Source organism: Telmatospirillum siberiense, assembly GCF_002845745.1.
In the GTDB taxonomy this organism is placed as follows: domain Bacteria; phylum Pseudomonadota; class Alphaproteobacteria; order Rhodospirillales; family Magnetospirillaceae; genus Telmatospirillum; species Telmatospirillum siberiense.
The window spans coordinates 56116-113786 of record NZ_PIUM01000015.1 but is presented as its reverse complement, the minus strand read 5'-3'; the positions used below and the strand labels follow the sequence as shown (position 1 = coordinate 113786).

The 57671-nt window shown below is 63.6% G+C and carries 48 protein-coding genes and 1 tRNA gene (1 of these 49 running past the window's edge); 22 read left to right on the top strand and 27 right to left on the bottom strand.

The window, feature by feature from the left end; genetic code table 11:
* The 3 genes from CWS72_RS14115 to CWS72_RS14105 all read left to right on the top strand — a co-directional run.
* A protein-coding gene (locus CWS72_RS14115) for a sigma-54-dependent transcriptional regulator (protein WP_101251253.1) crosses the window boundary here: on the top strand, nucleotides 1-10 show its final stretch. 1322 nt of this gene lie to the left of the window's left edge; 10 of the gene's 1332 nt are visible here — the last part of the coding sequence; its start codon lies off the left edge, out of view; it ends in the stop codon at nucleotides 8-10.
* Between the two features lie 198 nt (nucleotides 11-208).
* On the top strand, nucleotides 209-3634 hold the full coding sequence (locus tag CWS72_RS14110; RefSeq protein ID WP_101251252.1) for a PAS domain S-box protein: 3426 nt from the start codon (nucleotides 209-211) through the stop codon (nucleotides 3632-3634).
* A gap of 101 nt (nucleotides 3635-3735) precedes the next feature.
* A complete protein-coding gene (locus CWS72_RS14105; protein ID WP_101251251.1) occupies nucleotides 3736-4695 on the top strand; it encodes a response regulator in 960 nt (319 codons plus the stop codon).
* 74 nt (nucleotides 4696-4769) lie between these two features.
* On the opposite strand, the gene CWS72_RS14100 is transcribed toward CWS72_RS14105, so the two are convergent.
* A tRNA-Gln gene (locus tag CWS72_RS14100) sits at nucleotides 4770-4843 on the bottom strand.
* A 191-nt stretch (nucleotides 4844-5034) separates the two neighbouring features.
* Here CWS72_RS14100 and CWS72_RS14095 point away from each other — a divergent pair.
* Complete coding sequence (locus tag CWS72_RS14095) at nucleotides 5035-6225, top strand: Ppx/GppA phosphatase family protein (RefSeq protein ID WP_241911727.1); 1191 nt, start codon at nucleotides 5035-5037, stop codon at nucleotides 6223-6225.
* The gene (locus CWS72_RS14090; protein WP_101251250.1) at nucleotides 6222-6932 is read left to right on the top strand and encodes an RlmE family RNA methyltransferase; all 711 of its coding nucleotides are present in this window, start codon (nucleotides 6222-6224) and stop codon (nucleotides 6930-6932) included. The genes CWS72_RS14095 and CWS72_RS14090 overlap by 4 nt, the downstream gene beginning before the upstream one ends.
* Before the next feature lie 265 nt (nucleotides 6933-7197).
* On the opposite strand, the gene CWS72_RS14085 is transcribed toward CWS72_RS14090, so the two are convergent.
* The 3 genes from CWS72_RS14085 to CWS72_RS14075 form a co-directional block, all read right to left on the bottom strand.
* On the bottom strand, nucleotides 7198-8469 hold the full coding sequence (locus CWS72_RS14085) for a M16 family metallopeptidase (protein ID WP_101251249.1): 1272 nt from the start codon (nucleotides 8467-8469) through the stop codon (nucleotides 7198-7200).
* Nucleotides 8466-9866 carry a threonine synthase gene (thrC, locus tag CWS72_RS14080; protein ID WP_101251248.1) on the bottom strand — a complete coding sequence of 467 codons (1401 nt, stop codon included), beginning with the start codon at nucleotides 9864-9866 and terminating at the stop codon, nucleotides 8466-8468. The genes CWS72_RS14085 and thrC overlap by 4 nt, the downstream gene beginning before the upstream one ends.
* Before the next feature lie 244 nt (nucleotides 9867-10110).
* On the bottom strand, nucleotides 10111-11604 hold the full coding sequence (locus tag CWS72_RS14075) for a carboxypeptidase M32 (RefSeq protein ID WP_101251247.1): 1494 nt from the start codon (nucleotides 11602-11604) through the stop codon (nucleotides 10111-10113).
* A 191-nt stretch (nucleotides 11605-11795) separates the two neighbouring features.
* Between CWS72_RS14075 and elbB the strand changes: the two genes are divergently transcribed.
* Nucleotides 11796-12473 carry an isoprenoid biosynthesis glyoxalase ElbB gene (gene elbB / locus CWS72_RS14070; RefSeq protein ID WP_101251246.1) on the top strand — a complete coding sequence of 226 codons (678 nt, stop codon included), beginning with the start codon at nucleotides 11796-11798 and terminating at the stop codon, nucleotides 12471-12473.
* Between the two features lie 232 nt (nucleotides 12474-12705).
* Here elbB and CWS72_RS14065 read toward each other — a convergent pair whose 3' ends face one another.
* From CWS72_RS14065 to CWS72_RS14035, 7 genes are all read right to left on the bottom strand, one after another.
* Nucleotides 12706-14019 (bottom strand): class I SAM-dependent RNA methyltransferase, encoded by a 1314-nt coding sequence (locus tag CWS72_RS14065; RefSeq protein ID WP_101251245.1) that lies wholly within the window; start codon nucleotides 14017-14019, stop codon nucleotides 12706-12708.
* Nucleotides 14016-14615, bottom strand: coding sequence for an ABC-type transport auxiliary lipoprotein family protein (locus CWS72_RS14060; RefSeq protein WP_101251244.1), 600 nt, complete (start codon nucleotides 14613-14615; stop codon nucleotides 14016-14018). The genes CWS72_RS14065 and CWS72_RS14060 overlap by 4 nt, the downstream gene beginning before the upstream one ends.
* Nucleotides 14612-15586: an MlaD family protein gene (locus tag CWS72_RS14055; RefSeq protein ID WP_101251243.1), complete on the bottom strand. Its 975-nt coding sequence runs from the start codon at nucleotides 15584-15586 to the stop codon at nucleotides 14612-14614. The genes CWS72_RS14060 and CWS72_RS14055 overlap by 4 nt, the downstream gene beginning before the upstream one ends.
* 70 nt (nucleotides 15587-15656) lie before the next feature.
* Nucleotides 15657-16454, bottom strand: a complete 798-nt coding sequence (locus CWS72_RS14050) for an ABC transporter ATP-binding protein (protein ID WP_101251242.1) — start codon at nucleotides 16452-16454, stop codon at nucleotides 15657-15659.
* The gene (locus CWS72_RS14045) at nucleotides 16451-17251 is read right to left on the bottom strand and encodes an MlaE family ABC transporter permease (RefSeq protein WP_241911726.1); all 801 of its coding nucleotides are present in this window, start codon (nucleotides 17249-17251) and stop codon (nucleotides 16451-16453) included. Before CWS72_RS14045 ends, CWS72_RS14050 begins: the two co-directional genes overlap by 4 nt.
* Before the next feature lie 5 nt (nucleotides 17252-17256).
* Entirely contained in the window at nucleotides 17257-17592 is a 336-nt protein-coding gene (locus CWS72_RS14040) for an STAS domain-containing protein (RefSeq protein WP_101251241.1), read from the bottom strand.
* Complete coding sequence (locus CWS72_RS14035) at nucleotides 17589-19259, bottom strand: ATP-binding SpoIIE family protein phosphatase (protein ID WP_101251240.1); 1671 nt, start codon at nucleotides 19257-19259, stop codon at nucleotides 17589-17591. Before CWS72_RS14035 ends, CWS72_RS14040 begins: the two co-directional genes overlap by 4 nt.
* A 132-nt stretch (nucleotides 19260-19391) precedes the next feature.
* Between CWS72_RS14035 and CWS72_RS14030 the strand changes: the two genes are divergently transcribed.
* Nucleotides 19392-19643 (top strand): hypothetical protein, encoded by a 252-nt coding sequence (locus CWS72_RS14030; protein WP_101251239.1) that lies wholly within the window; start codon nucleotides 19392-19394, stop codon nucleotides 19641-19643.
* A gap of 245 nt (nucleotides 19644-19888) precedes the next feature.
* Here CWS72_RS14030 and CWS72_RS14025 read toward each other — a convergent pair whose 3' ends face one another.
* Both CWS72_RS14025 and aspS read right to left on the bottom strand, forming a co-directional pair.
* Nucleotides 19889-21418 (bottom strand): tetratricopeptide repeat protein, encoded by a 1530-nt coding sequence (locus tag CWS72_RS14025; RefSeq protein WP_146002750.1) that lies wholly within the window; start codon nucleotides 21416-21418, stop codon nucleotides 19889-19891.
* A gap of 84 nt (nucleotides 21419-21502) precedes the next feature.
* A complete protein-coding gene (gene aspS / locus CWS72_RS14020) occupies nucleotides 21503-23314 on the bottom strand; it encodes an aspartate--tRNA ligase (RefSeq protein ID WP_101251237.1) in 1812 nt (603 codons plus the stop codon).
* A gap of 127 nt (nucleotides 23315-23441) precedes the next feature.
* Between aspS and rnd the strand changes: the two genes are divergently transcribed.
* The 8 genes from rnd to hpsH all read left to right on the top strand — a co-directional run bounded on the left by rnd (nucleotide 23442) and on the right by hpsH (nucleotide 33957).
* Nucleotides 23442-24599, top strand: a complete 1158-nt coding sequence (rnd, locus tag CWS72_RS14015) for a ribonuclease D (RefSeq protein WP_101251236.1) — start codon at nucleotides 23442-23444, stop codon at nucleotides 24597-24599.
* Nucleotides 24600-24892: 293 nt separating this feature from the next.
* A complete protein-coding gene (locus CWS72_RS14010; protein ID WP_199175687.1) occupies nucleotides 24893-25867 on the top strand; it encodes an aliphatic sulfonate ABC transporter substrate-binding protein in 975 nt (324 codons plus the stop codon).
* Complete coding sequence (gene ssuC / locus CWS72_RS14005; protein WP_199175686.1) at nucleotides 25864-26736, top strand: aliphatic sulfonate ABC transporter permease SsuC; 873 nt, start codon at nucleotides 25864-25866, stop codon at nucleotides 26734-26736. Before CWS72_RS14010 ends, ssuC begins: the two co-directional genes overlap by 4 nt.
* Before the next feature lies 1 nt (nucleotide 26737).
* Nucleotides 26738-27526: an ATP-binding cassette domain-containing protein gene (locus CWS72_RS14000; RefSeq protein ID WP_101251235.1), complete on the top strand. Its 789-nt coding sequence runs from the start codon at nucleotides 26738-26740 to the stop codon at nucleotides 27524-27526.
* Nucleotides 27523-28932: an acylating sulfoacetaldehyde dehydrogenase gene (gene sauS, locus CWS72_RS13995; protein WP_101251234.1), complete on the top strand. Its 1410-nt coding sequence runs from the start codon at nucleotides 27523-27525 to the stop codon at nucleotides 28930-28932. The genes CWS72_RS14000 and sauS overlap by 4 nt, the downstream gene beginning before the upstream one ends.
* Entirely contained in the window at nucleotides 28922-30517 is a 1596-nt protein-coding gene (locus tag CWS72_RS13990; RefSeq protein WP_101251233.1) for an AMP-binding protein, read from the top strand. Before sauS ends, CWS72_RS13990 begins: the two co-directional genes overlap by 11 nt.
* A gap of 14 nt (nucleotides 30518-30531) precedes the next feature.
* Nucleotides 30532-33024: a (2S)-3-sulfopropanediol dehydratase gene (gene hpsG / locus CWS72_RS13985; protein WP_199175685.1), complete on the top strand. Its 2493-nt coding sequence runs from the start codon at nucleotides 30532-30534 to the stop codon at nucleotides 33022-33024.
* Nucleotides 33025-33033: 9 nt separating this feature from the next.
* The gene (hpsH, locus tag CWS72_RS13980) at nucleotides 33034-33957 is read left to right on the top strand and encodes a (2S)-3-sulfopropanediol dehydratase activating enzyme (protein WP_101251273.1); all 924 of its coding nucleotides are present in this window, start codon (nucleotides 33034-33036) and stop codon (nucleotides 33955-33957) included.
* A gap of 114 nt (nucleotides 33958-34071) precedes the next feature.
* On the opposite strand, the gene CWS72_RS13975 is transcribed toward hpsH, so the two are convergent.
* From CWS72_RS13975 to CWS72_RS13955, 5 genes are all read right to left on the bottom strand, one after another.
* Nucleotides 34072-34821, bottom strand: coding sequence for an ABC transporter ATP-binding protein (locus CWS72_RS13975; protein ID WP_101251232.1), 750 nt, complete (start codon nucleotides 34819-34821; stop codon nucleotides 34072-34074).
* 2 nt (nucleotides 34822-34823) lie between these two features.
* Nucleotides 34824-35657, bottom strand: a complete 834-nt coding sequence (locus tag CWS72_RS13970) for an ABC transporter permease (protein ID WP_146002749.1) — start codon at nucleotides 35655-35657, stop codon at nucleotides 34824-34826.
* Complete coding sequence (locus CWS72_RS13965) at nucleotides 35654-36931, bottom strand: ABC transporter substrate-binding protein (RefSeq protein ID WP_101251230.1); 1278 nt, start codon at nucleotides 36929-36931, stop codon at nucleotides 35654-35656. Before CWS72_RS13965 ends, CWS72_RS13970 begins: the two co-directional genes overlap by 4 nt.
* 231 nt (nucleotides 36932-37162) lie before the next feature.
* Nucleotides 37163-38668, bottom strand: coding sequence for a Ppx/GppA family phosphatase (locus CWS72_RS13960; protein WP_101251229.1), 1506 nt, complete (start codon nucleotides 38666-38668; stop codon nucleotides 37163-37165).
* Between the two features lie 3 nt (nucleotides 38669-38671).
* Complete coding sequence (locus CWS72_RS13955) at nucleotides 38672-40786, bottom strand: RNA degradosome polyphosphate kinase (RefSeq protein WP_101251272.1); 2115 nt, start codon at nucleotides 40784-40786, stop codon at nucleotides 38672-38674.
* Nucleotides 40787-40981: 195 nt separating this feature from the next.
* Here CWS72_RS13955 and CWS72_RS13950 point away from each other — a divergent pair, with 195 nt between their 5' ends.
* Complete coding sequence (locus tag CWS72_RS13950; protein ID WP_158240651.1) at nucleotides 40982-41506, top strand: SixA phosphatase family protein; 525 nt, start codon at nucleotides 40982-40984, stop codon at nucleotides 41504-41506.
* Between the two features lie 7 nt (nucleotides 41507-41513).
* Here CWS72_RS13950 and CWS72_RS13945 read toward each other — a convergent pair whose 3' ends face one another.
* Genes CWS72_RS13945 through CWS72_RS13925 form a run of 5 tightly spaced genes read right to left on the bottom strand, consistent with a single transcriptional unit; the run spans nucleotide 41514 to nucleotide 46339 of the window.
* Nucleotides 41514-42893: a cation diffusion facilitator family transporter gene (locus tag CWS72_RS13945; protein WP_101251227.1), complete on the bottom strand. Its 1380-nt coding sequence runs from the start codon at nucleotides 42891-42893 to the stop codon at nucleotides 41514-41516.
* A complete protein-coding gene (locus CWS72_RS13940) occupies nucleotides 42890-43579 on the bottom strand; it encodes a P-loop NTPase family protein (RefSeq protein ID WP_101251226.1) in 690 nt (229 codons plus the stop codon). Before CWS72_RS13940 ends, CWS72_RS13945 begins: the two co-directional genes overlap by 4 nt.
* Nucleotides 43576-44658, bottom strand: coding sequence for an AI-2E family transporter (locus CWS72_RS13935; RefSeq protein ID WP_338056190.1), 1083 nt, complete (start codon nucleotides 44656-44658; stop codon nucleotides 43576-43578). The genes CWS72_RS13940 and CWS72_RS13935 overlap by 4 nt, the downstream gene beginning before the upstream one ends.
* Nucleotides 44659-44663: 5 nt before the next feature.
* Nucleotides 44664-45215: a CDP-alcohol phosphatidyltransferase family protein gene (locus CWS72_RS13930; protein WP_158240650.1), complete on the bottom strand. Its 552-nt coding sequence runs from the start codon at nucleotides 45213-45215 to the stop codon at nucleotides 44664-44666.
* Nucleotides 45212-46339, bottom strand: a complete 1128-nt coding sequence (locus tag CWS72_RS13925) for a DUF2066 domain-containing protein (protein WP_158240649.1) — start codon at nucleotides 46337-46339, stop codon at nucleotides 45212-45214. Before CWS72_RS13925 ends, CWS72_RS13930 begins: the two co-directional genes overlap by 4 nt.
* 266 nt (nucleotides 46340-46605) lie before the next feature.
* On the opposite strand from CWS72_RS13925, the gene purM reads away from it, so the two are divergent.
* Nucleotides 46606-47661, top strand: coding sequence for a phosphoribosylformylglycinamidine cyclo-ligase (gene purM, locus CWS72_RS13920; RefSeq protein ID WP_420824066.1), 1056 nt, complete (start codon nucleotides 46606-46608; stop codon nucleotides 47659-47661).
* Complete coding sequence (gene purN, locus CWS72_RS13915) at nucleotides 47649-48314, top strand: phosphoribosylglycinamide formyltransferase (RefSeq protein WP_101251223.1); 666 nt, start codon at nucleotides 47649-47651, stop codon at nucleotides 48312-48314. The genes purM and purN overlap by 13 nt, the downstream gene beginning before the upstream one ends.
* Nucleotides 48315-48431: 117 nt before the next feature.
* On the opposite strand, the gene CWS72_RS13910 is transcribed toward purN, so the two are convergent.
* Nucleotides 48432-48941, bottom strand: a complete 510-nt coding sequence (locus CWS72_RS13910; RefSeq protein ID WP_101251222.1) for an Lrp/AsnC family transcriptional regulator — start codon at nucleotides 48939-48941, stop codon at nucleotides 48432-48434.
* Between the two features lie 270 nt (nucleotides 48942-49211).
* Here CWS72_RS13910 and CWS72_RS13905 point away from each other — a divergent pair, with 270 nt between their 5' ends.
* The 3 genes from CWS72_RS13905 to CWS72_RS13895 all read left to right on the top strand — a co-directional run bounded on the left by CWS72_RS13905 (nucleotide 49212) and on the right by CWS72_RS13895 (nucleotide 51959).
* On the top strand, nucleotides 49212-49841 hold the full coding sequence (locus tag CWS72_RS13905; protein WP_101251221.1) for a peroxiredoxin: 630 nt from the start codon (nucleotides 49212-49214) through the stop codon (nucleotides 49839-49841).
* A gap of 184 nt (nucleotides 49842-50025) precedes the next feature.
* The gene (trxB, locus tag CWS72_RS13900; RefSeq protein WP_101251220.1) at nucleotides 50026-50991 is read left to right on the top strand and encodes a thioredoxin-disulfide reductase; all 966 of its coding nucleotides are present in this window, start codon (nucleotides 50026-50028) and stop codon (nucleotides 50989-50991) included.
* Nucleotides 50992-51062: 71 nt separating this feature from the next.
* A complete protein-coding gene (locus CWS72_RS13895; protein WP_101251219.1) occupies nucleotides 51063-51959 on the top strand; it encodes a LysR family transcriptional regulator in 897 nt (298 codons plus the stop codon).
* A gap of 96 nt (nucleotides 51960-52055) precedes the next feature.
* Here CWS72_RS13895 and CWS72_RS13890 read toward each other — a convergent pair whose 3' ends face one another.
* Together CWS72_RS13890 and uvrB are read right to left on the bottom strand one after the other, a co-directional pair.
* Nucleotides 52056-53009 carry a UDP-glucuronic acid decarboxylase family protein gene (locus CWS72_RS13890; protein ID WP_101251218.1) on the bottom strand — a complete coding sequence of 318 codons (954 nt, stop codon included), beginning with the start codon at nucleotides 53007-53009 and terminating at the stop codon, nucleotides 52056-52058.
* Between the two features lie 57 nt (nucleotides 53010-53066).
* Nucleotides 53067-55202, bottom strand: a complete 2136-nt coding sequence (gene uvrB, locus CWS72_RS13885) for an excinuclease ABC subunit UvrB (RefSeq protein ID WP_101251217.1) — start codon at nucleotides 55200-55202, stop codon at nucleotides 53067-53069.
* Nucleotides 55203-55361: 159 nt separating this feature from the next.
* Here uvrB and CWS72_RS13880 point away from each other — a divergent pair, with 159 nt between their 5' ends.
* Nucleotides 55362-57167, top strand: coding sequence for a DUF6600 domain-containing protein (locus tag CWS72_RS13880; protein WP_101251216.1), 1806 nt, complete (start codon nucleotides 55362-55364; stop codon nucleotides 57165-57167).
* Between the two features lie 11 nt (nucleotides 57168-57178).
* Here CWS72_RS13880 and CWS72_RS13875 read toward each other — a convergent pair whose 3' ends face one another.
* Nucleotides 57179-57601, bottom strand: a complete 423-nt coding sequence (locus CWS72_RS13875; protein ID WP_101251215.1) for a thioesterase family protein — start codon at nucleotides 57599-57601, stop codon at nucleotides 57179-57181.
* Between the last annotated feature and the right edge of the window lie 70 nt (nucleotides 57602-57671).

The window sequence follows — 57671 nt, the reverse complement described above, 5'->3', positions numbered from 1 at the left end:
GGAGAGATAGGGGGCCTTCGCCTGCGGCCTCACCGGAACACTGGTTCTAAGGTCTTCGGCGAAAGCGGACCGCGCCCGCGCGTTTCGCCCGAGGACATAACCAATAGGTTAACTGTCCCTCACCCCATTGACTATTGCGCGCGATCGGCATCATCTCGATAACAACACAACCGGGAACAACGCCCATCCGATCTGCCGGAGCTCGGCGATGAAGAAAAATGGCGGACGACACTCTGTCTTTCTGACTCTGTTTCTGCCTTTGGCGGGTTTGGTGGTTGCGGTTGCCGCGGTTGGGGGCTACCAGCGCATTCAAACCGAACTGGACCGCATGGTGGCGGCGGAGGTCAGCCGGGTCGAACTGGGGGCATCCGAGTTGATCGCCGAGATGCGGGTGCCGTCGCGCCACCTGATGTCTCTGCGACGGGAGGCGCCCATTCGCGAAGGCATCGACAATCCGACGCCCACAGCCCTGAGAGGCATGGGGGACGCCTTTGTTTCCCTGCTTCAGCGCAATTCCGGCTATGACCAGGTGTGTTGGGTCGACGAAATGGGCCGGGAACGGGTCAGGGTCGACAGGACGGCGGATGACGCCGCCCCCCTGATCGTCGACGATAAAATGCTCCAGGACAAATCCGGCATGCCCTATTTCACGGAGGCCATCCGCGAAGAACCCGGAAAGATCACCGTCTCGGCATTCGATCTCAATGTTGAAAACGACAAGATCGAAACCCCTTTCAAGCCGACATTGCGCCTGTCCACGCCGGTCGCCGACTCCTCCGGCAGACACCGGGGCATCCTGGTCGTCAACGTCCTGGGCAGAACGATCATCGAGCACTTGATACAAGTCGACCGTGGACGCCGCGACATCATGCTGCTCAACCGGACGGGGTACTGGCTCCTCAGCCCGAATGCGGACGATCAATGGGGCTTCATGTTCGGACGCGATAACGGCTTGGGAAAACGCGATCCGGAGGCATGGGCGAAAATCAGCCACGCCGATTCAGGCCATTTTTTCAATCGGGACGGATTATGGGTATGGAAGGCGGTGACCCCGCAGAGCGTTTTCCCCACTCCGGAACCGCGCGAAGAACCATATTGGCTGGTTCTCTCCCACCTGCCGGAAAACAGCGTTCAAAACGTATATGGCGCGGTGTGGAAGCCGACGGTCGCGCTCGGCGCGCTCGCCATCCTGATCATCGCGGGGCTGAGTTGGCAAATCGCGATCCGGTCGAGAGCGCGAAGCGAGGCGCTTCTGGCCAGCGCCAAGGCGGAGGCGGCGAGTGCCGAAAAGCAGCGGCGGATCGCCGAACTGGAAGCGGCAAACGAGACGCGCGCCATATTGACCGCGATCGTCGAGGGATCGCGCGACGCCATCATCAGCAAGACCCTCGACGGGATCATCAGCAGTTGGAATCCGGGGGCGGAGGCATTGTTCGGCTATCGCGCCGAGGAAGCGATAGGCCAGCCGGTGACGATGCTGTTTCCGCCCGGCCGGGAGCAGGACGAGAATCTGCTTCTCGAAAGACTTCGTCAGGGCAAGGGCATTGCCCCTTTCGACACCCTGCGGCGCCGGAAGGACGGCACGCTCGTCGATGTCTCCGTCTCCATCTCGCCAATCCGGGACAGCACCGGGCGCGTGTCCGGCGCCTCGAAAATCGCCAGGGACATCACCAGGCGCAAACGCTCGGCGATCGAACTCGAACGATACCGCAATCACTTGGAGGAACTCGTCGAGGAACGAACCCGCCAGATCGAGGAGGCAAACGAACGGCTCCGGGAACGGGACAAATTCATCACGACGGTGACCGACAACCTGCCCGGCATCGTCGGCTATTGGGATCGTGATCTGCGTTGTCGCTTCGCCAACCGGGGCTATCTCGAATGGTTTGGCCTCGATAACGAGAAAATGATCGGCATCACGCTGGAAAGCGCGCTCGGCGACGAATTCACCCGGAGCAATCGTCCGATCATCGACGCGGCATTGAGCGGACAGCCGCAACAATTTGAAAGAACGATTCGGAAGCCTTCCGGGGAACTCGGCCATGTGCTGGCCCATTACATCCCGGACTTCGATTCCCAGCGCGTGATCGGCTTTTTTGCGGTGGTGAGCGACGTGACCCCGATCAAAGTCGCGGAAATCCAGTTGCGCGAGATGAACGAAAAACTCGAAGAGGCATTGGCCGAAGCCAAGATGGGCAGTCTGGTGAAAAGTCAGTTCCTGGCCAATATGAGCCATGAAATCCGAACGCCGATGAACGCGGTTCTCGGGTTTCTCGGCTTGGCGCTGGGGCACGAACTTCCCGCCACGGTCCATCGGCAACTGGTGATCGCGCACAACGCCGCCAAGTCGTTGCTGGTTCTGATCAACGACATTCTCGATCTCTCCAGGATGCAAAGCGGCAATCTGGGAATCGAAGAAATTCTGTTCGATTTTCCGGCGCTTCTGCGTGATGCGCTGGCAATGTTCCAAATCAAGGCGCGCGACGCCAATCTTGGCCTGCGGCTTCATTACTCCGCCGATTTGCCGCGCTCTTTCGTCGGCGATCCGATGCGTATTCGTCAAATCATAACCAACCTTGTCGGTAACGCCGTCAAATTTACCCAGGTGGGAACGGTCACCGTTTCGGTTGCCGACGCGGGCGAGCCCGGCCTGATCGAATTGTCGGTGACCGATACCGGCATCGGCATGACCGCCGAACAACTCGACCGCATCTTCAAACCCTTCGTTCAAGCCGATAGTTCGACAACCCGCCGGTTCGGCGGAACCGGTCTTGGCGTTTCCATCTGCAAGGAACTCGCGGAACTCATGGGGGGACGCATCGGAGTGGAAAGCCAGCCGGGAAAGGGGAGCACCTTCCATGTCGTCTTGCGCCTCTTGCCGGCCTCGCTCATCGGTCCCGCCGACGATGATGCCGGCCGTGGCGACGGCGACGGAGACGCCGCCGACAATCCGTTCCAACCGAAACGCCGCTTTCGCGTCCTTCTGGCCGAGGACATCGGAGCGAATGCGACCCTGGCGGAAATCCTCCTGGCGAAACAGGGCCATGACGTGGTCACCGTCCGGAACGGCCGGGAAGCCGTGGACCGGATGGGCGAAGAAAACTTCGATGTGATTCTCATGGACGTCCAAATGCCGGTGATGGATGGCCTGGAGGCGAGCCGCGAAATCCGCCGCATGAAAGATGCCGAAAAACGTTCGGTGCCGATCATCGCCCTGACCGCCAGCGTGCTGGCCGAGCAAAAAAATCAATGCTTCGAAGCCGGAATGACGGCCTTCGTCGCCAAACCGATGGATTTCGAAGAGTTGTTCCGGACCATGGAAAAAGTCGTTCCGGCAAATCGGGGAGCAGCCGTCCGGGATTGGGAACAGCCGGGCCGGGAAACCCGGCCCTCGACCGACGCCAGGGAGATCAATATCGAGGCATCGACCGCCCTGGCGGAACTCTTGACCGCGTTGGAAGCCGACGACCCGATGGTCGTCACGCCGCTTCTGAAGCGGTTCGCACAGGAGCTGCCCCCGGGCACCGCCGGGCAGTTGCACGATCTGGTCAATGAGTTCGAATTCGAGCAGGCAAGGGCGTTGGTCGCCACGATCGCGGCGTCGACGTCACCGCCCCACGAGGGTATGTCCTAGTGCTGAAAATCTGACGGATGGTGCCCCCGCCATCCGTCAGATTTTCAGCACAATTCAATTAGTTGGTGGGCCAACTTATCCAGACCACTAGAGGAGAACGCATGAACAAGCTCTGGAAAGTGCTGGTGGTCGACGACCAGACCCATAATCTTTGGCTGTTGCGCGATATTCTTGACGACACCTACACGCTCTCTTTCAGCAAAAACGGACGCGAGGCGTTGGAGGCCGCGCGCCGCCATCGCCCCGATCTGATCCTGCTCGACGTCATGATGCCGGATATGGACGGCTACGAAGTTTGCCGGCGCCTGAAAGACGACGACGATTTACGCCGCATCCCGGTAATCTTCGTCACCGCCATGGGGGAGGTCGAGGACGAGGCCGCGGGCTTCGCCGTCGGCGGCGCCGACTATATCACCAAGCCGGTTTCGGCCCCCATCGTGCGGGCGCGGGTCCGCACCCACATCGCGCAGGTGGATCAGGGCGTGGTGCTCGACCGTCTGGGGATCGCGGGCGAGTTCAAGGACAATGAAACCGGTGCCCATGTGCGCAGGATGGGACGCTACGCCGAAATCCTGGCCCGGCGCCTGGGGTGGAACGACGCCGCCTGTCAGGCGATCGCCAGGACCGCGCCGATGCACGATATCGGCAAGATCGCCATTCCCGACAACATCCTGTTGAAACCGGGAAAGTTTGATGCCGCGGAATGGACGGTCATGCGGAGCCACGCCGAGCGAGGCGCTGCCATCATCGGCGCCAATGGTTCGTCGCTGATGCGGATGGCCGCCCAAATCGCGCTCAGTCATCACGAGAAGTGGGACGGCGGCGGCTATCCCGAGGGGATCCCCGGCGAGGAAATCCCCGTCGTCGGCCGCATCGTCGCCATTGCCGACGTCTATGATGCGCTGATGTCACGGCGCCCCTACAAGGAGCCATGGCCCCTCGATCGGGTCGTCGGGCATTTGCGAGAACAATCGGGAAAACATTTCGACCCGGAACTGGTCGACCTGTTCCTGGCAAACGTCGATGCGTTCGAGGCCATTCGCGCCGGGTTGCCGGATTAACCCAAGAGGCCGATCGGAGGGCGATCTCCAAGGATGGAAAAACCCGGCTCCAAAAAATTTGGAACCGGGTTTTTTGGCTGGGGGACGTGGATTCGAACCACGGTAAGCAGAGTCAGAGTCTGCTGTCCTACCGCTAGACGATCCCCCATCAGCGGGCGTTGGCGTGTCTAATCTGTTTGTATCAGACTGTCAACCTTGCTCATCGGTATCGGGCCTTATCCGGTGCCGACGAGAGGCGGGTCTTCTAACACGCGGCCATGGCGATTTCCAGTCCCCGTTTCGCCCGCCCGGTATAAAAGCGCCCCTGCCGGTGATCCGCCGAGAAATAAAGATGTGCGAATGCCGTTGCCCACAGGGGAAGAGCGCGAAAAATGCTATGGTGAGAACCACTGGCGGCGCCACGAGACCCTTCCGCAGGCATTGCGTCTCCGCTACGATCGGCTGAAGAATCATGTCCGTCCATTTCGGACGACGAGGGAGTTGGAATCATTGGAACAGGCCGGCGCCGGCGAACGAACGCGCTGCCAAATGTCAGGTCGCCGGGACGAGTCCTCGCATCAGCCTCTTTACGGCGCCCTCGATCTTGGCACCAACAATTGCCGGCTGTTGCTGGCCACCCCGAACGAAGACGGTTTCCGCGTCGTCGAAGCCTTTTCCCGCGTCACCCGTCTAGGCGAGGGATTGGCCAACAGCGGACTTCTCTCGGAAGCGGCCATCGAACGGACCCTGTGCGCCCTGCGCCAATGCGCGCAGCGTGTCGAACGCCGCGAGGTGCGCCGCCTGCGCTCGGTGGCCACGGAAGCCTGCCGCCGCGCCTCCAACGGTGTCGATTTCCTGCGCCGGGTCTTCGAAAACACCGGCCTGGTTCTGGAGACCATCTCGGCGGAGGACGAGGCGAAACTGGCCCTGGCGGGCTGCGCCCCCCTGCTCGACCGCAGCCACCCCTTCGCCCTGGTCTTCGATATCGGCGGCGGCAGCACCGAATTGATCAAGGTGAGGTTGGGAGAGACCCCCGCCGAGGATGGCGTGGAAACCGTGGTCTCCCTGCCGCTCGGCGTGGTCACCCTGGCCGAAGAGGCGGGGGAACGGCTTCACGAGGCCCTCGGATATGCGAGCGTGGTGGATTTACTGGTCGAGCGGCTCCGTCCGTTTGACCAGCGAAGCGGGTTCGGACCGCTGGTCGCGCGGGGTTTGGTGCAGATGCTGGGAACCTCGGGCACGGTAACCACGCTGGCCGGCGTCCATCTCGACCTACCCCGTTATGACCGGGCCCTGGTCGACGGCCTGGTCATGGAGTATTCAGAGGTGGCGGCGATCAGCCGGCGCCTGGTCACGGCCGACGCGCGGGAACGCGCCCAGCATCCGTGCATCGGCGAGGTCCGCGCCGACCTTGTGGTGGCCGGCTGCGCTATTCTGGAAGCTATTTGCCGCCTATGGCCGGCCGACCGACTGACGGTCGCCGATCGCGGCGTAAGGGAGGGCGTATTGTTGTCGATGATGCAAGCCGACCGTTTGGCGGCGAGATCATGAGCCAAGGGAAAAAACCGACCGGAGGCCCGCGCAAGACCGGCAGCCACATGCTCAACGAACGGGTGCTCACGGCGCGCAAACGGACGGTTTCCTCCACCCGCTGGCTGCAGCGGCAACTGAACGATCCTTTCGTCATCGAGGCCAAGCGGCAAGGCTATCGGTCCCGCGCCGCCTTCAAGCTGATACAGCTCGACGATCGCTTCCATTTCCTGAGGCCGGGCAAGCGCGTCGTTGACCTCGGCGCCGCCCCCGGCGGCTGGACCCAAGTGGCGGTACAAAGGGTCAAGGCGCTTGACGCCAAGGGCGGCAAGGTGGTCGGCATCGACATTCTGGAGTGGGCCCCGGTGGCCGGGGCGATCGTGCTCACCCACGATTTCCTCGACGACGCGGCGCCGGGCATCCTGAAGGACGCGCTGGGCGGTCCGGCCGATATCGTCTTGTCCGACATGGCGGCGCCGACCACCGGCCATCCGCCCACGGATCATGCCCGCATCGTCCATATGTGCGAGGTGGCGCTCGATTTCGCCATGGAGGTGCTAGCCCCCGGCGGCACCTTCGTCGCCAAGGTCTTCAAGGGCGGCACCGAACGCACCCTGCTCGACCTGTTGAAGAAAAGCTTCGAACAGGTCCGCCACGCCAAACCGCCGGCCAGCCGCGCCGAATCTGCGGAAACCTATGTCGTCGCCATGGGGTTCCGGCCGAAGTGAGACCGGCGTTCGGGTAAGCCCTCTCCCGCAAAGCGGGCGAGGGCCACCGGATTCACACATCGTAAATTTTGTAGTTTTATCAGCGCATTGTCCGCTTTTGATAAAACAGTGGCACCGGCCTCCGTGCCGGTGATCCGCCGACAGGCGGACCCTTTCCGGCTCCCGCCGGAACACCGGCAGGGACGCCGGTGCCACTCTTAGGATTGCTTCGTTTTTGGCTCGCGAACGACAGATTTTTCTTATCCGAGCGCCTGTGGCCAGGGGCTTATAAAACAAGCCGGCGCTTCACCGAGTCGAAACCCTCGACCTTGTCGAGCGGTCCGATGGCGGCGAAGGTCGGGGTACCGACGAACAGGCGGCGGGCCGCCGCGATCACCGCCTCGGCGTCGATCGCCTCGACCTTGGCGACCATTTCCTCGACCGGCACCAAACGGCCATGGGCCTGGATCTGGCGGGCCAACTGCTCGCAGCGGGCACTGGTGCTTTCCATGGCCATCAGGATCGAGGCCTTCAACTGGGCGCGGGCCCGCTGCACCTCGTCGGCGCCGATGGACTGGGTGACCTTCATCACCTCGTCGCAGACCACGGGGATCACCTCGGCCGCCTCTTCCTCCCCGGTTCCGGCATAGATGGCGAACAGGCCGCCATCGGTATAGGACGAGGTGAAGGAATAGATCGAATAGACCAAGCCCCGCTTCTCGCGAACCTCCTGGAACAGCCGGGACGACATGCCGCCGCCCAGCAGGGTCGACAGAACCGATGCCGCGTAATAGTCGGGATCGTCATAGCAGACGCCGTCGAAACCCAGAACCAGATGCACCTGTTCGAGGTCACGGGATTCGCGGTATTCCCCCCCCACATAACGGGCCACGTCCTCGACCGCCGCGCTGGTTTTCGGCAGGGCGTTGAAATGGCTTTCCGCCATGGCGACCACGTCGTCGTGATGGAGATTTCCAGCCGCCGCCAGGATCATCCGCTCGGCGCCGTAGTTATTGCGCATATAGCCGGACAAGGTGTTGCGCGACATGCCGCGCACCAGATCGGCCGTCCCCAGGACGGGCCGCCCGACGGCCTGGTCAGGATAGGCGGTGGCCTGGAAATGATCGAAGATGATGTCGTCGGGAGTATCGATGGACTGGCTGATCTCCTGAACAACCACCGCCTGCTCGCGGGCCAGTTCCTCGGCATCGATGGTCGAGTGCTGCAGGATGTCGGCGATGATATCCAGGGCCAGTCCGACGTCCTCTTTCAGGATCTTGGCGTAATAGGCCGTATGCTCGCGCGAGGTATAGGCGTTCAGATGACCGCCGACCGCCTCGATCTCCTCGGCGATGGCCCGTGCCGAACGCCGCTCGGTGCCCTTGAACGCCATATGCTCGAGCAAATGCGACACGCCGTTGATCTCGGGCGTCTCATGGCGGGTCCCGGCGTTGACCCAGACGCCCAGCGACGCCGTCTCCACCGTTTCCATGCGATCGGTCAACACGGTCAGGCCGTTGGCCAGACGGGTCTGGCGGATGCTGTCGAGACTGCTCATGCGTTCACCCGTGCGACTTGCCGGACATAGTCCTTCACCGTTTCCAGATCGTTGGGCAGAACGTCGTAGCGCTCCGGCCGTTCGAAAAGATCGCCCAGGCGGGACGGCAGAGCCGGCCTTATGCCCGTCGCCGCCTCGACGGCGTCGGGGAACTTCGCGGCATGGGCGGTGGCCAGGGCCACCATGGGCGTCGAGGCGTCCCGCCGGCGGGCGCGGCCCGCCGCCACGCCGATGGCCGTATGCGGATCGAGCAGCTCTCCGGTTTCCTCGTAAAGCTTACGGATGACCCCGCTGGTCGCCTCGTCGTCCAGGCGGTAGCCCTGGAACAGGCTGTTGATGTTGGCGAGCATGGTCTCGCCCACTTCGAACCGGCCGTCGCGGCGGAACCGTTCCATGAAATCGACGACACGCGCCGCGTCCTCGCCGAACAAATCGAACAGATAGCGTTCGAAATTGCTGGAAACCTGGATGTCCATACTGGGGCTCAACGTCGGCACCACCTTGTTTTTGCTCATCACCCCGCTTTCGAAGAAACGGGTCAGGATGTCGTTGGAATTGGAACCGACCACCAGTTGCCGGATCGGCAACCCCATGCGCCGGGCGGCGAAGGCGGCGTAGACATTGCCGAAATTGCCTGTCGGAACGGCGAAGGAGATGGGACGGTGCGGCGCGCCCAATGCCGTTCCCGCGGCAAAATAGTAGACGATCTGGGCCATGATGCGGGCCCAGTTGATCGAATTCACCGCCGACAGATTGAGCTGGTCACGGAACGGCTGGTCGTTGAACATGGCCTTCACCATGTCCTGGCAATCGTCGAAAGTGCCTTCGATGGCGATATTGCGCACATTGGCCGAGGTCACCGTGGTCATCTGGCGGCGCTGCACCTCGGAGGTCCGCCCCTTGGGATGCAGAATCACGATATCGACCGCGGCGCGATCGCGGCAGGCCTCGATGGCCGCCGAGCCGGTATCGCCCGACGTCGCCCCGACGATGGTCACCCGCCGTCCCTTCTTGGTCAGCACATGGTCGAACAGGCGCCCCAGCAATTGCAGGGCATAGTCCTTGAAGGCCAGCGTCGGACCGTGGAACAGTTCGAGCAGCCAGTCGTTGCGCCCGAGTTGCGTCAAGGGCGCGACGGCGGCGTGGTCGAATCCGGCATAGGTCTCGGCGACCAGGGCGGCGAAATCGTCCTCGGCGATGCTGCCGTCGAGGAAGGGCTGCATCACCCGCACCGCGACCTGTTGATAGGACAGCCCGGCAAGACCCGCGAGATCCGCCTCGGAGAAACGCGGCCAGGCCTCGGGCAGATAAAGACCCCCGTCCCGGGCGAGGCCCGCCAGAAGAACGTCATCGAAAGCGAGAGCGGGCGCTTGCCCCCGTGTGCTGTGATAGCTCATTGCGCGACCAGAACCTGACAAAATGAAGGGCACACATTAACCACCGGGGTCAGGCGGAACAAGCATTACGCCGTCTTTAGCGTGATGCAGATTTAAGGCATCACGCTCCGGTTTGTTTTTAGCCCTCTCCGGGCGCACGCATCCGCGTGCTTGGCCGCGGCCTCAATGGCCACTTCTAGAGTATCCGAGCGTCAGATTTGACGCTCGGATACTCTAATATCCCGCCCCGGTCGACGGACGACCTTCATCCGTCCAGATACCGTCGGCGAAGGTGCGTCTTGAACACCGAAGGGTCGAGCGGCCGGCCGGTGGCCCGGGTCAGCAGCTCGTCGGTCCCGTACCGCGAGGCCTGCCCATGCACCGCCTCGCGCAGCCAGCCGAGCAACGGGCGGAAATCGCCCCGGCCGATCGACGCCGGCAAATCGGGCAGCGCCCTGCCCGCCGCCTCGAACAGTTGGGCGGCGATCATCGCTCCCAGAGTATAGGTCGGGAAATAGCCGAAGGCTCCATCGTACCAGTGAATATCCTGCAGACAGCCTTGCGCGTCGTCCGGCGGCCGGACGCCGAGCAGGGCGTCCATCCCGTCGTTCCAGGCCGCCGGGATGTCGGCGACATCGATCTCGCCGGCGATCAGGGCCTTCTCCAGGCGGTAGCGCAGGATCACATGGGCGGGATAGGTCACCTCGTCGGCGTCGACGCGGATGAAGGCCGGCGCCACCCGGACATTGAGCGCGAACAAGGTGCCGGCGTCCCAACCGGACTGCCCCACGGCACCGAAGGCCTCGGCCATCACCGGGGCTGCGAAGCTCAGAAATTCCCGCGACCGACATGCCTGCATCTCCATCAGAAGACTTTGGCTTTCGTGCAGGCTCATGCCACGGGCCCGTCCCACCGGCTGGGTCCGCCAGGCGGCGGGAAGGCCGCGCTCGTAAAGGGCATGTCCAGTTTCGTGGATCACCCCCATCATGCTTTTGATGAAGGCGTTCTCGTCATAGCGGGTGGTGATTCGCACATCGTCGGGAGTACCGCCGCAGAAAGGGTGCTGGCTGACATCGAGGCGACCATGCTCGAAATCGAACCCCAGAACCTCCATCATGCGCAAGCCCAGCGCCTTTTGCCGCTCGACCGGGAAAGGCCCGCGCGGCCCCTGCGGCGGGGGCGCCTGCCTCGACAGGACCTGTTGCAAAAAGCCGGGCAGAAAGGCCGCCAGATCGTCGAAGACGACATCGATGACCGCCGACCGCCCGCCGGGCTCGTACTGGTCGAGCAACGCGTCATAGCGCGAAACGCCAAGGGCCTGACTTTTGATTTCCGCCATCTCGCGGGTCAGCCGCAGCACCTCGGCGAGAGAAGGGGCCACCCGGGAAAAATCGGCGGCGGCGCGGGCCTTGCGCCAGACCGTCTCGCATGCCGACCCGGCGCGGGACAAATCCTCGACAAGACGGGAGGGCACGGCGGCGGCATGCACCCAATCGCGGCGCATTTCGGAAAGATTGGCCCGCTGCCAATCGTCCAGATCCTCCTCCACCGCCGCATCGAGCAGCGGCTTGACCTCGGCGGCCGTCAGAAGTTCATGGGACAGCGCCTTCAGCGTCGCCAGTTGTTCTCCACGGCTTTCCGCTCCGCCGGGCGGCATCATCGCCGCCATGTCCCAATGCAAAAGTCCCTGCGCCTGCTCAAGCAGCGTCAGCCGATGGAAAATCCGCTCCAGACGGGCGTAGGCCGGACAAAGGGCCATTTCACCTCCAAATTCGGGGAAAAAGTCTTCGATTGAAATCGTTTCTCCTATCATAGTGGCGATGCCGGCCGCCCAGCACAATGCCCTAAGACCTGTTGCCCGGACACCGGAGGAAAACTACGCTGGTTCCAGCAGAAGCACCCTTCGCCCACGCCATCCGGGCGGCGCGAAGGGGACAGAGGAAGAAAATCATGAACACGAAAAAGAGGATCGCCGTCGTTCTGTCGGGATGTGGTGTGAAGGACGGCTCGGAAATCCACGAAGCCGTGCTGACCTTGCTGGCCATCGACCGCCATGGCGCCGCCGCCCACTGTTTCGCCCCCAGCATCCTGCAGCGGGACGTCGTCGACCACGCCGCCGGTAAGGCGACCGGGGAGACGCGCAACGTTCTGGTCGAATCGGCCCGGATCGCGCGGGGCCATATCCGCGACCTGGCCACCTTCGAGGCCGGTAATTTTGACGCCCTGGTCTTTCCGGGCGGCTTCGGGGCCGCGAAAAACCTGTGCAGCTTCGCCGTCGACGGGCCGGACTGCAATGTCGAGCCCTCGGTGGTCGCGGCGATCAAGACCATGCATCAGGCCGGCAAGCCCATCGGCGCCCTATGCATCGCGCCGGTCATCCTGGCCAAGGTCCTGGGCAAGATCGAGGTCACCATCGGCAACGATCCCGGCACCGCCGCCGCCATCGAAAGCATGGGGGCCAGGCATCAGCAAAAAGGGCATGGCGAAGTGGCGATCGACCGCGTCAACAAGGTGGTCACCACCCCTTGCTACATGCTGGACGCCTCCATCAGTCAAATCGCCGAAGGGGCGGACAATCTGGTCGCGGCCCTGCTCGAACTGGCGAAGGTCCCCGCGACGGCCGGCTGATGGGGCCTGTCAGCAGTATCGTGCTGAAGTGGCCCCCAAAACCGTCGTGGCCGTGCTCGACACACGGCTGTCCGGCAATGACGGTTTTGGGCTGTGCTCACCACTCAAATAGAGGCGAGGCACAAACTGTGCCGGACAGCCATGGCTCAAGGCCGGGCATGACGTCTTTTGATTGAATCGCGAAACCAAAATACCGGAAGAGCGGTAACTGACGGCAGGACGCCGAACGGTCCTACCGCTCGAACACGGCAACCGCCTCCAGATGGGCCGACCAGGGGAATTGGTCGACCGGCGTCGCCCGGATCAGGCGATAGCCGCCCTTGACCAGGGTCTTGGCGTCGCGGGCCAGGGTCGCCGGATTGCAGGACACGGCCACCACCAGCGGCGGGCCGGCCGCGGCCAGTTGTTCGGCCTGGGCGGCGGCGCCGACCCGGGGGGGATCGAAAACCACGGCATGGAAGCGTTTCAGCTCATCGGACAACAGCGGCCGGTGAGCCAGGTCCCGGCATTCGACGCTGACGCGCGCGCCTATGCGTTCGGCCGCCGATTTCAACGCCTGCGCGGCGGCGGCCTCGCCCTCGACGGCATGGACGAAGGACTTCGCCGCCAAGGGAAAGGTAAAGCTGCCGCAACCTGAAAACAGATCGGCAACGGGCGTCGCGGCGCCGACGGCCTCGATGACCAGGGCGCTCAGCGCACGCTCGCCCTCGATACTGGGCTGCAGGAAAGAGCCCGGCGGCAGATCGACGGCGATGTCGCCGAAACGGACCTGGGCGGCCCGCCGATGGGATAGCGGTTCGACCATGCCGACACCCGGCCGCCGCCAGGACAGGCGTGCCAGATCGATTTCTTCGGCGAAGGCCGCCAGACGTTCACGATCGAAAAGATCGAGCCGCGCATCGGCGTCAATCAGCAGATCGATGCCGGTCTCGGTAAGGGTGGCGACGACATCGCCCTCCCGTCCGTCCTCGACGACGTCGCGCAACAGGGCGCGAAGCGGCGCCAGCAGATCGAGCAAGGGCGAAACCAGCAACGGACAGCCCGCGATATCGACGACCTGATGACTGGCCCGCGCATGAAACCCCAGCGTCACCTCGCCGCGCCGCCGCTGAAAAGCGAAGGTGGCGCGGCGGCGCGATCCCGGCGCGACGGCGATCATCGGCGCCACCCGGTCCTCATCGAAGCCCGCCCGACGCAGGGCGATGACCAGCAGGCCCCGCTTCCAGGCGCGGTAGCGCTCCTCCTCGAAATGCTGAAGCGAACAGCCGCCGCACTCGCCGAAATGGCGGCAGACCGGCGTGACCCGCCCCGGGCCGGGCGACAACAGCTCTAGACAGCTTGCCGCCAGCCCATCGCTTTTCCGGCCGTCGACACGGGCGAGGACCCGATCGCCCGGAACCGTGCAGGGAACGAAGACGGATTGACCGTCGTGACGGCCGATGCCGTCGCCGCGACCGCCCAACTCGTCGATATCGATCTCCAGGGTGCGCGGCAAGGCGGAGGCCGGCTTGCCGCGCGGCCGGACGAAACGGGGTTTTCGGCTCATCGAATTTCTGTCTTTTCCGCCAGATCGGCCAGGAAATGGCCGAAGACTTCGCCAACCGCGCCCTGGAAGGCGACGACGGCATCGGCCGGCTGATCGCCGACCATCGGTTTTTCCACCCGGTAGTTACGCAACAGCAAAAGCCCGCCGCCACGCACCCGGATCACGCCCAGATCCATTTCCACCACCACCGAGGGCGCCGCGCCGACCAGCTGTTCGAAACGGCGCAGGCGACCCTCGATCAGGATATCGGGGGGCACCCGCAAATCGGCGGTAACCACGGTCGAGGCCGCGCGGGTCTCGCGCAGCAGCCGCACCAGCTGGTTCTGCAGCAGCACGGGCGGCGCCTCGACCCACAGGTGATAGCCATAGCGCGCCACCTGATCCGGCTTGTCCCGGTAGCTGTAGAGAAGCGCCCGCTCGCCGGTCAGCCCCTCGGCGGCGAAACGCCCCACCTCGACGACGCCGGGCAGGATGGGCGACGGCGAAACGACCGGCGCCGGAACGGCCAGCCGATAGAACTGATCGGATGGCGCGCCGCCGCCGAAACAGCCGCCAAGCGGCAGAAGCAGGGCCAGGGCGAGGATGACGCGCGTCATTTCGGCCCCTCGTCGCGCGGGCGACCGCCGCCCAGCAGCAGGCCGGGATCCTGGCGGATCTCACGGCTGAATTCGTTCATGTTGCGGGCCGTCCCTTCAAGATTGTAGGTCACCGAATCGATATTGCGGGCCACCGCCTGCAAACTGTAGCGCAGATCCTTGAGTCCCTGCCCGACGGTTTCGCTGTTGTCGGCGGCCGCCTTGTCCAGCGTGGCCAGCAGGCTGTCGACCTTGGCCTTGCTGGAATGCAGCGCGCCGGTCAATTCGGCGAGATTGGCCGCGGTACGGTCGACGTTGCCGATGGTGTCTTCCATCTTGCGGGTGTTGTCGGGACTGAACAGCTTGTTCATGCCCGACGTCATCTGCTCGACGTTGGAGGAAATCTTCGGGGTCTTGGCGGCCAGATCGGCGGACAGCGACACCAGATTGTCGAAAAGCTGGGGCGCCCGCTGTTCGAGGATGGGTCCGAAGGCGCCGACCGTCCGGTTGAGCGCCTCGATCAGGGGGCGCAAGCCGGTCTGGCTGAGATTGGTCACCTCCGAGGCGATATCGGCCATGGCGGTGAACAGATTGCCGCCCGACTGGCTTCTGATCTGCTCGCCCGGTTGCAGCAGGGTGGCGCTGGATCCCCCCTTGATGTCAATGGCCACCGCCGCCAGAAGACCGGATGCCGCGATGCGGGCGACGCTGTCCTCGGGAACCTGCCAGCCGTCGGTCACCCCCAGCCGCAATTTGAATTTTACCTTGCCGCCGTCCCGCTGCGGCGTGATGTCTTCGACCTGACCGATGGTAAAGCCCTCGAACAGAACCTTGGTGCCGTATTTCACCCCGCCCACGTTGTCATAGACGACGTAATAGGCCTGGGTCCGTCCGGTGCGTCCGGACAGCAGGGCGATCGACACCACCAAGGCCACCAGCATGGCCAGGACAAAGCTGCCCACCAGGACGTAATTGATCCGACTGTCTCGCATTTCCCCAATCTAACCATTCGTGGAAAAGGCGCCCCCAAGGGAACGAACGACCTTTTTCACAGGCGATAACTCAACTTTCACCGAGCAGCCGGCGCAGATAGGCGTCGGTGTCGAGTGTAACCTCCTCGCTGCGGCGGTTCAGCAGATTTTGCACCCTTTCGTTGGAACTGGCGCGGATCTCGTCCTTGCTGCCGAGCGCGATGATTTCACCATCGTCGAGCACGCAGATGCGATCGGCAATCTTGAAGGCGCTGTCGAGATCGTGGGTGACCACCACGGTGGTCATGCCCATGGCGTCGCGCAAGCGCAGGATCAGCTCGTCGATCGACGACGACACGACGGGATCGAGGCCGGCCGAAGGCTCGTCGCAGAACAGCAGCTTGGGATCCATGACGATGGCCCGCGCCAGGGCGGCCCGCTTGATCATGCCGCCCGACAATTCCGCCGGCATCAGGTCGCCGAAGCCGGCCAAGCTCACCACTTCGAGCTTCAGCCGGGCGATGATCTCCATGGTTTTCCGATCGAGATCGGAGTGTTCCCGCAGCGGCAGCATGATGTTCTCGGCCACCGAGAGCGAACTGAACAGCGCCCCGCTCTGGAAGGCGACCCCGATATGGCGGCGCAGATCCAGCATTTCCATCGGCGTCAGGCGCGCCAGGTCGCGACCCAGCAGGCGGACCGAGCCCTCGGCCGGCGACAGGAGCCCCAGAAGATGATTGAGCAGCGTGCTCTTGCCCGAGCCCGAGCCCCCCATGATCACCATGATCTCGCCGTCCAGCACGCTAAGATCGATGCCCTTCAGCACCTTGCGCGTGCCGTAATAGGAAACGAGCCCCCGCACCTCGATGCTGACCTCAGCCCCGTTCACCGGGTCACCATGAAGGCGAAGATCATGTCGGTGACGACGATGGCCGAAATCGCCTGCACCACCGAACGGGTGGTCATCCGGCCGACGCCCTCGGCGCCGCCGGTGACGGCAGCGCCGTTAACCACGCCGACCAGGGTAATCAATACGGCGAAGATGGCGCTCTTCGAAAGCCCGTGCGCCAGATCGGCCAGCCGCAAGGCATCGAGCACCTGCTGGGCGAAGGCGCCCATGCTGATATCGAGTTGGGCCGAGACGTAAAGGCCGGCGCCGAACAGCGAAACGAGGTGCGACCACAGGGTCAAAGCCGGAACCATCACCAGCATGGCCAGCAGCGGCGGCACCACCAGGAAGCGGACCGGATCGATTCCCATCACCGTCAGGGCGTCGATCTCCTGATTGATGGTCATTGTGCCGAGACGCGCCGCCAACGCCGACCCCGACCGGCCGGCGACCAGAATGCCGGTGATCAGGGAGGAGAACTCGCGGACCAGGGAAAGGGAAATGCCGGTGGTGACTCGCGATTCGGCGCCGAAGGTCTTCAGCATATAGATCCCCTGAATGGCCAGCATGACGCCGATGGTGAAGGTCAATACCGTCAGGATCGGGATGGCCAGCACCCCGATTTCGAAGGCCTGGGCGACCACGCTGTCGAGCCGCACGGGCTGGCGGCGACGCCGGCCGAGGACCAGCCAATAAAGGCTTTTGCCGAGAAGATGGGCGGCGAAGCCCATCTCGTCGAGGCCGCTGACCGTCGCCCGCCCCAGACGCTCCGCCAGATGGAGATATCCGCTTCGCAAAGGGGTCAGTCTCCCTTCAGGGCCTGCTCGACGGTCTCGCGGATGACGAAGACCTCATCGAGACGGGCAAGCTTCAGAACCCGCAACGCCGCAGGGCTGACCGCGGCCAGACGAAACCTGCCTCCCTGATGACGGGCCGTCTGATAGGCCTCGACCAGACTGGCGATGCCCGAACTGTCGATATAGGCGACTCCCTGGAGATCGACCACGACGTCCCGGCGCTCGGCCAGCCACGACAACAATTCCTTGCGGAGCTCGGGACTGTTCTGCAGATCGATTTCCCCTTGCAGGGCGACCACCACGCCCCCCTTGACATGCCGGGTGGAGAAATTTGCGCTCATCGGATCGCCTTGGTCATTTTCAAGAAATTCCCGGCCCCCACCGGCGGCGGCAGAAAGGCCACGTTGTCCATCACCGCCCGGATGAAATGGGTCCCCAGACCACCGGGCCGGATATCATCAAGACAGCGGGATTTTATTTTAGCCAGATCGACGGCGGGCGCGAAGTCGATCAATTGCACCTCCAGCACGCCGGCCGCGTTTTTGCGGATTTCCAGCACCACCTCGCCCTTGCCGCCATATCCGTGACGGATGATGTTCTGACAGGCCTCGTCGACCGCCAGGACGATGTCGGCGGCGGCCTCGGGACCGCAACCGGCACTCCGGACGGCGGCGGCGACCCGGTGGCGCAAATCGCAAAGACACTCCGGCGTCGCCTCGAAACGCACGGCCAGGCACGGCCGTTCCCGGCGGTCCTCGACCATCAGAAGGGTCAGGTCGTCGCGGGGCGAGCTGCCGGGCGGGGCAAGACGATCGACCACCGCCGCCAGCCGCTCCCGGGGCGGCAATCCGGCGGCTTCGCTCAGCAACCGGCGCACGCCTTCGGCACCCAGCAGCGCATCCTGGCAGCGCGCTTCCGTCAGACCGTCGGTGAATAGATAAAGGCAGCCGCCGGCCAGGCCGATCCAGGTTTCCGTCATGTCGGGGGGCACCATGTCGACAGCGATGCCGAGCGGCGGGACCGCGGCGGCAAAGGATGTGAAGATCCCATCTTGCAGGAGAAGCGGCGGCTCGTGCCCGGCATTGGCCAGCAATACCGAACCACTGACGGGATCGAAGACCCCAGCCGCCATGGTGACGAACATGCCGCCGGCGGAGGCCGTTTCGCACAATTCGGCATTGATCACGGACAGCAGCCGGCCGGGCCTTCGTTCGCTCTTGGCCAGGCAACGGAACAGGCTGCAGGTCTTGGTCATCAGCAGCGAGGCGTTGAATCCCTTGCCTGAAACATCCCCGATGGCGAAGGCGATGCGTCCGTCGGCGAGTTTCAGAACATCGAAGAAATCGCCGGAAACCTCGTGGGCCGGATGGTTGATGCCATGGATGGGAAAATCATCGGGCATCTCGGGCGGCAGCATGGCCCGCTGTATGCCGGCGGCCAGTTCCAGTTCCCGGGCCATCCGTTCCTGATCGACCATCGCCTTGTTGAGGCGCGCATTGACCACCGCCAGGGCGGCGGAGGCGCCCAGGGCGCGCAGAAGCTGACGATCGCCCGGATGGAACAGGCCGCCATCCGTTTTATTGATCAGTTCGATGGCGCCCAGCCGCTGTCCGCGCACCGAAAGCGGCGCGCACAGGATCGAACGGGTGACGAAGCCGGTCTTGGCGTCGACCAGGGCGCCGAAATGCGGATCGGCGCGGGCATCCTTGACGATGGTCGCCACATTCTGCTCGACCACCCGGCCCACCACCCCCTGCCCCGGCGCCAGACGCAATCCGATGATGTCGACCGGCCCGACGCACGCCTGGCAAACCAGTTCCCCGGAAGAATCGTCGACCAGGAACAGACTGGCCGCCTCGGCCTCGATGAAATCGGCGACACGCTTCAGGCCACGCTGAAACGTGCCGTGCAGATCGCGCGTCGTGGCGAACTCGTGGCTCATCTCGGCGATAAGGTCGAGCTGGCGATGATAGGAATCGGACCGGCGGCGCGGCGCGGAGTCGGACATGGCCCTTACTATGCTCCTGCCCGCCGGGGAGGTAAATGGCAGGCCGGATGGATAGGCTCCGGACACCACTTATGGCCGTCACGACAATCGTCCCGGCGGGCGATATAATTTCGGGGTGGGAGGAAGAAAGAAATGGACGGATCCAATTGGCGATGGGGTCCCGACGACGCTCCCGAGGGCGAACCCGTCCAACCGCCGCCACCCGCCGCGGGTGAGGGGCCGTCCGGTTTCGTCATCCTGCTGGTCGTGGCCTTTCTGCTCGGCGCAAGCTGTTTCCTCGCCCATCGGCTGGGCGACATGATCTGGATCCAGAATTGCGCGATCCAGGGCCGGACCAATTGCGTGCTGATCAATCCACCCGCCGAGGACCGGCTGTCCAAATAGAACACTCCGGCGGTACCGATAAACCCTCGCCCCTTGCAGGCTCCCGGATTCACACATCGCTGATTTTGTCGTCTTATCAGGGCATTGCCCGCCATCGATAGAACAGTGGCACCGGCCTCCGTGCCGGTGATCCGCCGAAGGCGGACCCTTTCCGGCTCCCGCCGGAACACCGGCAGGGACGCCGGTGCCACTCGTCGGATTGCTTCGTCTTTGGCTCGCCGACGTTTCCTCCACCGAAAAATAGACTATGGATTTGGCGGCACGGCTCCTGCCGGCGCCGTCTTGCGCAACACCACGACCAAACCCGGCACCGGTTGCCCCCGGTCATGACGCGCCCAGGCGCTTTCCATCGACAGCAAGGTGAAACCGGCCACGGCCGCCTCTTCGCGCAAATAGGACTCGGCATGGGCGAAACGCCGCGATTCCTGGACGATATATCCCTTGCCCGCATGGGTCTCCACCGTGAAGGCGAAGGCTCCATCGGGACGCAACGCCGTCCGGACGGCCGCGAAAACGGGCTGGAGATCCCCCACATAGATCAGGACGTCGGCCGCGCTTACCAGATCGTAGGCCCCCGGCCGGGCAAGCAGCGACTGAACCAGCCCGCCCGCCTGAAGATCGTCGTAGATCCCCCGCGCACGGGCTTTTTCGACCATCCGGGGGCTCAGGTCGACGCCGTCGAGACGACTGGCCGCCGATCGCAGGGCCAATCCCATCAGGCCCGTCCCGCACCCCGCGTCGCATACCGCGAACGGGCCTGAGCCTAAGGCGCGGAAAATGGCGTCGGACAGGATCGCCGGCCCCCGGTAATGCAAACCGTCAACCAGATCACGGTCGAAACCGTCGGCATATTGATCGAACAGGGTTTGGACGAAGGCGGCGGGGGCTTCGCTCGGCAAAGGATCGGCCCCCAGACGGGAAAGCGCCAGGCGGGCCCCGAAACGATCGGCGGGGTCCAGCGCCAGGACACGACGATAGGCCGCCCGGGCGTCCCCGGCCCGGCCCTCCGCCGCCAGGCATTCGCCTTCCAGCCAGGCCGCCTCGGCATTGTCCGGATCCAGACGCGACGCCTCGGCGACGGCGCCGATGGCGGCTCCCAGGTCGTCGGCGTCACGCTCCGCCTGAGCGAGCTCCAGCCAATGGCCGGCGGCGGCGGGTTCCAGCGACACGGCCCGTCGCGCCAAGGCGACGCTTTCCGCCGGGCGTTTCAGACGGCGCAGCACGCCGGCCAGATTGGCGAGAGCCTGGGCGGATGCCTCATCGAGATCGACCGCCCTGGCAAAGGACAGCGCCGCCCCATCCCATTTTCCCAGCGACCGCTGGGTTACCCCCAAATGAGTCCAGGCCCAACTCCAGTCGGGCCGCAAGGCGACGGCGCGGGCGAAAAGCGCCGAGGCCGCCGCCGTCTTTTCCGACGCGGCCAGCAAAACGCCCCATTCCCCATAGGCCTCGGCCATGGCGGGAGACAAGGCGAGCAGTCTCCGGTAGACGGCTTCGGCGGCCACCGTCCGGCCCTGCGCGGCCTGGGCGCGCGCCAAGGCCAGCAGGGCCGGCGGCGCATCGGGCGTCTGCGCCAGGGCCTTGAGAAGATGCTGCGTGGCCTTCCGCCCGTCCCCCCCGGCCAGGGCCAGAAGCCCTTGCAGATAGCGAAGGCCGGGCGCCGCCGGCCGGGCGCGTTCGATGTCCCGCGCCAGCCGTCCGGCATCGGCGGTCCGGCCGGCGTCGAGATGACCGAACGCTTCGGTCAAAGCCTGTGCCAGATCGAGCTTGCGCATGGGATCGCCTTCATTCGAACGGGGCGGCCGCACCCATGCGACCGCCCCGCCTCCTCAAACGTCAGCCGTTGCCGCCCCAGGACGTCAGCCCTGGGCGCCGCCCTCGGCCACCGGCTTCTTCGGCTTGGGCAGATCAAGCTTGATATGCAGCTCGCGAAGCCGCTCCGGCGTGATGTCGGCGGGCGCCTGCATCAGCAGATCCTGCGCCTGCTGGTTCATCGGGAAGAGGATCACCTCGCGGATGTTGGGCTCGTCGGCCAACAGCATGACGATACGATCGATGCCCGGCGCCGACCCGCCATGCGGCGGCGCGCCGTAACGGAAGGCGTTCAGCATGCCGCCGAAGCGGCGTTCGACCTCCTCGTTGGGATAGCCGGCGATCTCGAAGGCCTTCAGCATGATGTCGGGGCGATGGTTGCGGATGGCTCCCGAGGACAGTTCGACGCCGTTGCAGACGATGTCGTACTGGTAGGCCTTGATCTCCAGCGGATCCTTCTCCAGCAGCGCCTCCATGCCGCCCTGGGGCATGGAGAAGGGGTTGTGCGAGAAGATGATCTGGCCGGTTTCCTCGTCGCGCTCGTACATCGGGAAGTCGATGGTCCAGCAGAACTTGAAGATGTCCTGTTCCAGAAGCTCAAGTTCGTTGCAGATGCGCGTGCGGACGGCGCCGGCGAACTTTTCGGCGACGCCCTTCTTGTCGCAACAGAAGAACACCGCGTCGCCGTCCTTGGCCCCGGTGGCCTCGCGGATCCGGGCGATCCGGGCCTCGTCGAGATTCTTGGCGATCGGCCCCTTCGGCCCTTCGGCGGCGAAGATGATATAGCCCAATCCGCCAGCCCCCTGCTCGCGGGCCCATTCATTCAGCTTGTCGAAGAAGCTGCGGGGCTTGGCCGCCGCCCCCGGCGCCGGAATGGCGCGGACGACGGCCTTGTTGATCTCGATGCCCTTGGCGAAAATGCCGAAGCTGGATCCCCGGAAGGCTTCCGTCACGTCGGAAATCAGCAGGGGATTGCGCAAATCCGGCTTGTCGGAGCCGTATTTCAGCATGGCGTCGTCGTAGGTGATGCGCGGGAACGGCGCCGGGGTCACCTTGCGTCCGCCGCCGAATTCCTCGAACACGCCTTGCAGAACCGGCTCGATGGCGGCGAAGACGTCCTCTTGCGTCACGAAGCTCATCTCGAAATCGAGCTGGTAGAACTCGCCCGGCGACCGGTCGGCCCGGCCGTCCTCGTCGCGGAAACAGGGCGCCACCTGGAAATATTTGTCGAAGCCGGCGACCATCAGAAGCTGCTTGAACTGCTGCGGCGCCTGCGGCAGGGCGTAGAACTTGCCGGGGTGGATACGGCTCGGCACCAGATAGTCGCGGGCGCCTTCCGGACTGGAGGCGGTGAGGATCGGCGTCTGATATTCGACGAAATCCTGCTCGATCATCCGCCGGCGCAGCGAGGCGATCACCTTGCTGCGCAACAGCATATTGGCATGCACCTTTTCGCGGCGCAGATCGAGATAGCGATAACGCAGGCGCATGTCCTCGGGGAATTCCTGCTCGCCGGCCACCTGCATCGGCAACACGTCGGCGGTCGACTGCTGCACGGCTTCGGCCACCTGCACTTCGATTTCGCCGGTGGGCAGCTTGAGATTGATCGTATCGGCGCTGCGGTTCACCACCTTGCCGGTCAGCGTCACCACGCTTTCCGGCCGGGCCGCTTCGAGCACCTTGAAGACCGGGCTGGAGACGTCGACGACGCATTGCGTGATGCCGTAATGGTCGCGCAGATCGACGAACAGCAGATTGCCGTGATCGCGTTTGCGATGGACCCACCCGGAAAGCCTGGCCGCAGATCCGGCGTCCTGGCTGCGAAGTTGGCCGCAATTGTGCGTTCTATAGCAATGCATATGCGTCGTCCTGAGATTCTGGGCCGCGAAAAGGCTGGATGGAAAGCCGAAAAAGGGCCACGCGAGGGGGGCTTTGTCAAGGGTGGGCTATTTAAAATACAAAAAGAAGCGTGTATAGCAGGGCGTCATGAGTCTCATCGCCGATACGGCATCCCTCGCCGCCTTATGCCAGCGCCTGCAAAGCGCTCCCTTCATCACCGTCGACACCGAGTTCGTGCGGGAAAAAACCTATTGGCCGGTGTTGTGCCTGGTGCAGGTCGCCGGTCCCGACGAGGCCTGGGCGATCGACCCCTTGGCGCCCGGCATGGACCTTTCGCCGCTTTACGCGCTGATGGCCGACACTCGGGTTCTGAAGGTCTTTCACGCGGCCCGGCAGGACGTGGAAATCTTCCAGCATCTGGCCGGCGCCATCCCCACCCCGCTGTTCGACACCCAGGTGGCGGCGATGGTCTGCGGATTCGGTGATTCCGTCTCTTATGAGACCCTGGCTTCGCAGCTGGCCCACGCCAAGATCGACAAGTCGCTGCGCTTCACCGACTGGGCGGCGCGCCCGCTCACCGGCAAGCAATTGCATTACGCCCTGTCGGACGTGACCCATTTGCGCCCGGTCTACGAAAAACTGAAGAAGCGTCTTGAGCGTGACAGCCGGGCGGAGTGGCTGGTCGCGGAAATGGCCGTGCTGACCAATCCCAAGACCTATTGCGTCGAACCGGACGAGGCCTGGCACCGCCTGAAACCCCGTTCCTCCAGCCCTCGCTTCCTGATGGTCCTCAAGGAACTGGCCGCTTGGCGCGAAAGGGAGGCCCAGGACCGCGACCTGCCCCGCCAGCGGGTGATTCGCGACGAAGCCCTGATGGAAATCGCCGCCCAGGCCCCGACCACCGCCGACGATCTGGCCCGCACCCGGGGCCTGTCGAAGGGCCTGGCCGAAGGCCGGCAAGGCACCGCCCTGCTGGAAGCCGTCGCCAAAGCCCTGGCGGCGCCGGAATCGGCTTGGCCGGAACCGGCCGAGCGCAACGACCTGCCGCGGGGCCTGGGGCCGGTGGTCGATCTTCTGAAGGTGCTGCTGAAGCTGAAATGCGACGAACACGACGTCGCCCAGAAGCTGGTCGCCTCCTCGGCCGACATCGAGGCCATCGCCGCCGATGACGACGCCGAAGTGCCGGCGCTGCAAGGCTGGCGCCGGACCATCTTCGGCGAGGATGCCCTTCGTCTGAAGCACGGCAACATCGGCGTCGGCCTGGCCAAGAACGGCAAGAGCCTGCGGCTGATCCCGCTGGAGTGAGGCCGGGCCGAGCCCCGACCCCACTCCCTATCGATCCATGCGCCTCCGCCGGCCGAGCGGGTCAACCCCGCTCCGGGAAATGGCATACCCATATATAACAATAAATAAATGTTATATATTCCAATAAACTTATTAGCCGGTGGACTGCATAGGCAATATGGGATAGCGTTTCCCGCCTTCGATTCATTCGGGTGAAAATTTCCGACGGTTGGAACGAACACGCGGAAACATCAGGCGACTTATTTCACAAAAAAAATTGCCATTTTGATGGTTTTCTACATGAAAGGTGAGTGATGGCGATGGCGTATAGGGCGGTATGGGCACGGGCCGTTCTCGGGACGGTGGCAGCATTGGGAGTCATGGCGCTCGGCGGACCGTCGCGGGCGGCCGACGACGTCCTGCGCATCGGATTCCAAAAGTCCTCGTCACTCCTGGTGATCCTGAAAGGCCAGGGGACTTTGGAAAAGGCCCTGGCACCGCTCGGCGTCAAGGTCGAATGGCATGAGTTCTCGTCCGGCCTGCCGTTGCTGGAAGGGGTCAACGTGGGCAGCATCGACCTTTCGGCGGATGTGGCGGACACCGTCCCGCTGTTCGCCCAGGCAGCCGGCGCCGACCTGACCTATCTGGTCCAGGAAAAGCCCTCGCCCACCGCCCAGGCCATCGTCGTCGCCAAGGATTCGCCGATCAAGACGGTCTCCGACCTGAAGGGACGCAAGATCGGCGTGGCCAAGGCCGCCGGCGCCCATTATCTGACCCTGCAGGCCCTTGAGCGCTCCACCTTGCCGCTGAAGGATGTCGAGATCGTCTATCTCCAACCGGCCGATGGCCGGGCGGCTTTCGAAAAGGGAGCCATCGACGCATGGGCGATCTGGGATCCCTTCCTGGCCACCGTGCGGAACAAGAGCGGCGCCCGTGTGCTCACTGACGGCAGCCAGGTCGGGGTCAACTATCGCCGCTATTACCTGGCGGCCACTCCTTACGTGCAACGCCATCCAGACGTGTTGAAGATCGTGGTGGATGAACTCGTCAAGACCGGAACCTGGATCAAGGCGCAGCCGAGGGAGGCGGCCCAGGTCCATGCGCCGTTGATCGGACTGGACGTGGACACCGTCGAGCAGGCCAACAGCCGGCGCAGCTACGCGGTCGCCCTGGTCGACGACGAGGCGGTGAGCGAACAACAGAGGATCGCCGATGCCTTCCTCGACGCCAAACTGCTGCCGAAGAAAATCAATGTGCGGGACAGTGCCGTCTGGACAGGCGGAAAATGAGCGGATCGGGGAAAGAGGCGCTGACCCTGCCGCAACCGGCGCAAATGCGCACGGCCGCGCCGGACGCCGGCTTCGGCCGACGGTTGCGGCTGTCCGTTGCCGCCGGCGGACGGCACCTGGAGCCTTGGCTGCTGCCGCTTCTTCTGCTGGTGCTCTGGCAGGCGGGCGCGTCGCTCGGCTGGATCTCCTCGCGCGTATTGCCGGCGCCCCGCGACATCGGCGCGAGCTTCGTCGAGCTGGTGAAGTCGGGACAGCTTCTCAAGAATTTGCAGATCAGTTGCGGACGGGCGTTCAGCGGCTTCTTCATCGGCGCGGTCATCGGCCTCGTTCTGGGCTTCTGGACGGGAACGTCGCGACGCATGGAACGTCTCCTCGACACCTCCGTGCAGATGGTGCGCAACATCCCCCATCTGGCCCTGACGCCCCTGGTCATCCTATGGTTCGGCATCGGCGAGGATTCCAAGGTTTTCCTGATCGCCCTCGGCGTAATGTTTCCCATCTATCTCAATACGTTCCACGGCATCCGCTCGGTGGACCGGCAATTGATCGAGATGGGCCGCGTCTATGGCCTGTCCGGCTGGGGACTGTTCCGCGATGTGATCCTGCCCGGCACGCTGCCCTCGATCCTGGTCGGAATCCGCTTCTCCCTGGGCGTAATGTGGCTGACGCTGATCGTCGCGGAGACCATCGCGGCCAGCAGCGGGCTCGGCTACATGGCGATGAATGCCCGTGAATTCTTCCAGACCGACATCGTTGTCATCGCCATCCTGCTTTATGCCCTGCTCGGCAAGCTGGCCGACATGGCGGCCAGGGGGCTGGAACGCCGCTGGCTCAAATGGCACCCGGAATTCGCCAAGACGGGAGCATAGGATGAACCGCAATTCCGCACTGGAACGGCCACTGCCGGACACCGCCGGTGAAAACGGGCGCGGCGTCGGTGTTTCCGTTCAGGCCTTGAGCCGGTCCTTCGGCGCGCTTCAGGTACTGCGCCGCCTGGATCTGACCATCGAGGCCGGCCAGTTCGTCTGTATCGTCGGCCGCAGCGGATGCGGCAAAAGCACTCTGCTCCGGCACCTCGCCGGCCTTGAAACACCGGATGCGGGATTGGCCCTGGTGAATGGGGAAGAGCGCAACCGCGTGCATGGCAACACCCGGGTGATGTTCCAGGAAGCACGCCTGCTGCCTTGGAAAACCGTGCTGGGCAATGTCGGCGTCGGGCTGAAGGGGGACTGGCGCGCCCGGGCGTTGGCGGCTCTCTCCCAGGTGGGGCTGGCCGACCGAGCCGGAGACTGGCCCTTCACCTTGTCGGGAGGACAGCGCCAGAGGGTGGCTCTGGCTCGCGCCCTGGTTCATTCGCCGCGACTGCTTCTGTTCGACGAACCCCTGGGAGCGCTCGATGCCTTGACCCGCATCGAGATGCAGGAACTGATCGAGCGGCTTTGGCTCGAACAGGGGTTCACCGCACTCCTGGTGACCCACGACGTGGCCGAAGCCGTGGCCCTTGCCGACCGGGTGATCCTGATCGAAAACGGCGCGGTGGCGCTCGATCTGCCGATCACCCTGCCGCGTCCCAGGGAACGGGGGGTCGCGGACTTTGCCCGCATGGAGGGGCTGGTGCTGAAACGCGTTCTGACACACCACGACGGGAACCGGCAATGAGCGGCGAGGAAGAGCGTACCGTGCAGGCCCTGATCGCGCGGGCGCGGAACGCGCAGCGGCAATACGCCCGGAACGATCAGGAAAAGGTCGACCTGGCGGTCGCCGCCGCCGGCTGGGCCATCCTGGATCCCGACAGAAACCGTATCCTGGCCGAACAGGCGGTGCGCGAGACCGGGCTCGGCAACGTGGCCGACAAGATCCGCAAAAACCACCGCAAGACGCTGGGCCTGCTTGGGGATTTGCGCGGCACGCCGTCGGTCGGGGTGATTCGCGACGATCCCGCCACCGGCATCACCGAAATCGCCAATCCGGTGGGCGTGGTGGCGGCCATCACGCCCTCGACCAATCCGGCGGCAACGCCGGCCAACAACATCATCAACGCGCTGAAGGGCCGCAACGCCATCATCCTGGCTCCCTCGCCGAAGGGGGCCGGGGTTTGCGCCACGCTGCTCGGGTTCATCCACCGGGAACTGGCAAAGGTCGGCGTTTCGGCCGACCTCGTCCAGATGTTGCCGCCGCCGGCCACCAAGGCGCAAACGCTCGAATTGATGCGTCAGGCCAATCTGGTGGTCGCCACCGGGTCGCGGGCCAACGTCCGCGCCGCTTACTCCAGCGGCACACCAGCCCTCGGGGTCGGGGTGGGCAATGCGGCGGTCATTGTCGCCGCAGAGGCCGATCCGGCCCGAACGGCAACGCATATCGCCCTTTCCAAAACCTTCGACAACGCCACCAGCTGTTCGTCGGAAAACAGCCTGGTGGTCATCGGCGACATATGGCCTCCCTTGCTATCTTGTCTCGAGAAGGAAGGAGGCATTCTCGCCACCCCCGGGGAAAAGGCCGCCTTGGAGGCCGCCATGTTCCCGGACGGCAAGCTGAATCCGGCTTTCGTCGCCCAGACCGCCCCCCGGCTTGCGCGGTTGGCCGGCCTGGAACGCAACGGATTCGACAGCTGCCGCTTCATCATGGTGGAGGAACCCTCCGGCACGGCGGGCCCGGACCGGCCGTTCTCGGGAGAAAAACTGAGCCCCGTCCTGACGATTTACCATGTCCCCGATTTCGACGCCGGCCTCGCCCAGGTGCGAGCCATCTACGACTATCAGGGAAAGGGACATTCGGTCGGCGTGCACGGCGCCACGCCCGAACAGATCTTAAGGCTCGGCCTGGAATTGCCGGTCTGCCGGGTGATCGTCGACCAGCCCCATTGCATCGCCACCGGCGGCTCATTCGACAACGGCCTGCCCTTTTCTCTGTCCATGGGCTGCGGCACCTGGGGCGGCAACGGATTCTCGGAAAACCTGAATTACCTCCATTTCCTGAACGTCACCCGCATCGTGCGGCCAATTCCCCCCAGGACCGTGGGTGTCGAGACCATCTTTCATGACTATTGGCAACGCTATGGCCGCTGATTTCTCCGATTCCGCCCCGACGGTGCGCGACTTGGTAACCAGGCGGGCCATTGAGACGCCGGAGGCCGTTTATCTGATCGCCCCCGAGACCGGCAGCACCCTGACCTTTGGAGAGTTGCACGGGCGATGCCTGACCTTGGCGAGGGATTTGGCCGGCCTCGGCATCCAGCGGGGGGACCGGGTGGGATTGTTCCTGCCCAACGGCTTGCAGGCCGCCGGCCTGTTCGTCGGCATCATGGCCGCCGGGTGCGTCGCCACCCCCCTCAGCCTGCTCCTGCAACCGGAGCCATTGGCGTTCGTTCTGACACATTCGGATTGCCGGCTGGTGTTCACCACCACCGAGCACAGGAGGGAATTGGAACAGGCGCTGGCGCGGCTTCCCATTCCCGGCGCCGTCGCCGTCCGCGTGATCGATGCCGAGTGCGGGAGCGACGACGGCGCCGGGACGCCCGATGCGGCGTGGCCGTTGGCGGCGCCCGCCAACGGTTCGAACGCCCTTCTGATGTATACCTCCGGCACCACCGGCCGACCCAAGGGGGTCCGTCTCAGCCACGGAAACGTGCTATCCGGGGCCCGTTTCGTCAGCCAGGCCCACGGGCTGGGACCGTCCGACCGGGTGCTGGCGGTGCTTCCGCTTTACCACATCAACGCCCAGATCGTGACCGTTCTCGCCCCTCTATACCACGGAGGCAGCCTGGTGATGCCGCGCCGCTTCAGCGCGGGACGCTTCTGGTCGCTGGCGGCCGAACACCGCTGCACCTGGCTCAATGTGGTACCGACCATCATCGCCTATCTGCTGAACGGCGAGGAGAACCTGCGCGCCGACCTGGATCTCGGAGCGGTGCGGTTCTGCCGCTCCGCTTCGGCGCCGCTGGCGCCCGAACATCATCGGGCCTTCGAACAGCGCTTCGGCATCGGCATCATCGAGACCATGGGACTGACCGAAACGGCGGCCCCCGTGTTCACCAATCCGCTGAATCCGGCCTTGCGCAAGATCGGCAGCCCGGGCCGGGCGTTCGGCAACCTGGCCCGGATCGCCGCCCCCGGCACCGAGCGGCCCCAACCGGCCGGCATGGTGGGCGAAATCCAGATCTCGGGCCCCAATGTGATGAGCGGATACCACAAGGATCCGGCCGAAACGGCGTCCGCCTTCACCGCCGACGGCTGGCTGAAGACCGGCGATCTCGGCTATCGCGACGACGAAGGGTTCTATTTCGTCACCGGCCGGCTCAAGGAACTGATCATCAAGGGGGGCGAAAACATCGCTCCGCGCGAAATCGACGAGACATTGCTGAAACACCCCGCCCTGCTGGAGGCCGCCGCCGTCGGCGTTCCCGATCCGCTCTACGGACAGGAAATCGAGGCGGGCGTGGTCCTCAAGCCGGGAATGACGGCGACCGAAGAGGAACTCAAGATCTTCTGCGAGGATCGGTTGGGCCGTTTCAAAACGCCCCGCGTCATCAGAATCATGACCGAACTGCCCAAGGGTCCGTCAGGCAAGGTGCAACGCCTGCGGCTCCTGCAAGGCGCCGGCCACCCCCACCCCACGCGGTCCGCCGGGACGGACCGACGCCACCTTTCCTGACGGGAGAACGAGCCGTGACCCTGGATTGCTGCGAAACGCTGTCGCCCCACGAACAACGGATCAAGGACCGAATCGACGGGAAGGAGGATCGCTTTCGCCAGTCCCACTCCCGGGCGTTCACCATCCTGGACGAATTCGAGGCAAGCCGCCCCTCGATCGACGTCGAGCGGGCTCTTTATTTCACCCAGTCGTTCAAGGAGACCGAGGGGCAGCCCCTGGTCCTGCGCTGGGCGAAGGCCCTGCAGCACATCGCCGCCAATATCACCGTCTATATCGACGACCACCAGTTGCTGGCCGGCCGCGTGGGAAAACCCGGACGCTACGGAATCCTTTATCCGGAACTGGACGGAGACTTCCTCGACCAGGCTGTGGCCGAACTGCCCCATCGGGTGGGAGCGCCTTTCGGCATCACCGCCGACGAGGTGCAAATCGTCGTCGAGGAAATCGCCCCCTACTGGAAGGGGAAAACCTACCACGAGGCGCTGAACGCCGCCCTGCCGCCCGATATCCACAAGCTGACCTATGACGACCCGGAAGGACTGATCTCACGGTTCATCGTCAACGAAACCTCGTCCTTCCGATCCTCGATCCAATGGGTGCACGACTACGAGAAGGTCCTGACGCGGGGATTCGGCGACATCCGTCACGAGGCGGAGGCACGCCTGGCGGCGCTCGACCCCTTGAGCCCCCGGGACGAGGTGGAAAAGAAGCCGTTCCTGCAGGCGGTGGTCATCATTGCCGACGCCATCGTCCATTGGGCCCAGCGCCACGCCGCCCTGGCCCGCGAACAGGCCCTGGCCGAATCCGATCCGCAAAGACGTAAGGAACTGCTGGAGTTGGCCGAGATCTGCGAATGGGTGCCGGAACGGCCGGCGCGCAGCTTTCAGGAGGCGGTGCAGAGCCAGTGGTTCACCCAGATGTTCTCCAGGCTGGAACAAAAGACAGGAACCATCATTTCGAACGGCCGGATGGACCAGTATCTCTATCCCTATTTCAAGGCCGATATCGAAAGGGGTGTCCTGACCGAGGATCGGGCGCTGGAACTGATCGAATGCATGTGGGTGGGGCTGGCCCAATTCGTCGATCTCTACATTTCGCCGGCCGGCGGCGCCTTCAACGAAGGCTATGCCCACTGGGAGGCGGTCACCATCGGCGGCCAGACCCGTGACGGACGCGACGCCACCAACGAGCTCTCCTATCTGTTCCTCAAGTCAAAACGGGAATTTCCCCTGCATTACCCGGATCTGGCGGCCCGCATCCACTCCCGCTCGCCCCAGCGCTTCCTGTGGGAAGTCGCCGAAACCATCAAGGAGGGATCGGGTTTTCCCAAGCTGATCAACGACGAGGAGGTGGTGCCGCTTTACGTATCGAAAGGCGCGACCTTCGAAGAGGCCTACGACTACGCCGTCTCCGGCTGCTCGGAAGCCCGCATGCCTAACCGCGACACCTATACCTCGGGCGGAGCCTATGTGAATTTCGCCGCCGCCCTGGAAATGACCCTGTTCAACGGCCGCATGTTGAAATACGGCGATCGCCCGCTGGGACTGGAAACCGGTGATCCCGCCACATTCGAAACCTGGGAGGAACTGTGGGAGGCCTACAAGCGCCAGCAGCTCTTGTTCTGCAAGGCGGCGTTCACCCAGCAGCATATCGTCTGCGCCTTGCGCGCACGCCATTTCGCCCAGCCCATGGGATCGGCCCTGCATGATCTCTGCATGAAGCATTGCCTCGATTTGCATACGCCGCAGATCCCCGACGGCATCAACCTCGGCTACTTCGAATGCATCGGCTTCGGCACCGTGGTCGATTCGCTCGCCGCGATCAAGAAGCTGGTCTTCGAGGACAAAAAGGTCTCGACGACGGAGCTGATCGAGGCGCTGAAGACCGACTTCGAAGGCAGGGAACCTTTGCGCCGCCTGCTGAGGTCGGCGCCCTGCTACGGTAACAACGATCCTTACGCAGACCGGATCGCCCTCGACATCGATCGCGTCTTCGTCGATTACGCCCGGAAATATTCACGGGAACTGGGGATCCACAACGACATCCGCTATGTCCCCTTCACCTCGCACGTCCCCTTCGGAAAAGTGGTCAGCGCCACCCCCAACGGGCGCAAGGCCTTCACCCCGCTTTCGGATGGCTCCTCGGCGTCCCACGGGGCCGACGTCAATGGTCCCACCGCCATCCTGCTGTCCAACTACGAGACGAAAAACCATGGCTTCCGCGAAAGAGCGGCGCGACTCTTGAATATCAAATTCACCCCCAAATGCCTGGAGGGAACCGAGGGGACCCGCAAACTGGTGTCTCTGATCCGAACCTTCTGCGATCTCAAGCTCTGGCATGTGCAATTCAATGTGGTGAACAGGGAGACCCTGCTGGCGGCCCAGCGCGAGCCGGAGAAATACCGAAGCCTGATCGTGCGGATCGCCGGCTACAGCGCCTATTTCGTCGATCTGTCACCCGATTTGCAGAACGACCTGATCGCCCGCACGGCCCACGACACCTTGTGAAGAATGGATATGGACCAGCCCGACCGCGAGGAAAGCGGCGTCGTCTTCAACATCCAGCGCTATTCGGTGCATGACGGGCAGGGCATCCGGACCGTCGTGTTCCTGAAAGGCTGCCCATTGCGGTGCCGATGGTGCAGCAATCCGGAATCGCAGGGGCCGCATCCCGAACTGGCCCGGAATGCCGGACGATGCCTCGGCGTCGAGATCTGCGATTACTGCAAGGAGATCTGCGCGAATGGGGCGCTCGGCCTCCCTGAAGCCGGCGCCCCCGTGGTGGACCGGGGGATTTGCCGCGACTGCATGGCCTGTGCCGCCACCTGTCCGGCGCAAGCCATGCAGCCTTACGGCTCGGTGCGGACGGCGCGCCAGGTCCTCGACGCCGTCGAAAAGGATTCTCCGTTCTATTCCCGCTCGGAGGGCGGCATGACCCTGTCGGGGGGAGAACCGCTGACGCAACCGGCATTCGCCCTCGCCCTGCTGCGGGAGGCCGCGCGCCGGCATGTGGATTGCGCCATGGAAACCTGCGGCCATGTCTCCTGGACCGCCCTGTCCCGGGCCTGCGGGTTGTTGCGGGAATTGTTCTTCGATCTCAAGGTGATGGACCCGGTGAAGCACAAGGAGCAGACCGGCGTGGACAACCGGCTGATCACCGATAATCTGCGCCGGCTGCTGACGGAGTTTCCCCGGCTGGCCGTCCGGGTCCGTACCCCGGTCATTCCGGGGGTCAACGACAGCCGGGACGACATTGCCGCCATCCTCGACTTCATCCGGCCATTTCCGCACGTCACCTACGAACTTCTGCCCTATCATCGTCTGGGAGCGCAGAAATACGCCTTCCTCGACCGGGACTTCCCGATGGGCGATGCCCGGCTGGACAACCGGAAATTCGAGGAACTGCGGAATTTCGCCGCCGGCAATCGGCAAGCGGAGTAAGCGCCCGTTGATAAATTATCGAATCAACGGGCGCTTAAGCCCGAGCGGCGCTTCTCGCCCGCCACAGCGGAGCGTAGGCGTCATATGCTCGTTCAGACGCGGCCTCGCCCGGAATTACTCTCCATCATGGATAAGCCCCCGCAGTTGGCGTTTGAGGGCCAGATAATCGGGATCGTCCTCGTCACGCGGACGGTCGAGACGGATCGGGACCACCTGCTTGATCCGCCCCGGACGGCTGCTTAAGACCACCACATAGTCGGCCAGCAGAATCGCCTCGTCGATGGAATGGGTGACGAGCATCACCGTCTTCGGTTCCCGCCGCCAGATGCGAACCAGTTCGTTCTGCATGGAACGGCGGTTCTGGTCGTCCAGCGCGGCGAACGGCTCATCCATCAGAAGAACTCGCGGACTGACCGCCAGCGCCCGGGCAATGGCGACGCGCTGGCGCATGCCGCCCGACAACTCGTCGGGATAACGGTCGGCGAAACCGGAAAGGCCGACCAGATCGACATGGTGGTCGATGATCTCGGTACGCTCCGCTGCGGGAACCTTCTTCATTTCCAGCCCGAAGGCGATGTTTTCGCGCACCGTCGCCCAGGGAAACAACGCGTAGTCCTGGAAGATCATCGTGCGGTCCCATCCCGGACCGGCGACGGCCCTGCCATCCAGGGAGATCGCCCCGCCGGTCGGGGTTTCGAAACCCGCGACCATATTGAGCAGGGTGGTCTTGCCGCAACCGGAATGACCGAGGATGGCGCAGAACTCCCCATCGGCGATGTCGAACGTCACATTGGCCAGGGCGGTGACGGGGGCGCCTCGATCGTCATAGACCTTGCTGACGCCATTGAAAGAAAGATGACCCATGGCTACCCCCGTAACTCGCGAGACCAGGGAAGCAGCCCTCGGGCCAAACGCCGCAGGGCGAGATCGATGATCAGACCGGTAATGCCGATGGCCAGCATGCCCACGATCACGATGTCGGTGCGCAGCAGCGAACGCGCATCGTTGATCAGGAAGCCCAAGCCGGAATTGGCCCCCACCAGTTCCGCCGCCACCAGGGCCATCCATCCGAAGCCCAGGCCGACCCTGAGGCCGATGACGATCTGCGGCAAGGCCGCCTTCAGAACCACCCGGCGCAACAGCGCCGCCTGCCCCGCCCCCAGCGAGCGCGCGGCGCGGATCAGATTGCGGTCGACCTGGCGCACCCCGGCCACGGTGTTCAGCAGGATGGGGAACACCATGCCGAGAAAGATGATGAATTCGTTCTGCACATCGCCCAGGCCAAACCACAGGATGCTGAGCGGTATCCAAGCCAGGGGCGGGATCGGACGCAGGATTTCGAACACGGGATAAAGCTGTTCGTGCAGACCGCGCCACCATCCCATGCCGATGCCGACAGGCACGGCCACCAGCGCCAACAGGAAGGCGATGGCCTCGCGCCTGAGGCTATCGGCCAGATGGTGCAGCAACTCACCCGTGGCGATCATCTTTCCGGCGGTGAGCAGAAGGACCGACGGACTGGGCAATAGGATGGAGAACTGCGGGTCGAGAACGGGCAGCCAGAAACGACAGACGAGCTCCCAGGCGGCGACCAGGGTCGCCAGAAAGGCGAACGGCCGCAACCGCCGCCCGAAGGCGGCGGTGCGGGTGACCGGCGGGGCCATCGGGATGGTCGCCTCGGCTATGGCTGCGCTTCTCACGGCTGATAGCTCGTTCCGCCAAAGCTCCAGGGCTTGACCAGATCGCCCTTTTCGGGGAACGGCTGCGGTCCCTTGGCCGTGGTCTGATTGAAGTAGGCCGGATAGGGAACGGTTCCGATCACCCCGGTCCAACCTTCCGGCAGGAATACGGGACGTTCCGGCACCTTCCACCCCAGCTTCCGAGCCGTATTGGCGGCAAAATCCGGAGCATAGGTCGCCGCATATTCCTCCTCGCCGATATCGCGGGTCAGGCGATTGCGGTCCTTCAACCAGGCACGGACGCGACGATCCTCCGCCGCCCAGAATTTCGGCAACGGAATCAATGCCGTCGGCTTGAAGAGGTTGTTGTTGTTGGCGATCTGCGCCGCCAGGAAGGCATCGTCAAGCGTCTTCAGCGCGGGATCCTGCTTCAACAGCTCCACAGCCTCGGTGGGCTTGAGACGCAACCACAGGGCCGCTTCGACGAAGGCGTCAGTGATCGCCTGCACCACGTCGGGGGCGTTGTCGATCAACTCCTGCCGGACGAAACCGATTCCCTCGTAAATGCTGTAAGCGTGGCTGGAATCGATCAGGCGCCCGGTCTTGCGGGAATCTGTCAACAGGGACAGGGTATGATCCCACGGGACGACGGCGGCAACGCCCTTGGGCAATTGCAGCTGCTCGGACAAGGGGATGTTCTTGAGGATGACGTCCTTGCCGATCTCAAGCCCGTTGGCGACGGCGGCGGCCTGGAAATAGAATTCCGCGGACGATCCTGTAACGATACCGATGGTGTGCGGCGTCGCCGCGCCTTTCAGATCCTTCAGCGTCTTGAAGGGGCTGTCGTTGGGCACCACCACGCCGTGGGTCAGCAGGGAATAGTTGATGATACCCTTGGCCGGCACCTTGCGATCGATCAGGGAAAGATAGGGAAAATTGCCGGTGCCGCCGACCTGGATCCGCCCGGCGGTGAAAGCTTCGATCAGCGGCGGACCGGCCTCGAACGCCACGAATTTGGCGTCCAGACCGCGCTTCTGCAGCAATTGCTGACGATCGGCGACGATATTGAGCGCGTTGTGCCCCGTCCACGGCGGCTGATAGCCGAGGGACAGCGGCCACCAGCCCTTTTCCTTGAGCCAGGCGATAGACTTCTCGGAAATGTGCTCATAGGGAAGCGGCCACCCCCATTCGGCGGTTTGTTCGGCGGCCAGGGCCCATTCCCCGAAAGACATCGAAACGGCTGCCGCCGCGACTCCGGCCAACAAGGCCCGACGGCTCAATCTGATTCCGGACATCTGTTCTCCAGGAAAAAAATGTTATCCACATGAAATTCTACATCAAATCAATAAACTATCGAGAGAGAATTGATGGAAATTTTTGTAGATATGAAAATTAAACAACTAATAGGTGTTGTTTTTCGATCAAGAACGACCGGCCCTTGTCGCCGAACCCGGTCTGCAAGAGCCCGCGACTGATCCCGCTGGAGTGAGAGGCGAGAGCGCCTCGCCTCCCTCGTCCCTGTCCGCTCAGACCTTCCTGATCTCGAAGTGATCGAATCCGGCCGTCTTGGCGAGACGATCGTAACGCCGATCCATGAGATCGGGTTGGAAGGCGGGGTCGCCGGCCGGCACCTCCAGCACCAGCACATCGCCGTCGCCGAACAGCCGGGTCGTCCGCAACAACCCCGGCACGCCACCGGAAATGGAATGACCGAGCCTGAGCGCCAGCCCGATGATCCGGGCGCGACGCTGCTCCTCCTCGGAGAGCAGGTTGCGGGCGTCAGCCGCCTCCGGCAGGTCGCCGTCACCCTCGTAGCGGGCATGGATGGCCAAGGCCAGGGCGGCGCGATCCTGATGGCCGAGGCCCATGAAGGGCAGACGGAAAACCCTGAGGAAGGCCTGCTCGGCCCGATAGTCGGGATGCTCGTTCCAGAACACGTCGCCCAACAGGCAGGCCGCGTAGCGCAGCCGGCCCTGGCTCTCCGTTTCGTTGCGAAACAGCGCCGCCATCCATTCCAGCATCTCTTCGCCATGCTCGGGAAAGCGTCCCGCCGTCTGCGCCATGTCGGAACAGGAGGCGATCAGGGGATCCTGCCACTGCACGTCGGGCGGCAGGCGTTTGTAGAACTGCCCCTCGCGCATGCCGTAGACCGAGAAGATCAGCCGGGATGGCCTGGCATATTCGATCACCTTTTCAAGGAGCAAAGCCGCCACCGGCAGATGCGGGACCCGCTTCTTGGAGAGACCGGGGATCTTTTCGAGGGATTTCCGGCTCTGGTTGGAGATCAGTTCGATCAGACGCAGCGATTCGTTTCGTTCCAGACTGTAATTGTCGAGAACGTGCAAGGGATGGCCGGTCTGCGCCAGACAAAGCCTGGCCAGGGCTCGCCAGGCCCCGCCGACGGCGTAAAGCGGCCGGTCCTTGGCCCATTGCCACCAATCGATATTGCGGAACTGCTTTTCGATGAGGTCCTCGGCCCGGCTCCGCACATTTCCCGACGCCTCGGAAAGACGCAGGACCCCGAGCGGCATGGTGGCATGCGGTCCGGCGAAACGCCCATGGTCGAGGGCCACCAGTTCCAGGCTGCCGCCCCCCAGGTCGGCGACCATCCCATCGGCCTGGGGCGCGCTGCACAGCACGCCCATGGCCGCCAGATGAGCCTCCTCCTCGCCGGTCAGGACGGTGACCGGAGCACCGCACCGCCGCTCGACGGCGGCGACGAACTCGGCGCCGTCGAGCGCGTCGCGGACCGCGGCGGTGGCCAGGATATCCAGGACATCCACCGCCATCGCCCGAGCCAGCCGAACGAACCGGGCCAAAACGCCGATGGCCTCCTCCGCCCCTTGGGGATTGAGCCTGCCGCTTTGCCCGAGCCCCTGGCCCAGGGCGCAGACCGCCTTTTCATTGAAGAGGGCGACGGGTGTCCTGATCCGCCCGTCATAGACGACCAGACGGATGGAATTCGAGCCGATATCGATGATGGCCAGATGCCGATGGGCCGCGTTTCCGGCCGGAACGATCGTTGCGACCATCGTTTAAGCGAGACCTCTCAAGACCAGCTTGGGCAAGGGGCGCCCGCGTTCCAAGGCGCTGCCCCGTCCGGACAGGCTGGGATTGGTCATGAAATAGGTATGCGCGCTGAACGGCTTTTCATCGGACGGCGGCGTGACGCGAACGTAATTGCCGTCCGGGCCCAAGACCCAGCTTTGCACATTGTCCTTCAGATTGGCCGCCATGATCTGCTCGAGGATTTGGCGTTGCACCGTCGGATTTTCGATCGGCACCAGCGATTCGACGCGCCAATCCATATTGCGGGTCATCCAATCGGCCGAGGAAATGTAAATCTTGGCATGCCGGGACGGCAACCGATGGCCGTTGCCGAAGCAGACGACGCGGCCATGTTCGAGGAACCGTCCGACGATGCTCTTGACCCGGATGTTTTCCGACAGTCCGGCCACCCCCGGCCGCAGGCAGCAAATGCCGCGGATGACCAGGTCGATCGGCACGCCGGCCTGCGAGGCTCGATAAAGCGCATCGATCAATTTGGAATCGACCAGGGAATTCATTTTGGCCCAAATGGCGGCCGGCCGGCCGGCCTTGGCGTTTTCGATTTCCGCGTCGATGCATGCCAACAGGCGGTCGCGGAGCATCAGGGGGGCGATGGCCAGCTTTTCCATCTTTTCCGGCCGGGCGTAACCGGTCATGAAATTGAAAGTTCGGTTGGCGTCGCGGCAAAGCGCCGGATCGGTGGTGAAAAAGCTCAGATCCGTGTAGATCTTCGCAGTGATCGGATGGTAATTGCCGGTCCCGAAATGCACATAGGACCGCAAGCCCCCCCCCTCGCGACGCACCACCAGCGAGATCTTGGCATGCGTCTTCAGTTCGAGGAAACCGTAGACCACCTGAGCCCCGGCCCGCTCCAGATCGCGAGCCCAGCCGATATTGGCCTCCTCGTCGAAACGGGCCTTCAACTCGATCATCGCGGTGACCGATTTCCCCATCTCGGCCGCCTCGACCAGGGCCTTGACGATGGGACTGTCCTTGCTGGTGCGATAAAGGGTCTGCTTGATCGCCACCACGTTCGGATCCCGCGCCGCCTGGCGAAGGAATTGCACCACCACGTCGAAGCTTTCGAAGGGATGGTGGACCAGGATGTCCTTTTTGTTGATGGCGGCGAAGCAATCGCCTCCGAAATCGCGGACCCGTTCGGGAAAGCGGGCATTGTAGGGCGGGAACTGAAGGTCGGGACGCTCATCGATGATGAGTTGCTTGATGTCGACGGTACCGATCAGGCCGTCCAGCGGGAAGACGTCGGACGGAACCAGTTGCATGTCCTGCATGATCAGGGCAAGCAGATCCTCCGGCATGCTTCCGTTCACCGTCAGGCGGATGCAATGCCCACGGCGGCGGCGCTTCAAGGCCGATTCGAAAACGCGCACCAGATCCTCGGCCTCCTCGTCGATTTCCATTTCGGAATCGCGAATGACGCGGAACACGCCAAGACCATCGACCCGGAAGCCGGGGAAGAGCCGGTCGAGGAACAACCCGACCATGTCTTCGATGGGCAGGAACCGGATATCGTCTCCCGGCAGACGGACGAAACGCTGGATCTGATGCGGCAGCGGCAGCAAGGCGCGCATCACCTCACCGTCGTCCAGACGGGTAAGATGCAGCACCATGGCGAAGCCGAGATTGGGAATGAAGGGGAACGGATGGGCCGGATCGACCGCCAGCGGCGTCAGCACCGGAAAGACATGCTCCATGAACCGGGTGTCGAGCCACTTGCGGTCGACCCGGGTCAATTCCGAAATATCGATCACGGCGATTCCGTTGGTGCGCAATTCGCCGCGCAGCCCGCGCCAGCAATCCTGCTGCTTGTCGAGCAGCAAACCGGCCTCCCTGTTGATCGCCACCAGTTGCTGGGCCGGCGTCAGACCGTCCTGGCTCGCATTGATGACGCCGTTTTCCACCTGCCCCTTGAGGCCGGCGACGCGGACCATATAGAATTCATCGAGATTGGCCGCCGAGATGGACAGGAACCGCACCCGCTCCAACAAGGGATGGTTCAGATTGTCGGCTTCCTCCAAAACCCGCGTATTGAAGGACAGCCAGGACAGCTCGCGATTGATGAAGCGCTCCGTGTCGTGCATGCCGATCGGCCGGGGGGCCAAAGTCTCCACCGGGGTTTCCGGGGCTGTTTCCACAAATTCGGTATCGTTCACCAGGGCTCTCCCGTCCGGGACATAGTTTCGCCTTGCTCATTTATATATGCTTGGAACGTCGATGTCATGGAGAGGCCCGATCTGTCATCCGCACTTAACAAAAAACAGCAGAAGGTTTGGTCCATGAAGCTGATCCATCTCCTTCGCCATGCGAAATCCAGTTGGGACGACCCCGATATCGACGATTTCGAACGACCGCTCAACAAACGCGGCCATAAAACCGCGGTCTTGCTGGCCGACTATTTCCGCCGGCAGCGGATCCGGCCCGACATCGTGCTCTGCTCGCCCGCGAAACGGACCCGCCAGACGCTCGATGCGCTCCGGGCGTCGTTCCACGACGTCCCCGTGACTTGCGATCGGCGGCTTTACGATGCCGCGCCGATGACGTTGCACGCCCTGCTGGCCGAACTTCCCCGACGATGCCTGTCGGTCCTGCTGATCGGGCATAATCCCGGATTGCAGCAATTGGCCCTCGCCCTCAGCGATCCGGGACGGGAAAATCCGGAAAGACCACGGCTGGCCGAGAAATTTCCCACCGGCGGACTGGTCAGCCTGTCCGCTCCGATCGAGGAGTGGCCCCTCCTGAAGGATGGGACCTGCACCCTCGAAGCCTTCATCCGCCCCCGGGATCTCGACCCTGCCGAATGAGGGCGGCTTACTCCTCGCCCAGAGGCTCCGCATGGACGACCACACGGCCGACGTCGGGGATTTTTTCGCGAATCCGCTGCTCGACGATGGCGGTCGCGCGATGGGCCACGCGCACCGGCGTCGTCGGATCGAACAGACAGTGTAAAGAGATATAAAGTCCATCCTCGCCATGCCGGATATGGACGCCGTGCGCCTCCTCGACCGCCTCGACCGCCTCGGAAACCCGAATGACCTCGGCCTCCAGACGCCTGTGCTCCCCGGCCGCGATGGGCTGGCCGGTCAGCATGGAGACCCGCTTCGGATCGATGTGCGTCTCGACCAACACATCGTCGCCCAGTTCCTCGCGGACGGCCTGCTCGGCGCCGCTTGCCACATCATGGGCGTCGTGAATGTTCATCGTCTCGTCGAGCTCGATGTCGAAACTGACGTGACGGCGTCCCTCCAACGCCTCGACGACGATGTCGTGCACCATCACCTGGCGCTTGTTGGCGATGACCCGCACCGTATCGATGATCGATTCGTCGTCGAGGGCCAGCGGCTCGGCCTTCACGAAGGCGTCCGTCCCCGGCATCCGCCCGGCGATCGCGAGGGAGAGCGTGTCGCAGACGTCCTGTACCCGGGCCAGCGGCGTGCTGCGCCCGACACGGATCAAAACCTCGACATAGGTGGTGGTTCCCGCCGGCCGCGCCCGCACCCGATCGACCCTGGCGATATCGTCGATGGTCGCGGCGATCCTCTCGACCTCGGCGGCCACCCCTTCGGGCGCCGTATCGATCAGAACCTCGATGGTCCGCTTGCCGAGGCGGTAGCCGACATGCAGGACGAACAGCGACACGCCGATGGCGGCGATGGCGTCGCCCTTGGTGAAGCCGGCGGCCACGCATCCCAAGCCGACCAGCACCACCGCCGAAGACAGGATATCCGAACTGAAATGCAACGCGTCGGCTTCCAGGGCCTGGCTCCGCGTCGCCTTGGCCACCTTCATCAAGGCGCGCGAACGGGTGAAGTCCACGGCCATGGAGACCAGGACCACGGCGATCGAATACCAGGTGACCTCGACCCGGGCTTCGGCCGAAAGCAGACGGATCACCGCCTCGCGGATGATCCAGGCCGACGTCAGGAACAACAGGGCGGTTTCGGCCAGAGCCGAGACGCTTTCGATCTTGCCGTGACCGTAGGGATGGCGGCTGTCGGCCGGTTGGTCGCTGACCCGGACGGCAAAATAAGTCAGGCCGGCCGCCCCCAGATCGAGCAATGAATGGGCCGCTTCGGAAAGAATGCCGAGACTGCCGGTCAACAGGCCGACCACCAGTTTGATCAATGTCAGGAAGGCACTGGCCCAAACCGAGTTGAGAGCCGCCGATTTCTTGGCGTGGACATCGGTCATGAGTTCTCTCCATCGGCGGAAGTGGCGGCCATCACCACCCGCGCCAGGGCCACGCTGATCTCGCGGCGCTGCGCCAACGCGGCCTCGTCGATGGCCGCCACCAGGGCGCGTGCCGCCGCGAAGGACCGCTCCATGCGCGGCAGGATGAAAGCCAGGACATCCGGGCCGACGCGCAATTGACGATCGGAAAACAATTTCACCAGCAATGCTTCGAGCAAATCGTCCTCGGGCGAGCGAATGGCCGCCACCGGAATGGCCGACAACCGCGACCGCAAATCCGGCAACGCGATTTTCCAGCGGGCCGGCGCGTCGCGGCCGGTCAACAGCAGAAATCCGCGATTTTCCCGCAGCAGATTGAACAGATGGAAAAGCGCCGCCTCATCGACGCCCCGGTCGGCATCCTCGACCACCACGGACGGATAATCGGCGAGCGTCGGCACGTCGTCCTTGGTCAAGGCCTGTGCCGGCAGCAGGATACCGGCACTGGCTTCGCAGTGGATGTGGGCGAGATGACTTTTCCCGCACCCCGGAGGCCCCCACAGCCCCAAGGCGAAAGACGGCCAGGACGGCCAGCGGGCGATCCAGTCGTGGGCATCGCCGTTGTTGCCGGCGATCAGGAAATCGACCGCGGAAAACCCCGGCTGATGTCCGAAGTCGAAAGGGACCTGCTTCGGCGCCGACGTCACGGGGTGGTTCCTTCGTCCGTCTCGCCGCTGTAGAGCGAACTGTCGAGATAACGGCGCAGGCCGAAGCGGGTCAGCACACCGATGACGGCGGCGACGGGCAGCGCCAGCAGGATCCCCAGAAAACCGAACAACGTCCCGCCGGCCAGCAGGGCGAAAATCACCCAGACCGGATGCAGCCCGATTTTTTCCCCGACCAGTTTCGGGGCCAGGATATTGCCCTCCATCAGATTGCCCACCACGAAGACTCCGGCCACCATGGCCGCCAGAGTCCAGTCCTGAGACTGCGCGATGGCCAGCCCCGTCCCGACGAGAAAGCCCGAGATGGTGCCCAGATAGGGAATGAAGGACCCTAGGCCTGCGGCGAAGCCGACCACCAGCCCCAGATCGAGGCCGACCACCGTCAGGCCGAGGGCGTAGAAGGCTCCCAGAGACAGACAGACCAGCGCCTGGCCGCGGACGAAGCCGGCGAGGATGGTATCGATCTCATGCAATTGCTGGCGAATCGTCTCGGCATGGGCGCGGGGCAGCCAGGAATCGAATCTCTGGGTCACGCCGTGCCAATCACGCAGCAGATAAAACGTCACCACCGGCGTGATGAAGATCAGCGAGAGCAGGTTGACCACCACCAGGGAACCGGTCAGCAACCGCGAAAACATCCCCGCCGCCCAGGTTGCCAAAGTACCAGCGTATTCGCCGCCGGCGGTGCGCAACTGCTCGATATCCTTGGTCGACAAATAGGATTTGGCGGCACGCCACACCGGTTCGCCGCGATTGATCAGTTGATGGACGTAGTTGGGGACGCGGTGCCCGAAACCGATCAACTGGTCTTCGACCAGCGGCCCCACGATGCCGATCAGCAAAACGACGCACAAAAAGAAACTGAGCGTGATGATAACGGTCGCGAAAACCCGCGACAGGCCGAGACGCTCCAGCCGGCGAGCCAGCGGATCCAGCAGATAGGCCACGGCCATGCCGGCGACGAACGGCAACAGCATGCCGCGCAGGAAATATAGCAGCAGACAGCAGACGATCAGGCCGATCAGCCAGAACCACAGCTTGTTTTCCCGCGACATCGCCATTCGCTTCACTCTCTCCACCACAGCAGACGCGGCCACCATGCGACCAGATAGGCCACGGCCGACAGAACCGTGCTCACCGCGACAATGCCGCACAGCGGCCCGACGGCGGCGGCGGGAAACCATCCCAGGCCATGATGGCCGAGAACGACCGCCGCCAGAAGGATCTGCACGAACGTATTGACCTTGCTGATCCGCAGGGGCTCGATCTTCTTTTGGACACCCTGAAAATGCAAGACGGCGGCGAAGACGATCAGCAGCAGGTCTCGCCCGACCACCAGTGAAACCAGCCAAACGCCCAAAAAACCCTGCAAACCCAGCGAAAGATAGATCCCGACCAACAGAACCTTGTCGGCCAGGGCATCCAGGTAGCTGCCGATCACCGACTGCGCTCCGGTCAGACGGGCCAGCGCCCCGTCGACCGCGTCCGTCGCTGCGGCGATGACGAACAGCCAAAAGGCCGGGGCCATCTCCCCCACCCCGATCAGCCAGAAGGCGGCTGGCGCCGCCACCAGCCGCAACAGGGTAATGACGTTCGGCAGATGCCGAAGCGCCTTCACCTGGTCCCGGTATTCGGTCGGCTCGCCACGGGCTGCAAAATCCAATGATCGGAGGCCCAACTCAGCACCAGACCGTTCTGGAGAAACACCGATTCCAATTGCGACTGCTCACCCACGAAATGCAGGACCAGCGCGGCCTCGGTCTTCGACAGGGCCGCCACCTCATAAGACCGCACCGGCGTCGAGCGGGTCAGCTTTTCGCGCACCGACAGCCAATCGTCGAATCCCGCCAGCGGCACCATGACCGGCAGATTGGCCTGTTTGTCGAACTGCAGCATATTGCCGCTCTTCCAGGTGTCGTTGGCGATCTTCGCGATGTCTTCGACGGCACGGTGCAAGACCATCTCCAGGGTCTCGCCGATCTCGCCGTCGTAACTGCGCGATCCCGCCAGAGGCGAGGCGACCGGCCCAGTCCCGGTCAGCACGACATCGACCTTGACCTTGCCGCCATCCTGCCTGATCGGGGTGGCCACCGCCAAAAGAACGTCCTGCGTATTGAATCGCTGCCCGACGGCTGCCAGGGTCTCGGGGGCGCCGGCCGCCGCCTGGGCCGTCGTCACCGTTCCTTCGATCTGCTCGGGTGTGGGCACGCTCAACGGCACCACACCCTGTGCCGCGCCGCTGCGCCAGGCGTCACGCCACGGATTGGGCGATTCCGAAAGTTGCGGGCCGTTGTCGGACTGATAGACCGGCAGCACCACCACCGGACGACCGCGCCATTCCACATAGGCGATATTGGCGCCCCGCAGCAGCCGGCGGATCGCATCGGGTTTGAAACGCACGGACATGGTCGCCAGATAGCGCACGGCGGAGCGCTTCTCCTGATCGATCCCGACGTCGAGCACCGCATTGATGAGATCGGCGTCCGACGGATGCGGTAGCCGGGGCCAATCGGCCGAAGAGGTCAGGCGCTGCATCAAGGTTTCGAAGGCCTGTCGCTGTCCTTCAGCCAAGGCGCGGTCTCGGGCGACGTTGACGTTCTCGGCGGAAATATCGACCGAGACGTTGCGGACCGTGTAGGTATCGGCGGTCTGCGCCACGGCTGGGCCGCAAAACAGGGCGAAAACGGCCCAAAAAAGGACGACGGCGAGGCCCGTCCCTGAATTTTTGCCGGAATTGGGCATGGGAAAAGGTCCCCGATGGGATGGTCTAGGCAGGTTCATAACGCCGGTACCATAGCACGATCGCAAGCGGCGAAAAGCCATTACGACGCCGACCAGAACATCAGGCTTGGCCCGCGCGCGCAGAAAGGAGCATTGAAAACCATCCCGGATCAAGTATCTTCGGGCCGATCAACGCCCTGGCCATCATTCTGCGCCCCTTGCCTGCCAAGGCGTGGCGCAGCCAATCCTGCGAGGAAGCCATTAGCGACGCAAAGAACTCCGATGGTCTGACCTATCGGGATGCCGGTGTCGACATCGACGCCGGCGAAGCTCTGGTCGAAGCCATCAAGCCGCTTGCCAAATCCACCGCCCGTTCCGGCAGCACCGCCGGTCTCGGCGGTTTTGGCGCCCTGTTCGACCTGCGCGAGGCCGGCTTTGCCGACCCCATCCTGGTCGCCACCACCGACGGCGTCGGCACCAAGCTCAAGGTCGCCATCGATGCCGGACGTCATGACACCGTCGGCATCGATCTCGTCGCCATGTGTGTCAACGATCTGGTCGTCCAGGGGGCGGAACCCCTGCTGTTCCTCGATTATTTCGCGACGGCCAAGCTGGACGTGGCGGCCGGCAAGCAGATCGTCGCCGGTATCGCGGAAGGATGCCGCCAGGCCGGCTGCGCGCTGGTCGGCGGCGAAACCGCCGAAATGCCCGGCATGTACGCCAAGGGCGACTACGATTTGGCCGGCTTTTCAGTCGGCGCGGCCGAGCGCGGACGTCTGATCGACGGATCCGCCGTCACCCCGGGCGACGTCGTTCTGGGCCTCGCCTCGACCGGCGTCCATTCCAATGGCTTCTCGCTGGTCCGCAAGGTGGTCGAACGCTCCGGTCTCGCCTATTCGGACCCGGCACCGTTCGCCATCGGCCGCAGCCTGGGCGAAGCCCTGCTGACGCCGACGCGCATCTATGTGAAAAGCTGCATGGCCGCCATCAAGGCCGGCAAGATCAAGGCGCTCGCCCATATCACCGGAGGCGGGCTGGTGGAAAACGTGCCGCGCGTGCTGCCGCCCCGGGCCAAAGCCGAGATCGACGCCAGCAGTTGGCCGCTGCCTCCGGTTTTCGGCTGGCTGAAGGAACAGGCCAAAATCGACGGCCACGAGCTGAGCCGCGTCTTCAATTGCGGAATCGGCATGATCGCGGTGGTCGCCGCCTCCGACGCCGAGGAAACCATGAAGATTCTCTCAGCCCATGGCGAAACGGTCTTCCCCATCGGCTATATCGCGGCCCGACAGGGTGATGAGCCGCAGACCCAGGTACTCAACACGGATCGCGCATGGCCGGACTGAAGGTCGGCGTCCTCATCTCCGGACGCGGCAGCAATCTCCAGTCCCTGCTGACGGCCTGCGCCGCGTCCCATTTTCCGGCACGCGTCGCCCTCGTCATTTCCAACCGCGCCGACGCCGAGGGCTTGCGCCATGCCGGGGATACCGGCGTGACGAGCCTCGTCATCGACCATCGGAATTATCCGGATCGGGAAAGGTTCGACGCGGCGCTCGATCAGGCCTTGCGCGCCGCCGGGATCGAGTTGGTCTGCCTGGCCGGCTTCATGCGGTTGCTGACCCCGGGCTTCGTCACCGCCTGGCAAGGGCGGCTGATCAATATCCATCCGTCGCTGCTGCCCAGCTTCAAAGGGATGCACACCCATCGTCAGGCCCTCGCGGCGGGGGTCCGCATCCACGGTTGCACGGTGCATTTCGTCACCGCCGATCTCGATGCCGGGCCGATCATCGCGCAGGCGGCGGTTCCCGTCGGCGCCAATGATGACGAGGAGAGCCTGGCCGCACGGGTATTGGAAGCGGAACATCGCCTTTATCCGCTGGCGCTGTCGATGTTGGCCTCCGGGCGGGCGCGCCTCGACGGCGATCGGGTCATCCTGAGCGATACCTTCCCCACGGGACAGGAGATGCTGATGGAACCTCATGGCCTGTCCGGCGTCTGACCCCGCGTGACTTTGGAAAAAAGAAAGGGACCCGCCGGCATGCGAATGCCGGCCCGTTCGGGTCGCACAGGAGTCCCTTCCCGACCCCCGCAACCCACACCTTGAAAGCGACCCGGCCTACTCCTCGGCGCCGGCCTCGATCGCGTCATCCTCCTCAAGGGCGATCGGCACCCCCGGTTGCAACTTTGACGTCCGGATCGCCAGGGCCGACTTGACGTGGCTGATATTGGGCGCCGCCGTCAGTTTGCTGGTCAGGAAACGCTGATAGGCATCCCAGTTGGCCGCCACGATCTTCAGCAGGAAATCGGTCTCCCCGGCCAGCATGTGGCATTCGCGAACCTCCGGCCAGCCCTGAACCAGTTCCTCGAACGCCTTCAGATCGCTTTCCGCCTGGCTGGAAAGGCCGACATGGGCGAACACGGTGACGTTGAAACCCAGTGCGACGGCATCGACATTGGCATGGTAGCCCCTGATGAAACCGGCTTCCTCAAGCGCACGCACGCGCCGCAGGCAGGGTGGCGCCGAAATCCCTGCCCGTCGGGCCAGATCGACGTTGGTCATACGGCCATCGCTCTGCAAATCGTGCAGAATGTGCCGATCGATGCGGTCAAGCTTGACCCGCTGCATATCTTCTATAACTCCAATATTCGACGCATTTGAGCAATTATATTACAGAGCCCACCCCACCCCGCCAAGGCTCAATCTCATAGGGGAGCCGGACCGGGATGGGGAACCGGCGGGCGGCAAGGTAGCCACCCTTTCCGAAGACGCAACATTGCATTTTAAAGTCATTGTTTTACCGGCGTCTCGACCAAAGTTTATAATAGTTTAAACTTGTATGGACCACTCATTGTCCCTACATTTTCCCCGTTCCCGTATCCCACGAGGAGTTTGAAGATGACCAATCCCCTTGATTCCGCCATTCCCCACGTTCTGGTCGGCCAAGCCGCCCCCGATTTCACTGCTCCCGCCGTCCTCCCCGACAATGAGATCGATGAGAGCTTCAATCTGAAGACTTATCTGGCCGGATCCTATGGGTTGATTTTCTTCTATCCTCTCGATTTCACCTTTGTCTGCCCGTCCGAAATTCTCGCCCACGACCATCGGATCGCCTCGTTCACCGAGAAGAACGTCAAGGTGATCGGTATTTCCGTCGACAGCCATTTCACCCATCTGGCCTGGAAGAACACGCCGGTGGACAAGGGCGGACTCGGCCATGTGAAGTTCCCGCTGGTCGCCGACCTGACCAAGGACATCGCCCGCTCCTATGGCGTGCTGCTGCCTGGCGGCGTCGCCCTGCGTGGCACCTTCCTGATCGACAGGAGCGGCATCGTGCAGTCGCAGCACGTCAACAACCTGCCGCTTGGCCGCAATGTGGACGAGGCCCTTCGCCTGGTCGACGCCCTGCAGTTCCACGAGGAGCATGGCGAGGTTTGCCCCGCCGGATGGCAGAAGGGCGAAGCCGGCATGACGGCCAGCCCGAAAGGCGTCGCCCAATATCTGGCCGCGCACGCCGAGGCCCTTTGACCGACAAATTCCCGCCACGGCTTTAGGCCGTCTTAATCAATGCTTAGAGCTTGGCGCGATAATTTCGCGCCAAGCTCTAAGGGCACTCTTTCCGCGGCGGGAAGCGTTGCGGCCCTTTTCCTTGGGCCGCCGACATCCTATTGTAACGGCAGATCTCAACTTTTTTCGTCGCGAGGCGTTTTTCATGGCGAGCCATCATTCCAAGGTTCTCATCCTCGGGTCCGGACCTGCCGGCTGCACCGCGGCCATTTACGCGGCACGCGCCAATCTCTCGCCGATTCTGGTGGCCGGCCTGCAACCGGGCGGACAGTTGACCATCACCACCGATGTCGAGAATTTCCCGGGCTTCGCCGAGGCGGTCCAGGGCCCCTGGCTGATGGAGCAGATGCAGGCGCAGGCCGAGCATGTCGGCACCCAATTCCTGCACGACACCATCGTCAGCATCGATCTGTCCAAACGCCCCTTCGTCGCGATCGGCGATTCCGGCGACACCTATTCGGGGGACACCCTGATCATCGCCACCGGCGCCTCGGCCCGCTGGCTGGGCATCGACAGTGAACAGAAGTTCCAGGGCTTCGGCGTTTCCGCCTGCGCCACCTGTGACGGCTTCTTCTTCCGCAAGAAGGAGGTCGCCGTCGTCGGCGGCGGAAATTCGGCGGTGGAAGAGGCGATCTATCTGGCCGGCATCGCCTCCAAGGTGACGCTGATCCACCGCCGCGATTCGCTGCGCGCCGAAAAGATCGGCCAGGACCGGCTGTTCTCCCTGCCCAACGTCTCGGTGCTATGGGACAGCGCCGTCGAGGAAGTCCTCGGCACTGATACGCCCCCCGGCGTCACCGCCCTGCGCATCAAGAACACCAAAACCGGTACCTTGTCGGAATTGCCCGTCGACGGCCTGTTCATCGCCATCGGACATGATCCCAATACCGGCCTCTTCAAAGGCCAGTTGGAGATGGACGACGAGGGTTATCTGAACACCAAGCCCGGCACCACGCAAACCAGCATTCCCGGCGTTTTCGCCGCCGGCGACGTGCAGGACAAGATATTCCGTCAGGCCGTCACCGCGGCGGGCACCGGCTGCATGAGCGCACTGGAAGCGGAACGCTTTCTCACCCACCATGGACAGACGGCCACTGTCGCGGCAGAATAGAAAACTATTTGTGACCTGCCTATCGGGGCCGCACGATAGGCAGGCAATGATAATTCGGCCAGGAAAGATTTATGGACTGGGATAAGCTTAGGGTGTTCCATGCCGTCGCTGAAGCCGGCAGCTTCACCCATGCAGGGGAATCGCTCAATCTCAGCCAGTCGGCGGTCAGCCGTCAGATCAGCGCGCTTGAGGAAAGCCTCAGCGTTCCGCTCTTCCACCGTCATGCCCGCGGCTTGATCCTGACCGAGCAAGGCGAACTGCTGAACCGGACCGCCCGCGACGTCTTTACCAAGCTGGCGATGACGGAAGCGCAATTGTCGGAAAGCCGGGAACGGCCGCGCGGCCCGCTCAAGGTCACCACCACCGTCGCTTTCGGCTCGCTCTGGCTGACCCCGCGAATCCGCGAATTTCTTGATCTTTATCCGGAAATCCAGATGTCCGTCGTCCTCGACGACGGAGAATTGGATCTGGCGATGCGCCAGGCCGACGTGGCGATCCGCCTGATGCCCCCGCGCCAGCCGGATCTGGTGCAGCGCCATCTGATGGATATGCATTACAAGCTTTACGGCACGGCCGACTATTTGAAACGCCACGGGACGCCGAAGACCATCGAGGAATTGGACGATCATCGGATCGTCGTCTATGGCGACGAATCGAAGCCGCCGGTCGACAACATCAACTGGTTGCTGGAGGCCGGCGCCCGTGCCGACGCGCCGCGCCGTCCGGTCCTCAAGGTCAACAACATTTATGGAATCCTGCGCGCCGTGCAGAGTGGCCTGGGGATAGCCGCCCTGCCCGACTATTTCGCGCGCGAAGCCGACGATCTGGTGGAGATCCTGCCCGAGTTGCGGGGCCCCAGCTTCGACGCCTATTTCGTCTACCCCGAGGAACTGCGGCACTCGAAACGAATCGCCGTGTTCCGCGACTTCCTGATCAAGAAGATCGCCGACCAGGAAACGCAAGCGTAATACCAAGTCTCGATGAGGATGACTCTTCGAGACTTGGTCTGGCCCGTTGAGGGCCCGGTGATCGGGTCCGATCACCGGGAGTTGGTATAAGCCGCTTCAAACGGTCTTTTCGGACAAAATCAGTTCGAAATAGCGCGCCGTCTTCTCCAACCCCTCGCGCAGGGGCACCTTGGGCTCCCAGCCCAACTCGCGGCGGGCGAAGGAAATGTCGGGCTGGCGTTGTTTTGGGTCGTCGACCGGCAAAGGCTCGTAAACCAGCTTCGACGGCGATCCGGTGACGTCGATCACCAGTTCGGCCAATTCGCGCATGGTGAATTCCACTGGATTGCCGAGATTCATCGGCCCGGTAATCTCCTTGGGCGTCGCCACCAGGCGGATGAATCCCTCGATCAGGTCGTCGACATAGCAGAAGGACCGGGTCTGATGGCCGTCGCCATAGATGGTGATGTCGCGCCCCTGCAAGGCCTGGACGATGAAATTGGAGACCACCCGCCCGTCGTTGGGGTGCATGCGCGGCCCATAGGTATTGAAGATTCGCGCCACCTTGATGCCGAGCTGGTGCTGCCGGTGGTAGTCGAAGAATAGCGTCTCGGCGCAACGCTTGCCCTCGTCATAGCAACTGCGCGGACCGATCGGATTGACGTTGCCCCAATAGGACTCGACCTGGGGATGGACCGACGGATCGCCATAAACCTCGGAGGTCGAGGCCTGGAAGATGGTCGCCCGGGTCCGCTTGGCCAAGCCCAGCATGTTGATCGCCCCGTGAACGCTGGTCTTGGTCGTCTGCACGGGATCGAACTGGTAATGCACCGGCGAGGCCGGACAGGCCAGATTGTAGATCTGGTCGACCTCGACATAGAGCGGGAAGGTCACGTCGTGACGCATTAGCTCGAACCGGGGATGATCCAGCAGGGAGGCGACATTGGCCCGGCGTCCGGTGAAGAAATTATCGACGCAAAGAACCTCATGGCCGGCCGCAACAAGCCGTTCGCACAGATGCGACCCCAGAAAACCAGCGCCCCCCGTTACGAGAATTCTTTTACCGATCATCGCGTCACCTTGAAAAAGAGGAGGCGAGAGTACGATGCGGATGGAAGCCCGGCAAGTTTACCGTCGCGCGCGGCGTGATTTCTTTGGCTGAGGAAGCGGCGATCGGACACCCCCGGCGCGGGTCGAAGCGCCGGGGGGAGGACCGCCGGTGCCGGGGAGCCCGAGATCCTGCAATTCGAGCCGCCGCAATTCGTCGCGCAGACGCGCCGCCTCCTCGAATTCCAGATCCGCGGCGGCGGCCCGCATGCGTTTTTCCAGATCGGCGATATAGGATTTCAGATCCTTGCCGACTCGGTGCGATTCGGCGGAGTCCCCCGTCCCGACGGTCAGATAGTCCTGCTCATAGACGCTCTCCATGACATCGGAGATGGCCTTCTTGACGCTTTCCGGAGTGATCCCGTGCTCAAGATTATAGGCCTGCTGTTTTTCGCGGCGCCGATTGGTCTCCCCGATGGCATAGTTGAGCGATTCCGTCATCTTGTCGGCATAAAGCAGAACGCGCCCGTCGAGATTGCGGGCGGCGCGACCGATGGTCTGCACGAGAGAGGTCTTCGAACGCAGGAACCCTTCCTTGTCGGCATCGAGAATGGCCACCAGGGCGCATTCGGGAATATCCAACCCCTCGCGCAACAGATTGATGCCGATAAGAACATCGAAAACGCCCAGGCGGAGATCCCTGATGATCTCGATGCGTTCCAACGTGTCGATATCGGAATGCAGATAACGAACCCGGATCCCTTGCTCGTGCAGATACTCGGTCAGATCTTCGGCCATGCGCTTGGTCAAGACGGTGACCAGAACCCGTTGCGCCTTGGCGGCGGAGATCCTGGCCTCGGCCAGCAGATCGTCGACCTGATGCTCGACGGGCCGGATGATGCAGACGGGATCGATCAGGCCGGTCGGACGAATGACCTGTTCGGTGAAGACGCCCCCGGTCCGTTCCATTTCCCAGGTTCCGGGAGTCGCCGAGACGAAGACCGACTGGCCGCGCATGGCCTCCCACTCCTCGAACTTGAGCGGACGGTTGTCGACGCAGGATGGTAACCGGAAGCCGAAATCGGCCAGCGTGCTCTTGCGATTGAAGTCACCGCGGAACATGCCGCCGATCTGCGGGACCGTGACATGGCTTTCATCGACGAACAGCAAGGCGTCGGCCGGCAGATATTCGAAAAGGGTCGGTGGCGGTTCTCCCGGCGCCCGGCCGGTCAGATAGCGGGAATAATTCTCGATCGATTTGCAGTGGCCCGTGGCCTCCATCATTTCCACGTCGAAACTGGTGCGCTCCTGTAAGCGTTGCGCCTCCAGGAGTTTGCCGTTGGCGACGAACCAATCGATCCGGGTCCGGCATTCCTCCTTGATTCCCTTGACCGCCGCCGTGATGGTCGGTCGCGGCGTCACATAGTGGCTCGACGGAAAGACGGTGATTTCGGACAGGCCGCAGGTCTTTTCGCCGGTCAGGGGATCGAATTCGGCAATGCTTTCGATTTCATCGCCGAACAGGCTCAAGCGCCAGGCGCGGTCCTCGTAATGCACGGGAAAGATTTCGATATTGTCGCCACGCACCCGGAAGGTGCCACGCTGGAAGGCCTGATCGTTGCGGGTGTACTGCAACTCCACCAGACCTTTCAGCAGATCGCGCTGATCGATCTCCTGGCCGGCGGAGAGGTGGATGGTCATGCGGGCGTAGCTTTCCACCGCGCCGATACCGTAGATGCACGACACCGAGGCGACGATGATCACGTCGCGGCGTTCCAGCAACGCGCGGGTGGCGGCGTGACGCATCCGGTCGATCTGCTCGTTGATCGCCGAATCCTTCTCGATATAGGTATCGGTGCGGGGAACGTAGGCTTCCGGCTGGTAATAGTCGTAGTATGAGACGAAATATTCCACCGCGTTATCGGGAAAGAACGTTTTCATCTCGGCATAGAGCTGGGCCGCCAGGGTCTTGTTGGGGGCCAGGATCAGGGCCGGGCGGCCGGTCTTGGCGATGACATGGGCCATGGTGAAGGTCTTGCCCGAACCGGTGACGCCAAGCAGCACCTGATCGCGATCCCCGGCATCGATGCCGGCCACCAGCTCGATGATGGCCTGCGGCTGATCGCCCGCCGGCTGGTAATCCGAAACCAGCTTGAAGGTGGCCGGCGGGCCGGCGGGGCGCTGTTGAAAAAACGGCATGAGCATGGACTGGGTCATGGCTCATTATATGGATGCAAAGGGATGCTTGCACCAGCCCGCGTTTATCACGCCCGTTTCTCCGAATATGGCGGAAGGACACGGAAGCATCATTATTTATTCACAGTTGTCGCCGATGCTTGGCGATGACGTTTTCCCTCTTGTCGAAGGCAGATCGCTGTGACCCCGCTTCTACGCCAAATCCTGGTTTCCGCCGTCATCCTGTTCGCCGGAACGTCGGCGGCCCTCGCCGACCCGCCCAACCGGGTGGGCCGGATCAGTTATCTGGAGGGGCCGGTGTCGCTCTACCGCCCCAGCCAGGGTCAATGGTCGGCGGCCGATCTCAATTACCCGGTGGTGGCCGGCGATTCTCTGTGGAGCGGACAGGAGGCGCGCCTTGAGGTTCAGATCGGCGCGACGGAAATCCGCCTGGACGAGATGAGCCAGGCCGATCTTCTGCGGCTGGACGAAGGCGGCGCCACGCTGCGCGTCGACCAGGGCGTGGCCAACGTGCGTGTTAACACAATGCCGCCGGGCGGCGTCCAGATCGTCACCCCGGCGGGACAGGTCGATCTGATGAGCCCCGGCAGCTATCACATCGATGCCGGCCATCAGGGCGGCGGGTTGACGCAAGTCGGCGTGATCGATGGATCCGCCCGCCTGTCGGGTCCCCGCGGCTCGGTGGACATCCGGCCGGGAGAGGAGGCCCAAGCCGGCACAGGCATGTCGACTTTCGCCATGGCTCCCTTCGCCTACACCGCCTTCGACAATTGGGCGATGGCCCGCGAGCGGAACGAGCAGCTCGCGCAGAGTTCCGCCTATGTATCTCCGGAAATGACCGGTTATCAGGATTTGGCAACCAACGGACAATGGTCGAACTCACCGGAATACGGTGCGATGTGGATCCCGACGACCGTGGGGCCGGACTGGGCTCCCTATCGCTTTGGCCATTGGGCCTATGTCGAACCATGGGGATGGACCTGGATCGACGATGCCCGTTGGGGGTTCGCGCCTTTCCATTACGGCCGTTGGGTCCAATGGCACGACCGCTGGGCCTGGTGTCCCGGCCAGGTCGTCGAACGCCCCGTCTACGCGCCGGCCCTGGTGGCCTTCATCGGCGCCCCCGGCATCGGCGTCAACATTTCCATCGGCAGCCATCCCGGCCCAGGTGTCGCCTGGGTTCCCCTGGGCCCGCGCGAGGCCTTCCGCCCCTATTACCAGGTCAGCGACACCTACGTGCGCAACGTCAACATCAGTCACGTCAATAACGTCACCAACGTTACCAATGTGACGGTCAACAACTTCATCAATCATCGGGCGATGACCGTCGTGCCCTCCGCCGCCTTCACCGGCGCCGCCCCGATCAATCACGCCGCACTGCCGGTCACGCCGGACCAGATGGCCCATGAGCAGGCCACCACCGACCTCGATCATCTGCGCCCCACGGGAGCGCCTCGCCCCGGCGCGCAACCGCAGCCGGCCGGTGGCCCCACCCATGCCGGAGGAGCGCCGACAGCTCCTCAGGAAAGGCCTGCCGGTCAGGGACAGGCGCCGGTATCCGCGCCCGGCCCCGTTCCGGCTGCCCAGCAGGCGCAGCCCCACCCGCAACCGCAACCGCAACCGCAACCCATGGCACAGCCGCAACCGATGGCGCAACCGCAGCACTCCGCCCCGGCGCCTCAACAGGCCGCGCCGCAAACGCCAGCCGTGCCGCAACAATCGCATCCGGCTCCGCAGGCGCAGCCCCAGCCCCAGCAACCACAGGCCCCCCGGCCCCAGCCCTCGGCACAGCAACAGCAACCGCAACCGCACCCACAACAGCAACCGGCACCGGCTCCACATCCGCAGGCGCCCGCCGTTCAGCCGCAACCCCAGCCTCACCCGGCACCAGCGCCACAGGCGCACCCGGCGGAACGACCACAGCAACAACAGCCTCACCAGGCCGAACATCCGCACAACGAGCACGAACACGAAGAAGGCCGGTGAAGGATGCCATCTCAAGCCCGCCCGGCAGCTTTGTCGGCCAGGCGGGCATTGAACCGGTCCCAAAGCACCACCGAGCGGGCGTGCCGGCCGCGGCCGATGACATCCCGCTCGTCACGGGCCTCCACCGAAAAGAGCAACCGTCGGCCATCGATCCGCTCCAAACGGCAATCGACGGTGACGGCCATTCCGGGCGGCGTCGCCGCCTCGTGCGTTACCTCGACCAGAACACCCAGGGATCCCTCTCCCGGATCGAGATGCGGGGCGATCGCCTCGATACAGCACCATTCCATCAGCCCGACCATGAAGCCGGTGGCGAAGACCTCGGGCATGGCGGCGAAGAAAGGGGATTCGGGATAAAGGAAGGGGACGGTTTTGCCGCGCGGCACGGTGAATAGCAGGGAATGGCTCAGACCGGGGAGCAGGCTCGCGCGCATACCATCACCTCGAAGCTGAATAGGGGCTTTGAGTATCTCCGCTAGGCAGCCATGCGCCAATCCTACTTCT

Excerpts from the sequence above, each read along its gene's own strand:
- CWS72_RS14110 (WP_101251252.1), top strand. The coding sequence starts at position 209 with ATGAAGAAAAATGGCGGACGACACTCTGTCTTTCTGACTCTGTTTCTG.
- CWS72_RS14105 (WP_101251251.1), top strand. The coding sequence starts at position 3,736 with ATGAACAAGCTCTGGAAAGTGCTGGTGGTCGACGACCAGACCCATAAT.
- CWS72_RS14095 (WP_241911727.1), top strand. The coding sequence starts at position 5,035 with ATGCCGTTGCCCACAGGGGAAGAGCGCGAAAAATGCTATGGTGAGAAC.
- CWS72_RS14090 (WP_101251250.1), top strand. The coding sequence starts at position 6,222 with ATGAGCCAAGGGAAAAAACCGACCGGAGGCCCGCGCAAGACCGGCAGC.
- CWS72_RS14085 (WP_101251249.1), bottom strand. The coding sequence starts at position 8,469 with ATGAGCAGTCTCGACAGCATCCGCCAGACCCGTCTGGCCAACGGCCTG.
- thrC (WP_101251248.1), bottom strand. The coding sequence starts at position 9,866 with ATGAGCTATCACAGCACACGGGGGCAAGCGCCCGCTCTCGCTTTCGAT.
- CWS72_RS14075 (WP_101251247.1), bottom strand. The coding sequence starts at position 11,604 with ATGGCCCTTTGTCCGGCCTACGCCCGTCTGGAGCGGATTTTCCATCGG.
- elbB (WP_101251246.1), top strand. The coding sequence starts at position 11,796 with ATGAACACGAAAAAGAGGATCGCCGTCGTTCTGTCGGGATGTGGTGTG.
- CWS72_RS14065 (WP_101251245.1), bottom strand. The coding sequence starts at position 14,019 with ATGAGCCGAAAACCCCGTTTCGTCCGGCCGCGCGGCAAGCCGGCCTCC.
- CWS72_RS14060 (WP_101251244.1), bottom strand. The coding sequence starts at position 14,615 with ATGACGCGCGTCATCCTCGCCCTGGCCCTGCTTCTGCCGCTTGGCGGC.
- CWS72_RS14055 (WP_101251243.1), bottom strand. The coding sequence starts at position 15,586 with ATGCGAGACAGTCGGATCAATTACGTCCTGGTGGGCAGCTTTGTCCTG.
- CWS72_RS14040 (WP_101251241.1), bottom strand. The coding sequence starts at position 17,592 with ATGAGCGCAAATTTCTCCACCCGGCATGTCAAGGGGGGCGTGGTGGTC.
- CWS72_RS14035 (WP_101251240.1), bottom strand. The coding sequence starts at position 19,259 with ATGTCCGACTCCGCGCCGCGCCGCCGGTCCGATTCCTATCATCGCCAG.
- CWS72_RS14030 (WP_101251239.1), top strand. The coding sequence starts at position 19,392 with ATGGACGGATCCAATTGGCGATGGGGTCCCGACGACGCTCCCGAGGGC.
- CWS72_RS14025 (WP_146002750.1), bottom strand. The coding sequence starts at position 21,418 with ATGCGCAAGCTCGATCTGGCACAGGCTTTGACCGAAGCGTTCGGTCAT.
- aspS (WP_101251237.1), bottom strand. The coding sequence starts at position 23,314 with ATGCATTGCTATAGAACGCACAATTGCGGCCAACTTCGCAGCCAGGAC.
- rnd (WP_101251236.1), top strand. The coding sequence starts at position 23,442 with ATGAGTCTCATCGCCGATACGGCATCCCTCGCCGCCTTATGCCAGCGC.
- CWS72_RS14010 (WP_199175687.1), top strand. The coding sequence starts at position 24,893 with ATGGCGATGGCGTATAGGGCGGTATGGGCACGGGCCGTTCTCGGGACG.
- ssuC (WP_199175686.1), top strand. The coding sequence starts at position 25,864 with ATGAGCGGATCGGGGAAAGAGGCGCTGACCCTGCCGCAACCGGCGCAA.
- CWS72_RS14000 (WP_101251235.1), top strand. The coding sequence starts at position 26,738 with ATGAACCGCAATTCCGCACTGGAACGGCCACTGCCGGACACCGCCGGT.
- sauS (WP_101251234.1), top strand. The coding sequence starts at position 27,523 with ATGAGCGGCGAGGAAGAGCGTACCGTGCAGGCCCTGATCGCGCGGGCG.
- CWS72_RS13990 (WP_101251233.1), top strand. The coding sequence starts at position 28,922 with ATGGCCGCTGATTTCTCCGATTCCGCCCCGACGGTGCGCGACTTGGTA.
- hpsH (WP_101251273.1), top strand. The coding sequence starts at position 33,034 with ATGGACCAGCCCGACCGCGAGGAAAGCGGCGTCGTCTTCAACATCCAG.
- CWS72_RS13975 (WP_101251232.1), bottom strand. The coding sequence starts at position 34,821 with ATGGGTCATCTTTCTTTCAATGGCGTCAGCAAGGTCTATGACGATCGA.
- CWS72_RS13965 (WP_101251230.1), bottom strand. The coding sequence starts at position 36,931 with ATGTCCGGAATCAGATTGAGCCGTCGGGCCTTGTTGGCCGGAGTCGCG.
- CWS72_RS13960 (WP_101251229.1), bottom strand. The coding sequence starts at position 38,668 with ATGGTCGCAACGATCGTTCCGGCCGGAAACGCGGCCCATCGGCATCTG.
- CWS72_RS13955 (WP_101251272.1), bottom strand. The coding sequence starts at position 40,786 with ATGCACGACACGGAGCGCTTCATCAATCGCGAGCTGTCCTGGCTGTCC.
- CWS72_RS13950 (WP_158240651.1), top strand. The coding sequence starts at position 40,982 with ATGAAGCTGATCCATCTCCTTCGCCATGCGAAATCCAGTTGGGACGAC.
- CWS72_RS13945 (WP_101251227.1), bottom strand. The coding sequence starts at position 42,893 with ATGACCGATGTCCACGCCAAGAAATCGGCGGCTCTCAACTCGGTTTGG.
- CWS72_RS13935 (WP_338056190.1), bottom strand. The coding sequence starts at position 44,658 with ATGGCGATGTCGCGGGAAAACAAGCTGTGGTTCTGGCTGATCGGCCTG.
- CWS72_RS13925 (WP_158240649.1), bottom strand. The coding sequence starts at position 46,339 with ATGCCCAATTCCGGCAAAAATTCAGGGACGGGCCTCGCCGTCGTCCTT.
- purN (WP_101251223.1), top strand. The coding sequence starts at position 47,649 with ATGGCCGGACTGAAGGTCGGCGTCCTCATCTCCGGACGCGGCAGCAAT.
- CWS72_RS13910 (WP_101251222.1), bottom strand. The coding sequence starts at position 48,941 with ATGCAGCGGGTCAAGCTTGACCGCATCGATCGGCACATTCTGCACGAT.
- CWS72_RS13905 (WP_101251221.1), top strand. The coding sequence starts at position 49,212 with ATGACCAATCCCCTTGATTCCGCCATTCCCCACGTTCTGGTCGGCCAA.
- trxB (WP_101251220.1), top strand. The coding sequence starts at position 50,026 with ATGGCGAGCCATCATTCCAAGGTTCTCATCCTCGGGTCCGGACCTGCC.
- CWS72_RS13895 (WP_101251219.1), top strand. The coding sequence starts at position 51,063 with ATGGACTGGGATAAGCTTAGGGTGTTCCATGCCGTCGCTGAAGCCGGC.
- CWS72_RS13890 (WP_101251218.1), bottom strand. The coding sequence starts at position 53,009 with ATGATCGGTAAAAGAATTCTCGTAACGGGGGGCGCTGGTTTTCTGGGG.
- uvrB (WP_101251217.1), bottom strand. The coding sequence starts at position 55,202 with ATGACCCAGTCCATGCTCATGCCGTTTTTTCAACAGCGCCCCGCCGGC.
- CWS72_RS13875 (WP_101251215.1), bottom strand. The coding sequence starts at position 57,601 with ATGCGCGCGAGCCTGCTCCCCGGTCTGAGCCATTCCCTGCTATTCACC.